The 42,272-nt window shown below is 71.1% G+C and carries 35 protein-coding genes and 5 pseudogenes; 23 read left to right on the top strand and 17 right to left on the bottom strand.

The window, feature by feature from the left end; genetic code table 11:
* Positions 1-761: 761 nt before the first annotated feature.
* The 3 genes and pseudogenes from ACIBAD_RS35610 to ACIBAD_RS35620 all read right to left on the bottom strand — a co-directional run bounded on the left by ACIBAD_RS35610 (position 762) and on the right by ACIBAD_RS35620 (position 3,273).
* Complete coding sequence (locus ACIBAD_RS35610) at positions 762-1,895, bottom strand: FAD-dependent oxidoreductase (RefSeq protein WP_398911073.1); 1,134 nt, start codon at positions 1,893-1,895, stop codon at positions 762-764.
* A 351-nt stretch (positions 1,896-2,246) separates the two neighbouring features.
* Positions 2,247-2,606 carry a DoxX family protein gene (locus ACIBAD_RS35615; protein WP_398911075.1) on the bottom strand — a complete coding sequence of 120 codons (360 nt, stop codon included), beginning with the start codon at positions 2,604-2,606 and terminating at the stop codon, positions 2,247-2,249.
* 194 nt (positions 2,607-2,800) lie between these two features.
* Positions 2,801-3,273, bottom strand: a pseudogene (locus ACIBAD_RS35620) (cupin domain-containing protein).
* A gap of 81 nt (positions 3,274-3,354) precedes the next feature.
* On the opposite strand from ACIBAD_RS35620, the gene ACIBAD_RS35625 reads away from it, so the two are divergent.
* On the top strand, positions 3,355-4,272 hold the full coding sequence (locus ACIBAD_RS35625; RefSeq protein WP_398911077.1) for a LysR substrate-binding domain-containing protein: 918 nt from the start codon (positions 3,355-3,357) through the stop codon (positions 4,270-4,272).
* Here the strand turns inward: ACIBAD_RS35625 and ACIBAD_RS35630 are convergent.
* Both ACIBAD_RS35630 and ACIBAD_RS35635 read right to left on the bottom strand, forming a co-directional pair.
* Positions 4,266-4,598 carry a hypothetical protein gene (locus ACIBAD_RS35630; protein ID WP_398911079.1) on the bottom strand — a complete coding sequence of 111 codons (333 nt, stop codon included), beginning with the start codon at positions 4,596-4,598 and terminating at the stop codon, positions 4,266-4,268. The two genes, ACIBAD_RS35625 and ACIBAD_RS35630, sit on opposite strands and share 7 nt — an antisense overlap.
* A gap of 555 nt (positions 4,599-5,153) precedes the next feature.
* Positions 5,154-5,252: pseudogene (locus ACIBAD_RS35635) on the bottom strand (MerR family transcriptional regulator); the annotation flags it as partial.
* A gap of 304 nt (positions 5,253-5,556) precedes the next feature.
* Here ACIBAD_RS35635 and ACIBAD_RS35640 point away from each other — a divergent pair.
* The 8 genes from ACIBAD_RS35640 (at position 5,557) to ACIBAD_RS35675 (ending at position 14,522) form a co-directional block, all read left to right on the top strand.
* Complete coding sequence (locus tag ACIBAD_RS35640; protein WP_134068672.1) at positions 5,557-6,108, top strand: hypothetical protein; 552 nt, start codon at positions 5,557-5,559, stop codon at positions 6,106-6,108.
* 36 nt (positions 6,109-6,144) lie between these two features.
* Positions 6,145-6,600, top strand: a complete 456-nt coding sequence (locus ACIBAD_RS35645; protein WP_398911081.1) for a VOC family protein — start codon at positions 6,145-6,147, stop codon at positions 6,598-6,600.
* A gap of 434 nt (positions 6,601-7,034) precedes the next feature.
* A complete protein-coding gene (locus ACIBAD_RS35650; protein WP_398911084.1) occupies positions 7,035-7,493 on the top strand; it encodes a DUF3995 domain-containing protein in 459 nt (152 codons plus the stop codon).
* A complete protein-coding gene (locus tag ACIBAD_RS35655; protein WP_398911086.1) occupies positions 7,490-8,002 on the top strand; it encodes an RNA polymerase sigma factor in 513 nt (170 codons plus the stop codon). The genes ACIBAD_RS35650 and ACIBAD_RS35655 overlap by 4 nt, the downstream gene beginning before the upstream one ends.
* Positions 7,999-8,457 (top strand): hypothetical protein, encoded by a 459-nt coding sequence (locus tag ACIBAD_RS35660; protein ID WP_134068676.1) that lies wholly within the window; start codon positions 7,999-8,001, stop codon positions 8,455-8,457. The genes ACIBAD_RS35655 and ACIBAD_RS35660 overlap by 4 nt, the downstream gene beginning before the upstream one ends.
* A 772-nt stretch (positions 8,458-9,229) precedes the next feature.
* A complete protein-coding gene (locus ACIBAD_RS35665; RefSeq protein ID WP_398911088.1) occupies positions 9,230-10,654 on the top strand; it encodes a cellulase family glycosylhydrolase in 1,425 nt (474 codons plus the stop codon).
* 144 nt (positions 10,655-10,798) lie between these two features.
* The gene (locus ACIBAD_RS35670) at positions 10,799-12,379 is read left to right on the top strand and encodes an FG-GAP-like repeat-containing protein (protein ID WP_398911090.1); all 1,581 of its coding nucleotides are present in this window, start codon (positions 10,799-10,801) and stop codon (positions 12,377-12,379) included.
* A 721-nt stretch (positions 12,380-13,100) separates the two neighbouring features.
* Positions 13,101-14,522: an MFS transporter gene (locus tag ACIBAD_RS35675; RefSeq protein WP_398911092.1), complete on the top strand. Its 1,422-nt coding sequence runs from the start codon at positions 13,101-13,103 to the stop codon at positions 14,520-14,522.
* 348 nt (positions 14,523-14,870) lie between these two features.
* Here the strand turns inward: ACIBAD_RS35675 and ACIBAD_RS35680 are convergent, their stop codons facing one another.
* Positions 14,871-16,538 (bottom strand): M4 family metallopeptidase, encoded by a 1,668-nt coding sequence (locus ACIBAD_RS35680; protein ID WP_398911094.1) that lies wholly within the window; start codon positions 16,536-16,538, stop codon positions 14,871-14,873.
* Positions 16,539-16,851: 313 nt separating this feature from the next.
* Here ACIBAD_RS35680 and ACIBAD_RS35685 point away from each other — a divergent pair.
* Positions 16,852-17,058 (top strand): annotated as a pseudogene (locus tag ACIBAD_RS35685) (O-acetyl-L-homoserine sulfhydrolase); the annotation flags it as partial.
* A gap of 368 nt (positions 17,059-17,426) precedes the next feature.
* Here the strand turns inward: ACIBAD_RS35685 and ACIBAD_RS35690 are convergent.
* The 3 genes from ACIBAD_RS35690 to ACIBAD_RS35700 form a co-directional block, all read right to left on the bottom strand.
* Complete coding sequence (locus tag ACIBAD_RS35690) at positions 17,427-18,677, bottom strand: YhgE/Pip domain-containing protein (protein ID WP_398911096.1); 1,251 nt, start codon at positions 18,675-18,677, stop codon at positions 17,427-17,429.
* Positions 18,678-19,255: 578 nt separating this feature from the next.
* A complete protein-coding gene (locus tag ACIBAD_RS35695; protein WP_134068681.1) occupies positions 19,256-19,651 on the bottom strand; it encodes an Imm7 family immunity protein in 396 nt (131 codons plus the stop codon).
* A 250-nt stretch (positions 19,652-19,901) separates the two neighbouring features.
* Positions 19,902-20,561: an MSMEG_1061 family FMN-dependent PPOX-type flavoprotein gene (locus ACIBAD_RS35700; RefSeq protein ID WP_134068682.1), complete on the bottom strand. Its 660-nt coding sequence runs from the start codon at positions 20,559-20,561 to the stop codon at positions 19,902-19,904.
* A 125-nt stretch (positions 20,562-20,686) separates the two neighbouring features.
* Between ACIBAD_RS35700 and ACIBAD_RS35705 the strand changes: the two genes are divergently transcribed.
* From ACIBAD_RS35705 to ACIBAD_RS35715, 3 genes are all read left to right on the top strand, one after another.
* The gene (locus ACIBAD_RS35705; RefSeq protein WP_134068683.1) at positions 20,687-21,205 is read left to right on the top strand and encodes a MarR family transcriptional regulator; all 519 of its coding nucleotides are present in this window, start codon (positions 20,687-20,689) and stop codon (positions 21,203-21,205) included.
* Between the two features lie 151 nt (positions 21,206-21,356).
* A complete protein-coding gene (locus tag ACIBAD_RS35710) occupies positions 21,357-21,869 on the top strand; it encodes a hypothetical protein (protein ID WP_398911099.1) in 513 nt (170 codons plus the stop codon).
* A gap of 62 nt (positions 21,870-21,931) precedes the next feature.
* Positions 21,932-22,798 carry an NmrA family NAD(P)-binding protein gene (locus ACIBAD_RS35715; protein ID WP_398911101.1) on the top strand — a complete coding sequence of 289 codons (867 nt, stop codon included), beginning with the start codon at positions 21,932-21,934 and terminating at the stop codon, positions 22,796-22,798.
* A gap of 236 nt (positions 22,799-23,034) precedes the next feature.
* Here the strand turns inward: ACIBAD_RS35715 and ACIBAD_RS35720 are convergent, their stop codons facing one another.
* The gene (locus ACIBAD_RS35720; RefSeq protein ID WP_398911103.1) at positions 23,035-23,175 is read right to left on the bottom strand and encodes a hypothetical protein; all 141 of its coding nucleotides are present in this window, start codon (positions 23,173-23,175) and stop codon (positions 23,035-23,037) included.
* Between the two features lie 660 nt (positions 23,176-23,835).
* On the bottom strand, positions 23,836-24,846 hold the full coding sequence (locus ACIBAD_RS35725; protein ID WP_398911105.1) for an endonuclease/exonuclease/phosphatase family protein: 1,011 nt from the start codon (positions 24,844-24,846) through the stop codon (positions 23,836-23,838).
* 171 nt (positions 24,847-25,017) lie between these two features.
* Between ACIBAD_RS35725 and ACIBAD_RS35730 the strand changes: the two genes are divergently transcribed.
* The gene (locus ACIBAD_RS35730; protein WP_398911107.1) at positions 25,018-25,545 is read left to right on the top strand and encodes a 2'-5' RNA ligase family protein; all 528 of its coding nucleotides are present in this window, start codon (positions 25,018-25,020) and stop codon (positions 25,543-25,545) included.
* Between the two features lie 57 nt (positions 25,546-25,602).
* Here the strand turns inward: ACIBAD_RS35730 and ACIBAD_RS35735 are convergent, their stop codons facing one another.
* A complete protein-coding gene (locus ACIBAD_RS35735; RefSeq protein ID WP_398911109.1) occupies positions 25,603-26,259 on the bottom strand; it encodes a DUF1326 domain-containing protein in 657 nt (218 codons plus the stop codon).
* A gap of 148 nt (positions 26,260-26,407) precedes the next feature.
* Here ACIBAD_RS35735 and ACIBAD_RS35740 point away from each other — a divergent pair, with 148 nt between their 5' ends.
* The 4 genes and pseudogenes from ACIBAD_RS35740 to ACIBAD_RS35755 form a co-directional block, all read left to right on the top strand.
* The gene (locus ACIBAD_RS35740) at positions 26,408-27,256 is read left to right on the top strand and encodes a DUF2182 domain-containing protein (protein WP_398911111.1); all 849 of its coding nucleotides are present in this window, start codon (positions 26,408-26,410) and stop codon (positions 27,254-27,256) included.
* 13 nt (positions 27,257-27,269) lie between these two features.
* Complete coding sequence (locus ACIBAD_RS35745) at positions 27,270-27,470, top strand: DUF5988 family protein (RefSeq protein WP_134068690.1); 201 nt, start codon at positions 27,270-27,272, stop codon at positions 27,468-27,470.
* A gap of 382 nt (positions 27,471-27,852) precedes the next feature.
* On the top strand, positions 27,853-28,056 hold the full coding sequence (locus ACIBAD_RS35750) for a hypothetical protein (RefSeq protein ID WP_398911113.1): 204 nt from the start codon (positions 27,853-27,855) through the stop codon (positions 28,054-28,056).
* A gap of 149 nt (positions 28,057-28,205) precedes the next feature.
* Positions 28,206-28,550: pseudogene (locus ACIBAD_RS35755) on the top strand (restriction endonuclease); the annotation flags it as partial.
* A gap of 224 nt (positions 28,551-28,774) precedes the next feature.
* Here ACIBAD_RS35755 and ACIBAD_RS35760 read toward each other — a convergent pair.
* Positions 28,775-29,218, bottom strand: coding sequence for a VOC family protein (locus ACIBAD_RS35760; RefSeq protein ID WP_398911115.1), 444 nt, complete (start codon positions 29,216-29,218; stop codon positions 28,775-28,777).
* 178 nt (positions 29,219-29,396) lie between these two features.
* On the opposite strand from ACIBAD_RS35760, the gene ACIBAD_RS35765 reads away from it, so the two are divergent.
* The 3 genes from ACIBAD_RS35765 (at position 29,397) to ACIBAD_RS35775 (ending at position 35,304) form a co-directional block, all read left to right on the top strand.
* On the top strand, positions 29,397-31,601 hold the full coding sequence (locus ACIBAD_RS35765; protein ID WP_398911116.1) for a SpoIIE family protein phosphatase: 2,205 nt from the start codon (positions 29,397-29,399) through the stop codon (positions 31,599-31,601).
* A 293-nt stretch (positions 31,602-31,894) separates the two neighbouring features.
* Positions 31,895-33,283 (top strand): erythromycin esterase family protein, encoded by a 1,389-nt coding sequence (locus tag ACIBAD_RS35770; RefSeq protein WP_398911118.1) that lies wholly within the window; start codon positions 31,895-31,897, stop codon positions 33,281-33,283.
* Between the two features lie 419 nt (positions 33,284-33,702).
* Complete coding sequence (locus ACIBAD_RS35775; protein ID WP_398911120.1) at positions 33,703-35,304, top strand: protein kinase; 1,602 nt, start codon at positions 33,703-33,705, stop codon at positions 35,302-35,304.
* Positions 35,305-35,577: 273 nt separating this feature from the next.
* Here ACIBAD_RS35775 and ACIBAD_RS35780 read toward each other — a convergent pair whose 3' ends face one another.
* The 3 genes and pseudogenes from ACIBAD_RS35780 to ACIBAD_RS35790 form a co-directional block, all read right to left on the bottom strand.
* Positions 35,578-36,066 carry an isochorismatase family protein gene (locus ACIBAD_RS35780; protein WP_398911122.1) on the bottom strand — a complete coding sequence of 163 codons (489 nt, stop codon included), beginning with the start codon at positions 36,064-36,066 and terminating at the stop codon, positions 35,578-35,580.
* A 73-nt stretch (positions 36,067-36,139) separates the two neighbouring features.
* Positions 36,140-36,790: pseudogene (locus tag ACIBAD_RS35785) on the bottom strand (NADPH-dependent F420 reductase); the annotation flags it as partial.
* A gap of 42 nt (positions 36,791-36,832) precedes the next feature.
* On the bottom strand, positions 36,833-37,645 hold the full coding sequence (locus ACIBAD_RS35790) for an inositol monophosphatase family protein (RefSeq protein WP_134068696.1): 813 nt from the start codon (positions 37,643-37,645) through the stop codon (positions 36,833-36,835).
* 116 nt (positions 37,646-37,761) lie between these two features.
* Between ACIBAD_RS35790 and ACIBAD_RS35795 the strand changes: the two genes are divergently transcribed.
* Positions 37,762-38,706, top strand: a complete 945-nt coding sequence (locus ACIBAD_RS35795) for a LysR family transcriptional regulator (protein WP_398911124.1) — start codon at positions 37,762-37,764, stop codon at positions 38,704-38,706.
* A 144-nt stretch (positions 38,707-38,850) separates the two neighbouring features.
* Here ACIBAD_RS35795 and ACIBAD_RS35800 read toward each other — a convergent pair whose 3' ends face one another.
* Positions 38,851-40,575 (bottom strand): BCCT family transporter, encoded by a 1,725-nt coding sequence (locus ACIBAD_RS35800; protein WP_398911128.1) that lies wholly within the window; start codon positions 40,573-40,575, stop codon positions 38,851-38,853.
* A gap of 639 nt (positions 40,576-41,214) precedes the next feature.
* On the opposite strand from ACIBAD_RS35800, the gene ACIBAD_RS35805 reads away from it, so the two are divergent.
* On the top strand, positions 41,215-42,272 hold a 1,058-nt coding region (locus ACIBAD_RS35805; RefSeq protein ID WP_398911126.1), incomplete at its 3' end, for an ATP-binding protein.

The raw sequence follows: 42,272 nt of genomic DNA on the forward strand, positions 1-42,272 counted from the left end.
GGCCTCCGCCAGATCCAATACCGCAGCGACGTCATCGACGGATGCCTCACCGAGACCAGACTCAAACTGACGACACCACAGCTGCAAGCTCAGTAACCGGACCAAGGGCCATGGGCGGAGTTCGTCCCGGCCAACCGGAAGACCATGTGCGGGTCAGCCTCTGGGCCTGTACTCGTTTCCGTGCGTCGTGGAGTTATGCATGGCGTTCGAACTGTAGCTAGACCGGTCATTCACGGCCTGATCCCTGCGAGCCTGCTCGATCAGCAGACCCTCTGCGGTCTCCGTACGCCGGTTCCCTCGGCGCAGCAAAGTCCACACCATCCACAGCGCAGCCGCGCCCATCGCACCGAAGAACACACCCAGCTCGACCATGCCGCCCCCGTCAGAAGAACCAGAAACACCACCTTACCCAAGCTGGTCGAAGAGCGGATCTGACGATGAACTCGCCCTGAGGGCCAGGGTCCTACGCTGCACCCCGGGCCCGGCCTTCGGGCCCGTCGAGCGGGCCGGCGCTCCCCACCCAAAGCCCAAGGAGAGTCCACCCGAGCTCCGTCCGCCACCGCCCCGAGACCGCAAGCGTCGTCCAGACTGCCGAGACGGGGGGCGGGCTCCTGGCTTGCGTCGCTCCCGGGGACATGAGGCGACTTGGGATGGCTGAGCCCCGTGAGCGGCAGCCGGCGGTGACGAAGGCCTGGGATGGCCACTCCGCCCAGGCTTGACCGGAGCCGGGACGGAGGGCGTCGTACCGGCGCCTCAGCGGCTCATTGGCGGCCCTTCTCGGTGATCATGTCGATCAGACCCTGGGCGGTGTTGTGTTCGGAGTCGATCCCCGGAACCTCTCCACCTTCGAAGGTGCCGGGTTCGGCGCTGCGGGGGAACATGGCCTGCTCGTACTCCGTGAGCGCGGCCTCGACATCGTCGGGGTGCGCGGCGAGGGCCTTGCCGAGTTCGGCGCCGTCGTACATGGCCAGGTTGGCGCCTTCGCCGTTCGGGGCCGCGAGGTGGGCGGCGTCGCCGAGCAGGGTGACCCCGGGTACCCGGTCCCACCGGTGCCCGGTCGGCAGAGCGTAGTTGGGGCGCAGGACCGGCGCGGTGTCGCCGTCGGTGATCAAGGCGGTGAGTTCCGGTGCCCAGCCGTCGAACTCGCGCGCGATCCGCGCGGTGGCCGCGGCGGCATCGGTGAAGTCGATGGCGGCGAACCAGTCCTGCGGCCTGGTCAGCGCCACGTAGGTGTGCAGCGTGTCGCCGCTTTCCCGGTGAGCGAAGATCTCCCTGCCCGGCGCGGGCGCGATCAGCATCCCACCACCGACTGCTTTCGCGGCGGCCGGGTGGCGGGTGTCGGCGTGGAACAGGTAAGTCTCGACGAACGACGTGCCGGTGTACTGGGGCGTGGCGGTGGTGAGCAGTGGCCGTACCCGCGACCAGGCGCCGTCCGCGCCGACCAGCAGGCTGGTGACGACGGTGCCGCCGTCGGCAAAGGTCACCTCGTGGCGGTCCATGCCGAGCGTGCGGGTGCTGCTGACCCTGTGTCCCCACCGGACGGTGCCAACCGGGAGCGAGTCGAGCAGGATCTGTCGTAACTCGCCGCGGTACACCTCAGGGCGTCCGCCCGTGCCGTCGTCGGCCTTGTCGAGCAGGACGGTGCCGTCCCGGTCGAGGACCCGCATCTCCTGGTGGCCCTCCAGGACAATGGCGTGGAACTCGTCCATCAGGCCGGCCGCCTTGAGCGCCAGCTGTCCGTTGTAGTCGTGGATGTCGAGCAGGCCTCCCTGCGTGCGCACCGTCGGGGAGGACTCCGCCTCGTAGACCGTGACCGGGATTCCGTGGACGTGAAGGATGCGGGCCAGCATGAGTCCGCCGAGTCCGGCGCCGATGATCGTGACAGGTGTGTGCATGGTGACTCCTGGGGATCGGGGCCGGCCAGTGAGCTCCGGCCGGCCGTCTCTGGAAGGTTGCCGGACCTCGCCGACAAGGCACCGACATCGAACCGGCAGCCGCCGATGGATGACCGACAGCGGATGTCGGTCCCGACAGCCGCCGGGGGTGGGATGCGGCCCGGTTTCCGGGTCCGTCGTGCTCGTGCTCTCGTTCTCGCGTCGCCCCGCCGGCGACGAAGCCCGGCCCCCGCACTGGGGACGAGAACGGTCCGACGGGAGGAGCGGCCGGATGGCGGTTTGGTGCCAGACGAGGTTCGGCAGTCCGCAGGCACCGCACCCGCCGCTCCCCTGTCGAAGACCGTGCTCGGTTCACAGCCGGACGGCCAGCCAGATGGTCACGGCCGCGGTTGCGGCGAGACCGGTGTTGAGTGCGATGCGGCGGTCTCGGCCGCTGAGGTGGACGGCGATCGCGCCGATCTGCAGGAGTACGAGGCCGATGGCCGCGGCGGCCGCCAGCGAGGGAGCGATGCCGGTCAGCGGCGGCAGTACCAGGCCGGTGGCACCGAGTATTTCGACCGCCCCCAGCGCCCTGGGGGCGGGCAGGGGTATGCGGTCGACCCAGGCCATCATCGGCCGGAGTTGATCGCGGCTGCGGATCACCTTCAGCGTGCCTGCGTAGAAGTAGAAGAGCGCGAGCAGTCCCGCGACGATCCCATAGGCGATGTTCATGGTTCCCGTTCATGGGGCCCCGGTTCCCGGGGCCTGTCGATTGCGTCGAGTGTCAGGAATGCCCCTGGAGAAGGCCGGTCCGACGTCCGAAGGGTTCAGACCCGAAGGCAGGAGGCCCCCACAGGTCGAAGGAGGCAGGCCGAGCCATTCCGTCCGGTCGGCCTCAGGCGAGGTCGGCCTCAGGCGAGTCGGCCTCAGGCGAGGTCGGTGGCGGGCTGTGTCGCGTAGCGGCTCATCGCGTCGACGTTGGCCTGCGGCGTCAGCGGCCGGCCGGCGGCGAGCACCTCCTGAAGGTCTCGGAAGTACTGCACGTACAAGTCGGGTGTGAATGTGCTGAGCATGACGGCGGGTTGGTCGGTCAGGTTGGCGAAGGTGTGCGGGGTGCCCGGCGGAACCATGACGAGCGTTCCGGCGGTGGCCTCGTAGTCCTCGTCCCCGACGGTGAACCGCACGTTGCCGGAGAGGACGTAGAAGCCCTCGTCGTGTCGGCCATGGCGGTGCTGCGGCGGGCCCTGCGTGTGCGGGGCGAGGACGGACTCGGTGATCGCGAGCCGGTGCCCGGTGTGGCTGCCGTCCTCCCCAGAACGATGGTCTCGCCGTCTCGGGGGCCCACCACCGATACGGCGGGGTCAGCCTGCGGCTCGCTGGCCTTGGTCTCTTCGGTCATGTTCACCAGTGCACCGCCGGGACCTCGCCGCTGTCCAAGACCCGTTCGGCAGGGCCGATACCTCATGGGTATCGTTGCGGCGTGGAGCTACGGACCTTGCGCTACTTCGTGGCGGTCGCCGAGGAACTCCACTTCGGCCGGGCCGCCACCCGACTGCATATGAGTCAGCCGCCGCTGAGCCGGGCGATCAAGCAGTTGGAAGCCGAAGTGGGGGCTCTGCTCTTCGCCCGCTCGGCCACCGGCGTCACGCTCACTCCGGTGGGCACGGTGCTGCTCGGCGAGGCGCGCGCCCTGCTCGACCACGCCGACCGCGTCCGGGTACGCGTGAGCGCAGCAGCCGGCGTCGCGACCGTCACCGTCGGCATCCTGGGCGACGGCACCGACCCGGGAGTGGCCAGGCTGGCCGCCGCCTACCGCCGACACCATCCCGGCATCGACATCCACATCCGCGACACCGACCTGACCGACCCGACGTGCGGACTGCACGCCGGACTGGTCGACGTCGCCCTCACCCGGGCGCCGTTCGACGAGACCGCCCTGACGGTGCGTGTACTGCGGACCGATCCGGTCGGCGTGGTCCTGCGCGCCGACGACCCGCTGGCGCGCAGCGCCCGGCTACGGCTGGCCGAGCTCCGCGACCGCCGCTGGTTCCAGTTCCCGCAGGGCACCGACCCCGTCTGGCAGTCGTACTGGAACGGTGGCAGGCCGCGCGAGGGACCAGTGGTACGCGCCGTCCAGGAATGCCTGCAGGCCGTGCTGTGGAACGGCACGGTCGGACTCGCCCCGCTCGGACACGACCTGCCTGCGGAGTTCACCGTCGTACCGCTGATCGACATGGCCCCGAGCCCGGTGGTGGCGGTGTGCAACGAAGGAGGCACCAACCCGTTGATCCGATCGTTCATCGAGATCGCGGCAGCCGCGTACCACCCCAGCACCGGCAACGGCGCCGCCGCAACTCGGGGGCCGGAATCCGGGGCGGCCGCGGGGCCGTCTCAGTAGGCCGACCACGGGACCCGGCAGGTGTGGAGGGCCGCTCCCTCCGGGCAGAGTGCGGCGATGACCGCCTTGCGCAGGGCTCTCCGCGTCCGCAGGGAGCACGCCACGCGCAACCGCAGCGTGACCGACTGGCGGGCACCACTGGCGCGGCCGGGATGCTCCACGGCCCACTGCCGTGCCAGGAAGTCGTCCGCGTCGGTGACCGGTGTCCTGGTCGTGTCGACGATCCGGGCGCTGTGCGAGCCCACGACGTTCTCGCAGAGGGCTCTGACCCAGGCCAGCCCCTCCTCGTCCGCGTACAAGCCGAATGCCAGGTCGCGCGTACTCATGCCGTCGCCGCCCTGGAGAACCAAGGGTGAACGGGTGCGAGCGTGGACGACGCAGGCGTTCCGTTGACGGTCGCCAGAAGCCGCCAGTAGTGCCCAACGAGCGGATCCGCGACCGTTCGCAGGCGCGCGAGGAGCCAGCGGCGCAGACCGCTCTCCTCGGCCGTCCGACGGATCGCCGCACCGAAGTCCGCGATCTGCCCCAGTCCGACGAGCTCCATCCAGGCGTCGACCTGTTGGCAGAGCGGATCGCATCATGCTCACTAACTCCGTGTTCGTGTGGAGGCCCACGGAAGCATGGTCGATGGAGTGGGCCGCGAGGCGGTGGCGTTCGGTCCGGGAAAGCGTGGCAAGTCGGTGCATCCGGTCCGTCTCCAAAGGGGTGGGGCGGCCGCGTCCGGCGACCACCCGAAGGAACACGCGGCGCGTGCGCAACGTGCCGATCTGCACGCCCAACGCATCGGCGTGCGCTTGCGTCACCTCCGGCAAAGACGCCTCCCGGTCCAACACCGTGCGTACCGTGAACAGTTCGAGCCCCGGTTCACGCAATGTGCGGGCCAGTTCGAGGCGGGCGAGCGCGTCGGGGCCGTGGAGCCGGCAGCCCGCCGGGCTCCGGTCGGTCGGCGGAACGAGGCCCCGGTCGGAGTAGAACCGGATCGTCTACACCGTCAGTCCGGTCCGAGGGGATGGTTCCCCGCTGGAAGAGAGCGTGTCGCTGTCCATGCCTCCATCCTCGTCTCCCCTCCAGGAGACCCAACGGGGGCAGGCGCGGCGGGGCCTGGGATCGCGCGTCCACGGACCCGGCTGACGGCCGAGGCGGGGCTGCTGCGATGCTTTGCGGAGATGCGGTGGGAGGGCAGCGCGGGGCCGGTGCCAACACGATCTTGGGCGCGGCCCCGGCCCCTCGGGAGGCGGGGCCGCGCCGTGCTCCTACCGCTCAGCGCGAAACCATTGGAGCATCGTGTACCTGCCTGCCCGGCCCGGCCGTTCGACCGCCTTGGTCCTGTCGGCCTCACTCGTCACCGCACTCGCCGGCGGCCTGGCCGGCTGCTCCCTGGTCAACCCGTACGCCTCGTGCGAAAGGTCGGAGCCGCGGCTCAGGGAGTTGGCTTCCCTGACGATCCTCGACGCGAAGCCGCCCCGCGCCACTCCCCCGGCGGGCCACACCGAGGTGGAGACCGCATGCGACGACGACAGCAGCGGCGACGCCTGGCTCTCGGCCGAGCGACTGTACTCGGCCCCGGAACCGAAGACCGAGATTCTCGACTACTACACCAGGGCGGCAACGGCCGATGGCTGGAAGCGCGAGGAGAACACCTCGCCGCAGCGCGCTCCCGCGGACGTCGGAGGCCTCTGCTTCAGCAAAGGCGGCGACGGCAGCGCGATGACGCTGACGGTGACCTTCCCGACCGGGGACAAATACCTCCCCGCGGCCGACTTCGGGGCCGGAACCGGAGTCGAGATACTGGTCGGAGCAGAGAAGGACGGCTCGCCCATACCGTGTTGGGACTAAGGGGTGTCTGTCAGACCTGCCTGGGATGCTCCGAGCATGGAGATGACAGTGCAGCTGACGATCGACTGCTCCGATCCGCAGAGGATGGTGACCTTCTGGGCGGAGGCTCTGGGCTACGTGCCTGAGCCTCCGCCGGGCGGACACCCCACGTGGCGTTCCTACTGGGCGGCGGTGGGGGTACCCGAGGCAGAACTGCCGGCCGGTGCCGGGGATGTGCCGGAGTCGATCATCGATCCCGCGGGACGTGGACCGAGGGTGTGGTTCCAGCAGGTTCCGGAGCCGAAGGTCGCCAAGAACCGGTGGCACTTCGATCTGAAGGTCGGTGGGGGCCGTGACGTCCCACTGGGCGTACGCGCAGAGCGTGTCAAGGCTACGGTGGAACGGCTGGTCGAAGCCGGTGCCACCGTGCTGCGGATCAAGGACGAGCCGGACTCGGGGTTCTACGCCGCCGCCCTGCAGGACCCTGAGGGCAACGAATTCGACGTCGTCTGAGGGCCGTTGCGACGGTGCTGGCGGCGAGTGACGAGAACGCGGCGGGCGCGCGTGTGGCGGACGCCGCGAGCCCGGCCTGATCGGCAGGCAAAGTCATGGGAGCAAAGCCGTGGGCAGGCGATGGTGACCGGAGCTGGGCAGGGAAGCGCGCGTTTGTGGTAGCGGATGGCGAGGGCTTTCTTCTTTTTGAGACGTTGATCTGGTCGATCCGCACGGGGATCGTGGCCGCGATGCCACGTCTGTGCAGGGAGGAGCGGATCTTCAGCGCCGAGTAGCCCTTGTCCGCAACCACCGCGCGGGCCGGGTCCGGGGCCGTTGACCACCTGCTGGCGGTCCCGCCCCCTGTGTGACGCGTCCCACAGGAACGTTCCCGGCTCACGTCGCCTCCTCGGGGTGCCGGTTCCTTCCGCCACCCACACCCCGGGGAGCATCCCATGGCCGTCCTCACCACGCGCCGCGCCGGGCAGGCACTCGCCGCCCTCCTCGCCGCCGACGCCCTCGCCCACCTGTACTGGGCCACGGGCGCGACCTGGCCCGCCGCCGACGCCCGCACCCTGTCCCTTGCCGTCCTCGGCGCCGAAGTGCCTTTCACCCCGCCCGTCGTCCTGCCCCTGGCCGCCGCCCTCACCGTCGCCTCGGCGGCGGTGGCGGCCCGCGCGCACGGCCGGGGCGGACGCCCGGCCGCCCTGATCACCGGAGCCGTCACCGCCGGTCTGGGCGTACGGGCCCTCGCCGGTGCCGGCTGGGCCCTCGGCCTGGACGCGGGCATCAGGGAAGCGGGGCCGGGATTCCACCAGCTGAACCTGCTCCTGTACACGCCGCTGTGCGTGGGCTTCGGCGGGGCGGCCCTGCGCGTCCTGCGCGGCCCGCGGCCTGAGAGGGTCGCTGCGTGAGCACCCAACGCCGTGAGCGGGGCGTGGCCCTGGCGCGGGCCGCCCGCGCCGGGAACACCCTCGCGCTGCACGATCTGCTCGACCATCTCACCCCGTACGTGGCCCGGATCTGCGAGCCGATCGCCCTGGCGGACGGCCCCGACGCCACGCAGGAGGCCCTCGTCGCCGTGTTCACCTCCCTGCGCACCCTCAAGGATCCCCAGGCCCTGTACGGATGGGTGCGCGCGATCGCCGTCCGCGAGGCCGTCCGCGTCGCCCGGCGGGCGGCCCGGGCGCGGCCCGCCGCCGAACTGGCCGACGTATCCCAGCGCGGGGACCCGCAGCTGGCGGCCGACATCGCCGACGTCCTGGCCCGCCTCTCCCCCGACCACCGGGCCGTCCTGGTGCTGCGGGACGTGGAGGGCTTGGACGAGGAAGCCGCGGCGGCCCTCCTCGCCATCCCGCCCGGCACCGCCAAATCCCGGCTCAGCCGGGCCCGTTCGAGTTTCCGGAAGGCGTGGTCGGCATGACGTACGCAGTGGACGCGGTCACTCGGCTGCGCATCATGGCCGCCGCCGTCCCGGGCGCCCGGGTCGTCGAGCGGGTCCTGCCGGCCCCCGTGGAGGCAGTGTGGGCGGTGATGGGCGACCTGGAGGGGGGCTTCGGCGACTTCCAGCCGGACATGCGCCGCGTGCGCGTGGTCCGGGTCGGCGGCGACCGCGTCGAGGCCCTGGCCCGCAGCCGCCACGGCTTCCGCGCCCGGCTGCGCGGACACCTGCGGCCGGGCTGGTGCTGGCTCCAGAGCCGGTTCCTGATCATCGGCATGGCGGCCGCTCCGGAACCGGGCGGCGGCACCCGCGTGGCCCTGACGGGCGGCGTACGGATCCCGGCCCGCGCGGCGATCGTCCCGCTGGGCGCCCGCCGCGAACTGGAGCGCGCGGCGGCCCGCCTGGAGGCCCTGGTCACGGGCCCGCCGGAGGGTTAGGCCGTTCCTCCAGATCAGCGGACCGCAGGTTGACGCGTGTCGCCGGCTGACGCCCAGTGGGCGCGCATCGAGCCGCTGCTGCCGGACCGCTCGTGCTGCTTGGCGTCGGCCGGCAGGCGGCTGGTGGTGAGCGGCTCAGGCACGGGACACCGGGGCCGTTCCCGCTGGTCCGGCGAGCTCCTCCGACCCGTAAGGAGGAGGCAGGCCCGGGGCAGGGAGGGTGTACACCGGGCCCGGGGCGCGCGGTGAAGCGGTCGTGGATCAGGACGTGTGGCCGCATCAGGCACTCCTTCGGTCGGCGAGCGGTCGCACGCGGTGCCGGTCTTCGAGGTGCGGGGCGAAGCGTGCGCGGGGCGGAGCGTGCGCGCATGAACACTTGGCGCAGCATCTCCGAGCTGTCGTAGACGGTGCTCCGGTCCGGCGCCTCGATGGGGTGGTCGACCGCGGGATGGGGCTTCGTGGCCGCCGTACCGGATCAACACCCCGACGGTCGAGCGCGCGGGGCGGGCGGGGCGCGCGGGGCGCGCGGGGCGCGCGGGGCGCGCGGGGCGCGCGGGGCGCGCGGGGCTGGCGGCCATGAACCGTCCCGGAAGGGACCGCAGCCGTACCGCGGACCCCGCTCCGCCGGGTGCTCACCCGGAACTGCCCGCTCCGCCCGCAGGAGGCGTCATCAACTACCCGCTTCTTCTGGGAAGTTGACCCACTCGCCAGTAACATCCCGACCGGCCAGTAGCCCGCTGCCCGACCAGCCGCCCTCGAAGGGGTCTCCTGCATGCGCTTGACCTCCCGCGTCGCCCCCGTCGCCCTCGCCTTGGCCGTGGCCGCCCTCCTGCTCGGCGTCCTCCCCGCACAGGCTCAGGCCCGGCCGGGCCGCGCCCCCGACCGCGTCACGGTCGGTGACCGCACGTTCATCGCCGACGGTCAAGGCCGCGCGCTCCAGTGGCGCGGCTTCAACCTCGCCGACAAGAACAGCCGAGGCACCGACGCGTTCGCCGACATCCACGAGAGCGACCTCGATGGCATGGCCGCCCGGGGCTTCAACCTTGCGCGCCTCGCCTTCTTCTGGGACGACCTCGAACCCAGACCCGGGCACTACGACCGCGGCTACCTCACCAAGATGCGACGCATCCTCGACTGGGCCGACCGCTACCACATCAAGGTCATCCTGGATGCCCACCAGGACGTGTACGGGCCCCGCTTCGGCTCTCGCGGCGTCCCCGACTGGGCCACCCGCGACGAGGGGTTGCCTTTCACACCGATACCCGACGACTGGTTCTCCGAGTACTTCGAGCCCTCCGTGCAGACGGCGTTCGACCACCTGTACAAGGACGCCGACCTCCGCGCCGCGCACGCCCGCATGTGGATGACGGTCGCCGCCGCCCTGGGCAGGCACCCGGCGCTGCTCGGCTACGACCTGATGAACGAGCCGTTCGCGAAGTTCCTCGAAGGCGAAGACCTCCCCGCCGCCGCGGCCCGCTTCGAGGCCACCGAGCTCACCGAACTGTGGAACCGCCTTGCCCAGGCGATCCGCCTGGTCGACGGCAAGTCGTGGGTATTCGTCGAACCCACCGTCATCGTCGGCCTCGGCGTCCCCACCCGGATGGGCCACATCGACGACCCGCACGCCGGCTACGCGCCGCACTTCTACGAGACGGCGATGGAAACCGGCGCCGACTACGACCCCGACGGCACGTTCATCCCCGCCTACGAGGCCGCGATCAGCGACTACCCGGCCCGCAACCGCATGCCGGTGATCGTCGGGGAGTGGGGCGGCAACCCCTACGTTCCGCACGCGAGCCAGTTCGTCACCGACATGACCGCCTCCCTGGACCGCTTCTCCAGCGGCTGGACGTGGTGGCAGTGGTGCCGGGGCGGCGGCTACTGCTTCCTCGACCAGACGGGCGCCGCGAAACCCAACGCCCAGCTGCTCGTCCAACCGTACGCGCGGGCCGTGGCGGGCGACCCGTTGACGTTCGCGTACGACCCGGCCACCCGTACCTACACGCTCACCTTCCGCACGCGCGACAACGCCGAAGGGCCCACCCAGATCACCGTCCCCACAGACACGTATCCAGGCGGCTACCGCGTCGATGTCCAAGGCAACCGGGCGAGTTGGGACCGCCATGCCCAGACCGTCTCCGTGAGCACACACGGCAGGGCCGGAACCACCTACAAGGTCACGATCAGCCCCAGGTAGTCGGTCCTGTTGTCGAGCAGAGCCTTGCAGTCAGTGGCGCACAATGGCTTTCGAACAAATGCACAGGCCCGCTGCCGCCATCGGTTCCTCCGGGTTCCTGTGGCCGCAGCGGGCCGGCGCCATCCCTGAGACAAGGCAACCCTGATGAACAAACGTTCCGCCTACCTCCTGTGTGCGGCCACAGCCGCCGCCACGCTTCTGTGCGGACCGGCCCCCGCCAGCGCCGCGCCCGGCGCAGAGCCGGCAGCCGGTCCGCAAGCGGTGAGGATCATGCCGCTCGGCGACTCCATCACTTTCGGCGCGGGCAGCTCCGACGGCTCCGGGTACCGAGGCCCCCTCTGGAACCTGCTGACCCAGCAGACCCGGTACGTCCCGGACTTCGTGGGCTCGGGAACCTCCGGCGGGGCCGGGGACGCGGACCACGAGGGGCACAGCGGATATACCGTCGCGGGGATCCGGTCCGGTATCGACCGGTGGCAGGCGGGTGCCAGCCCGGACGTGGTGCTGATCCATCTGGGCATCAACGACATCCGCCACCACCAGGCCGACCCGGTGGACACCGCGCATCAGCTGCTCGGCCTCGTCGACCGGATGCGTGCCAACAACCCCTATGTCACGGTCATCGTCCAGGGACTCCTGACCGACACACCGGGGTGGGAGCAGCAGACGTCGGCTTTCAACGCCGTCGTCCAGGCCGAGGAGGCGCCTCGGCAGGCGGCCGGGCAGCGGTTCCGCTATGTGCCTCCTCCCCGGATGGACATCCCGGCCGAACTGCCCGACCAGTTGCACCCTTCCGACTCCGGGTACCGCAAGATGGCCGCCGCGTACCGGCCGGCGATCGACGAGGCCGTGGCGGGCGGATGGACGACCCGGCCGTACGTCGCGCGCGCCGGGAACGAGTCGGGAGCGGACGGGCGCGTGCGGTGGGCGGACTTCGACGGCGACGGCCGGCCTGACCACGTGACCATCGCGGACGACGGCAGGGTGTCCGTCCGTCTCAACCGGGGCGGCAGCACTCCCGGTGGCGCCGGCTGGCAGGACCTGGGCCAGGTCGCCTGGGGCACCACCACCGAACGCCGGCGCGTACGGCTGGCCGACTTCGATGGCGACGGCCGCTTCGACTACCTCGTCGTCAACGCCGACGGTTCGGTCAACGCCTGGATCAACAAGGGCGGCGACAAGGTCGGCCAGGCCGGCTGGCAGGAGATCGGCCGGGTCGCCACCGGCTTGACCCAGGACCTCACCAAGGTCCGCTTCGCCGACTGGGACGGCGACGGCCGTACCGACTACCTGCTGTTCAACGACTCCAACAACCTCGACGTGTACCTCAACAAGGGCGGCGACACCTCGGGCACCCGGGGATGGCAGCACATAGGACGCGTCACCACCGCGGTCAACGACCGCAACCGGGTGCGCTTCGCGGACAACGACGGCGACAACAGGGCCGACTACCACTTCATCAAGCCCGGCGGTGGAGTCGACCTCTACCGCAACCGGGGCGGCGACGTGGCCGGCCCCGCTGGCTGGGAGTGGGCCGGCGAGATCGCCACCGGTGTCACCACCGACCACAGCAGGGTCCATTTCGCCGACTTCAACGGCGACACCCACGCCGACTACCTCCTGGCCGGACCCGACGACGGCGCCTCCGTCTGGCTGTGGAACGGCGGCGACCCGTCCGGCCCGAACGGCTGGACCGGTATCGGCCAGGTCGTCGGCGGCAGCTGACCGACCTCGCTCGACCCTGCTCCGAGCTCGGGGCCGGGCGTGGCGATCGATCCCTGCGGACGCCGCCGGCCCACCAGCCGACGGCGTCCGCGGGGCGTTCCGGTCAAGCCGGGCGATGTCCTGGCCCCTCGTGAGCCCCAGGACGTAAGGGTGACGGAGCGCTCCGTCGATCACGGCGCCGTGCTGCGAGAGCGGCTCAGGTCCGGCCTGGCCTCCCCGGCGCAAGGCCGGCAGGCCTTGATGGCCGGGGTGCCCCCCAGCGACGTAGCCCCGATGGGTGCTCGTGGATCGCCCACCGTCCCCCAAAGCGATTCCGGCCTGCAGAAGACGACGGTGCGGCGGTTGTCGGCCGCATGACGGCTGCGAGCCCGTCCGACCCGCGGACCGGGCACGACTTGACCAATGTCGAGCTCACCGGCCCCAACGGCGATGTTTGGGACGTACGTTCAACTGGTTCACCCTCCACTACCGCCATCAGACGCCTCCGCCTACCGGGGCGGTGCGTCAACGTCGTCGTCCCCGGAACCCACGAACCCTGCTCGTACGTGTTCGGCTCCCGTCCTACCGGCCCGGTCCTGCCCTTCGCCTGTGGAAACCCCGGCCGGCCAAAGGCTGGTGCCCTCCACGACCCGATCCCGCATACCGCCGGTCCGGCTCCCTCCCGCCCGTCAGCCGGGACGGCGGGGGCAAACCCGTACGCTCACACAACTGGGGCTCCCCGATGAACAAGACCTCACAGCACGTAAGGACCAGACGGCAGCACCGCACGACGCTGCGCTGGATCGTCGCCATCACGACCATCACGCTGGTCTTCGACGGCTACGACCTGGTCGTCTACGGGACCGTGGTGCCCCAATTCCTGCGCGACCCGAGCCAGATCGGCCACCTCTCCGTCGCCCAGGCCGGCGCGCTCGGCTCGTATGCGCTCATGGGAGTCATGGTCGGCGCCCTGATCACCGGGGCGATCGGCGACCACGTCGGACGGCGTCGCATCATGATCGCGGGGATCGTCTGGTTCTCCGTCGCCATGGGGCTGAGCGCATTCGCCACGAGCATCACCGTGTTCGGTCTCCTGCGCTTCTTCACCGGCATCGGGGTCGGCGCCCTGGTAGCCACCGCCGCCGCGATGGTCGCAGAGTTCGCACCGCCGCAACGCCGGAACGTCTACAACGCGATCGTCTACAGCGGGGTCCCCGTCGGCGGTGTCCTCGCCGCGGTCATGGCCCTCCTCACGTCCGGCGGGGACAGCTGGCGCACCCTGTTCCTCTTCGGTGCGGCCCCCCTCGTGGTCCTCCTGCCGGCCACACTGCTGCGCCTGCCCGAGTCGCCGAAGTGGCTGCTGGCGCGCGGGCACACCGAGCGGGCCCAGTTGCTCGCCGAGCGCACCGGAGTCAGCCTGAGCGAGCCGACGAGGGCGGCCGAAGGCAAGAAGGTCGGCTACGCAGCCTTGGCGAGCCGCCGATACGCCCTGCCCACGGTGCTGCTCGGCCTGATGAGCTGCTCCGGTCTTCTGCTCACCTACGCCCTGAACACGTGGCTGCCCGAAATCATGGGGCAGAGCGGCTTCGGCAAGTCCTACGCACTGGTCTTCCTGCTCGCCCTCAACGGCGGGGCGATCCTCGGTGGCGTACTGGCTTCCCGGGCCGCCGACCGGACGGGCCCGCAGCGCGTGATCACGTCGACGTTCGTGCTGGCCGCCGTCTCCCTGATGCTTCTCACCCTGGGGCTGCCTCTCGGTGCCCTGCTGGCTCTGGTCGCGGTGGCCGGAATCGGCACGATCGGCACCCAGGTCCTGGTGTACGGCTTCGTGGCGAACTACTACGACACCCGGGCCCGCGCTGCCGGAGTCGCCTGGTGTGCCGGGTTCGGCCGGCTCGGCGGCATCGGCGGGCCCCTCGTCGGCGGAGTCCTCATCAGCGCCGGGATCTCGCCGCACCACGCGTTCTACGCCTTCGCCGGCGTCGCCGTCCTCGGCGCACTGGTGACCCTCTTCGTTCCGCGCCGGAGCACTGAGGAGGACCCCCTGTCCGACTCCGTACCGGACCGGTCCTCTGCCCGGCCTGCCGGCGTGCTCGCCCATGAACCACGGCGTTGCGCCGCGACGGCGTCGCGAGAGCACGCTGCCGTGTCGAAGCCGGGATGATGTCCGAGGCGAGAGCGCCGTAGTCTTCGAAGCACTCCAGAGGCGGCGACGCTGCCGCCTTGAGGAACGCGACACCCACGGGCTTCGCGGTGTCGCCGGTGCGGCCGGCCTTCGCCCAGGTCATCCAGATGTCCGAGCGCGATGGCTTCGAGCCGCACGAGAGCGAAAAAACGTCGCCCATGGGCCCGTCGACTCGGACGTGTTCCTCTCGGAGCCGACCGTACTGGTCGATGAGCGTGGCCCGGTTCGATAGCGGCGACAGGCGATCTGGGCTCGTGGCGGAAGCACGCGGCGCCGCACCGGTGTGCAACCCGGGCGGCGCCGCGTGGTTCAGGGTCGGGGTCAGGGTCAGGGCTTGACGTTCACACCTGCCCAGGCGGCGCTCACTGCCTTGACCTCGGCACTGTTCGCGCCGTAGAGGTCGGCGGCCGCCTTCAAAGTGCCTTCGCGGGCGCCGTGGTAGTCGGTGGTGGACGTGAAGTACGCGGTCAGCGCCTTGTACCAGATCTGGACCGCCTTTTCGCGGCCGATGCCGGTGACAGTGGAACCGTCCACCGTCGGGCTGTCGTAGTGCACGCCGTTGACGTCCTTCGCGCCGCTGCCCTCGGACAGCAGGTAGAAGAAGTGGTTGGCCACGCCGGAGGAGTAGTGCACGTCGAGGTTGCCGACGCCGGCGCTCCAATAGTCGGCCGAACCGCGGCCGTCCTTGCTCGGCTGGTCCTGGTAGCGCAGGGGCTTGCCGTTGCCGAAGATGTCGATCTTCTCGCCGAGCAGGTAGTCGCCCCGGTCCTGGGCGTTGTTCGCGTTCCACTCCACCGCGGTGCCGAAGATGTCCGAGGTGGCTTCGTTCAGGCCGCCGGACTCGCCGGAGTACTGCAGGTTCGCGGTGGCGGAGGTGACTCCGTGGCTGAACTCGTGGCCGGCCACGTCGAGCTGGGTCAGGGGGTGCTGGTTGCTCGCGCCGTCGCCATAGGTGATGGTGAAGGACTGGTCGTCCCAGAAGGCGTTCTGGTAGGCGTTGCCGTAGTGGACACGGGAAACCGGAGCCCGCCCGTCGTTCTTGATGCCGTTGCGGTGCAGGACGTTCTTGTAGAAGTCCCAGGTCTGGGCGGCACCGTAGGCTGCGTCCACGGCGGCGGTCTGGTTGTTGGCGGGGCTGCCGTTGCCCCACGCGTTGTCCGCGTCGGAGAAGACGGTGCCCGTGCCGCCCGTACGGTGCTTGAGGTCGACGGTGCTGGATCCGCCGCGCACGCTGTCGACGAGGTTGTATCCCTTCGACGACGTGGTGGTGTTGAGGCTGACGGTGCCGCTGTACTGGCTGACGCCGGTACCGGCCGCTGCGGCCGAGGCGCCGCTCGGCTGGGCGGCCCCGGAACCGCTCTTGGCGGTGATGCCGTCGGCTATGTCGGTGATCAGCTGGGCCTCGTACAGCTTCTGGCCGGTGTTGGCGTCGGTGACGACGCGCAGTCGGCTCGGGGTGACTCCGTCGCGCTGGATGCCGGTGACGAAGGTCTCGTAGGCGAGTACGGGCTTGCCGTCGGCGGCCCAGATGACCTTGCGAGGGGCATCGCCGGTGGCGGCGCCGGTGGTGTTCGCGGCCTCGGCAGCCTGGACCGCAGCGGAAGTGGCGGCGGTCGGGTTCAACTTCGGGTTGAGCGAGGCGACCTTGATGTCGGCCTCAGTGGCCTTGGTGACGGCTTTGACGGCGCCGTCGGCGGCACGGTGGACGACGAGGTCGCCGCCGAGCACCGGAAGACCGGCGTAGGTGCGCTCGTAGCGGGTGTGGACAGTGCCGTCGGCGTCCTTGATGACGTCCTTGACGACCAACTGCTCCTCGGCACCGAGGCTGAGCGAAACAGCGGTGGCCGCAGGGGAGTTGTTGTCGCCGTGCTCCTGAACGGCACCCGCTGACGCGGCGGAGGCGCCGGCGGCGAGCAGGGTGCCGGTGAGGACGGCGGCGCCGGCCACGAGGGCGAGACGACGCGCCGTACCGCCGGTGGGGGAAAGCGAAAGCATGCGTTTTCTCCAGAGAGTCGTGGGGAGTTGGGCGGGATCGCCGCCCACCTCTGCAAGGAGGAAAGCCTTGATGAGCAGGGAGACTCTCAGGACGCCGTGAGCATGTCACGGGGCGCAAATGGTGGTTCGGCCGCTCATGTCGGATTCGCCGCCCGCCTCTTCACGGGAAGGACAAGACGCCGATACATGCCGACACGGATGACACAGGAATCCGCAACACGCATGAAACGAAATGCCGCAGCGCCAAACGGACTTGACAGTGCCTCACCCCGTCAGCGGCCAATCGGCGCGACGACGTACTCGGCGCCCCGGCGTCGCCGACGTCGCGCACGCGGCGGGACTACCGCTCATCCTGGATGCCACTGTTCCCCCGCCGTACCTGTGGCGCCCCATCGAGCACGGACGTCGTGGGCGCGGGCACTTTCGACGTCGGCGCGCACCCCGAGCCCTTCCCCGACTTCACCGAGCCCGACCCGGCCAAAACGGCCTACGCTGCCGGGCCGCCCTCGGCGCGGGCGCGTCGATCCGCGCCGGCCCCCACCGGCTGGGCGGCAACTGCCGCGGCGATGGGTCCGGCGGGGGCCGCACACGGGTCTGGGCTGCGCCCGGCGCATCGCACACATCGCCTACCGCTCGCCCGGGGAAATGCAGACCCGGTTCGGCCACGAGGACCAGGCGGCGGAGCAGCCCTGGCTGGGCGGCCGGTACCGCGTCGGGTCGCACCTCGGCCACCAGGCCGCCAAGCCCGTCCGGCGTTCGACGCGGCCGGCTACGCGGTCCTGGTCGAGGCGATGAACACCCACGACATCGGACGGGGCCGCGGCGGCCGAGCCGCCCTCCGCAGGCCTTCCGGCTCCCCGGCTCTTGGACGAGTCGCCGGCCGTCCCCTTACACGGGCTGTGGTGTGAGGCGTTTGAGGCCCTTGCGGTCGTAGTACGTCGTCATGGCGAAGCCGAACAACAGTGCCAGGGCGGCGCCGATCCCGATCATGATCCAGGAGCGCATGAGGCCGGCGTCGCCGCGGGCGTCGAAGTACAGGATCGCGCGTACGCCGTCGCTCAGCTGGCGCATCGGTTCGAAGTAGGACAGGAACCGGTAGAACGCGGGGACCGCTTGGAGGGGGACGGTCGCGCCCGACGACGGCAGGCCGAGCACGATGAACACGAACATGGACACCAGCTGGCCGATCCCGCCGAAGGCGGCGTTGATGGCCTGGACGCCCAGGCCGACCGCGAGGGCCGCGCAGTAGGAGTAGATCCACAGCAGCGGCAGGTGGGAGGCGTCCATCCCCAGGATCGCGATGCAGGCCAGCATCACCAGTGCGGAGCTGACCAGTGTGATGCCCGCGGTCATCACCATCTTGAGCAGCAGCGTCTGCGTGCGGTTGATCGGTACGGTCCGTCGCCGGGTGTGCCACGGGCCGATCTCGTTGTCGGCGTAGCCGAGGGCGGTGTCGACGCCGTTGCTGATGACGTTGCCACCCATGAACCCGGCCAGGACCAGCAGCAGGGTGTAGTAGAAGGCCGACAGGCCGAGACCGCTGTGGGCGCCGATGGGGTGCCCGACCTGGGTGACCACGTCCACCGGGTCGGCGAGCAACACCTTCGTCGTAGGGCTCGCCTGCGCGCCGGCGGCCTGCGTGAGCTGGCGGCCGACCGACTGAGACGCGCTGTGGGCCGCCTTGGTGCTGATCTGGCTCGCCAGGGAGGATCCGAGGCTGCCCTTGCCGGGATTGGTGAGCACGATCATGGTCGGACGATGGGTGGCCCCGGACGTGGTCAGCGCGGTGACGGCTTGCGAGAAGCCGGCCGGGACCACCAGTGCGCCGTAGACCTTCCCCGAGTCGAGTTGGTCCTCGGCCTGGGCGCGGGTCATCACGCGCCAGTCGGCCTTGCCGCCCGCGGTGTCGGAGGCGATGGCCGCGGTGATCCGCCCGCCGAGGTCCTGCCCTCCGGTGTCGTCGTCGACGAGAGCGATCGGCAGATCGCGCAGGTGCGCGTTGGGGTTGACGATGCCGCCCATGTAGAGCAGGGACAGCAGCAGGGCGAGGAGCCCGGTGAGGATGGTGGGGACCACCCAGATCTGGGGGCGGCGCAGCAGGGTCGCGGCGGTGGCTTCGGGGGCGGCGGGCGTGGACATGGGTCTCCCTTGCTTCCCGGTGGGCGGGGTCGACCGACGGTCGGCGGTCGGCGGCGGGCAGCCGACCGCCTGCGGCAGCGCTCGAACGGCCGACCGGACGAACGCCCTTGCCGACGACACCTCAGCATGCCCTCCCCCACCCCCGATGCCCGCGCCCCGCCCCGCCCGCCTCCCTCCGATGCACTAGGCGCGGTTTCTTGGACCCCGTTCCGAGGGCCGCGCCCGGGCGGAGGCTGCGGCGCGTCGCGCGGGGGCCGCATCCGGGTGCGGCCGAAGCACTGGAACACCTGCCCGATCGGAATCCGATCGGCCGTGGCAACCGCCGGTGCGTCGCTCGCTGTCCGACACTCCGCCGGTGCCGCCCCCGGCGCGGTGGGCTACCGCGCTGCGCGTCCAGCAGACCGGACGGGGCGAGCGGCGGCTGTCCTCACGGCCGGCGCACCGCGACCTTGCCCCGAGTCGGTCGAACGGCCACCGTGCCGACCGCGAGCAGGCTCTCCGACGCCCCACTGCACGACCCCGTCTCTCACCGCTGGCGCCTCGACCAGCCTGTGACGCCGCGAGGGCCTGTCGCCGGTCTAAAGGGTGAAGGGGTCTTCCAACGTCGGGATGCACGGGGACAGCAGTGTCTCCGTGTGCTGCGTGAGCGCGCCCCGAGCAAGCCTGAGCACGCGTATCTCGTTCTCGTGTGCGGGGTCCTCGTCATCGCGAACATGCAGAAGGCCGTAGGAGCCAGGAGCAACCTTCGCGACATGCTCGAACAGAGCGAAGACATCGGGCGACGAGCGGTGATTGGAATGGCCTCCCAGGTGGATGAACGGCTCGCCGTTCATCCACCTGAGGTCAAGGAGGTAGGGACTGGCCATTTGAGCGATGCGAAGCCGGAGTTGGTCCACGACCTGCCGCAGCCGGACGTCATCCTCGTCCTCACCCGCGGTGTCCCGGAGCGTGATCCAACCGTGGTACTCGAACACACCGGCGATCCTACCGAGGTCGTCGGCCGCGGCCTAGACAGGCCGGACCGCAGCAGGATCCACCGCGGGGCCGCCCGCCCTCGCGCAGAGCCTTCTTTTCGAAGCCCCCAAGAAGCGGACCGGAGCCGGCACTCGGCTACGGACCCGGAGGCATTCGCGAACGCGCCGCGGGCCGCCCCGCGATTGGTCTCGGGGCGTGCCCGTCTGCAGGTTCGGCGGGCTGGTGGTCCAGCGGTCGCCGGTCTGGCCGCTACTCGTACCGGTACTTCAGCGAATCCGCCTCCGCCTGCTCGATGTCGGCGATCGTCAGATCCGGCATCCGCAGCTGGGCCAGCGTCACCTCGGCCGAGGTCGGCTGGGCGTCCGCCGGCAGCCACTGCTCCGGCTTCCAGGCCCCGCTGCGCAGGAGCGACTTGGGGCAGTGCGGGTACACCTCCTCGATCCCCAGCACGAGCGCACTGGCCGGCGGCTTGCCCACGGCGGTCAGTTGCGACAGCAGCTCCGGGCGGGTGGAGACGCAGGCCCGGCCGTTCACCCTGAGGGTCGTGGTGCGCCCCGGGATGAGGAACAGCAGCCCGGCCCGTCCGGTGGCGACGACGTTCTGCAGGGTGTCCAGACGCTTGTTGCCGGTCGCGTCCGGTATAGCCAGCGTCCGTGCGTCCAAGACGGCGACGAACCCGGCGGGGCCGCCGCGCGGGGAAACGTCGCAGTTGCCCTCGGCGTCCGCGCTGGCGACCAGCACCAGCGGCGAACAGCCGATCAACCGCTGGGTCTGCTCGGTGAGTTCGGTCATCTGCTTGCGTACGGCCGCTTCGCCGGGGAGTTCGTAGGCCCGGCGCAACGCCTCCTGGTCGGGCACGGCGTCGAGGCGGAGCGAGTCGAAGGCACTGCCGGCAAGGGGTGTCGTCATGCCCCGACCCTAACGGGCCCGACCTGCGATCGATCTTGGTCGGTGGGTGCGGGGACATGGAGAGGCCCGCACGACGAGATCGGAGCGCCTTGACAGCACAGGTGATTAGCCGCCATATTATTTGCATGACGAGGGACGGTATCGACGGCGAGGCGCCCACCCTGGACCAGGCCAGGCGGCAGGTCGAGCGCTACGGCGTGGAGGTCGATCCGCAGGCGGTACTGGTCGCGGTGCGGCTGATCTCTGCGGGCGCGAGGGTCGGCCGCGCGGCCGAGGCGCACTTCGCCAGGTACGGCCTGTCGACCGGACGCTACCGCCTGCTCGCCGACCTCGAAGACCACGGCGGGGAGAAATCCCCTTCGCACCTCGCAGCCGACCTCGATGTCTCCAGGGCCACGGTGACCGGCCTACTGGACGGCCTGGAGCGCGAGGGCTTGATCGCCCGCCGACCGTCCACGGAGGACGGCCGGGGCACCGTGGCCATCCTGACCGCGCGCGGGGCGCAGCTCCTGCGCGACATGGCCTCCGAGCATTTCGGGCGGCTTGAGGCAATGGTGGGCGGGCTTTCCGTCGACGAGCGCGCGGTTTTCCTGGATCTACTCGCCCGCGTCGTGCGCGGCAGTGCGGCCCTGGTCGCCGACTGATCCGCATCCATGTTGGCTCCGGCCCCGCCCTCCGGGTAGGGCCCCTTTTTTACGAGGCAGTAGTTAGGTAACTAATTACATCGCGGAGCAGTGCCTGCCGCCTCTGTCACAACCCTTCGCTTCCCTCACACGAACGAGAAAGAAGGCCGACATGCCCGCAACGAAGGACAGAAGCATCAGAAACCGGGCAGCCTCCCGGCCATCCCGGCCGTTCACCCTCTGGCGCGAGGTGCTGACCGCCTACGCCGCCCCCGCGCTGATGGCCGGTACCGCTGGAGTCGTCACCGGGCAGCAGGACCTGGCCGTGGCCGCCTGCACCTCCATCGCCGGCACCTCCGCCGTGGTGGCGTTCCTGGTCGGCACCTGGCTGCGGCGCGGCGGACAGCCCCGACGGTGGACCACCACCACCCCGCGCCTCGCCCTGACCGCCGCACTCGTGATCACCGCCGCCGGCGCGGCGACCCTGCTGGGATGGTTCACCGCCCACTGGCTACCCGCCCACACCTCGATCCCCGCCACCCCGCGGCTGGAGCGCCTGCGCATCGACCTGCCCGTCTCCGCGGCCCTCGCCACCACCATCGTCACCCTGCGCTGGCGCAGCACCATCACAGCACCCCCGGCACAGCCCAGCCCGACACCGGGCACACCCGCCCCACGCGCCTGAGCCCAACCGAGCCCACCCCGGCAGCACCCGTCGCCGGGACGTCACCAAGAAATGAGCACACCATGATCGTTGCCATGGGAGCGACCGGAGCAACGGGGAACGCCCTGCTCCACGGCCTCCTCGCACGCGGCGTACCCGTCCGCGCACTGACCCGCACCCCGCACATGCCGCTCCCCGGCACAACGGGCGCACACCAACCGCCCGTCGAGGTCCAGCACGCCGACGCCACCGACCCCCGCTCCCTGCGCACCGCCTTCAAGGGCGCCAGCCAACTCTTCCTCGCCATGGCCAACAGCCCCGCACAGGTCGAACTCGAAACCCGCATCATCGACATCGCCGCCGACACCGGCATCGGACACATCGTCAAGATCTCAGCACCCGCCGCCGAACCCGACTCCCCGGTCGCCATATCCCGCGGACACCACGCCATCGAGGAACACCTGCGCGCCAGCGGCCTCACCCACACCATCCTGCGCCCCTACGCGTTCATGCAAAACCTCCTGCGCCTGGCCCCCACCGTCGCCCAGGGCATCATCCTCGGCACGACGGGCGACGCGCCCTGCAACCACATCGACTGCCGCGACATCGGCGACGTCGCCGCCGCCGCCCTCACCAGCGCCGACATCGCCGGCGGCACCTACACCCTGACCGGTCCCGAAGCCGTCTCCTACCCCGAACTCGCCTCACGGATGACCGCCCTTACCGGCCATCAGATCCGCTACGTCAACCTCACCCCGGACGAACTGCGAGCCGACCTCATCCACAACGCCCACATGCCCACCTGGCTCGCCGACCACGTGACGGAGATCCAGCAGCTCGCCATCGCCCGACCCGAAACCCCCACCACCACGGTCAGCGACATCCTCGGCCGCCCGCCCCGCACCCTCGACGCCTTCCTGCACGAACACCACGCCCTCTTCCGCCGATAAGGTGCCGCCTCAAGGTCGCGAAACCGCGAACCGTCCCGCCGCACCACGTAGATGACCGGTCATCGGCTCAGGCGGTGGGCTGAGCGGAGATGGTCATGGCCCGCTCGCCGACGCAGGCGTCGGGGCTCGGCGTGACTGCTGTGGCAGAGGCGTACTGGCCGGCGACGGCGCCCGCGCGGAGGCCGCGGGGCCGTTCCCGGTGACGCGTACCGGGGACAGGCCCCCGGCCCGTTGGTTCAGAAAGCCCGGATCGCCCGGTCGATCTCCGCGCCCGTACGGGCCACGACGACGGGCGAATCGTCTCTCAGGGAGGCGGGGAGGAACTCGCGGTCCTCGTCCCGCTGTACCACGGTCGGCCCGCCCGGGACGACCAGCACGGCGTTCAGCCGTCGCAGCAGGGCAGGTTGAAGGCCCCCCCTTTTTGCGGCGCATGCGTCCGGGCACCGCCAGGTAGAGCACGATCTCCGAGGTGTATGTAACCGCGCAGAGGATGGTTGAGGCCGTGACCTGATCCAGTGGCGCGGCGCCCGGAAACGCCGGCATCAAGGCGCGCCCAGGGCGAAGACCAGCACGGTCGCGGGGATCGGCGTCCTCGTGTGCCGGTTCCCCCGCCGCATCAGCCGGTGCGCAGGAAAGCGACCGTCGCGCAACATGGCGTAGACGAGGCGCGAGCACGCGACGGATCCCTGACCTCCTCAACAGGTACGCCGCCGAGTCGAAGCCAACGAGCGTGGCGAGTCCCGTGATCATCACAAGCGTCAAGCCGCCGACCGCGAAGCAGTCGGGGCGTGTTCCACGACACCGCGCGAGGTCAGGTCGCCGACCGCGCCGTCGCCCGTGACCAGGACGGCGATGACAAGTGCGCCGCGGGGAGGCCGGCCAGCACTCCCCCTGGCCTGGCCGGCGTCGGCGCTCTGACCCGATGGGTACACCGGCTTCCGCGCCGCCCCGCGATCAAGTGCGCGTGGATACGGGGGAATCTGCTCATGGCCGCCGCATGCCCGTCGCCTGTCGGCGGCCGGGGGTGAGCGGCCGGCTCAGTACCGGTAGGACGCCGCCACCGCGCGGTGGTCGCTGCCATCGGCGGGCAGCACCCAGGAGTCGGTCGCGGTCAGCCGCCCCTTGCTGAGGATGTGGTCGATCCGCACTGCCGGGAAGTCGGCCGGCCAGGTGAAGCCGAATCCGGAACCGGCGGCCTCGTGGGCGGACGTCATCTGCTCGGCGATCGGGGCGAAGGCGCGGTCCGCCAGGCTGCCGTTCAGGTCACCCATCAGCAACACCCGTTCCAGCGGCTCGGCCCTGAGCGCCGAGCTCGTCGCGGTGATGCTGTGGTCCCGGAGCTCCGCGCCGAACCCCTTCCCGAAGCTGACCCGGACCGAGTCCAGATGCCCGACGTAGACCGCGATCTCTCCCTTCGGAGCGGCCACCACCGACCGGAAAACCGTTCCGTTGCCCTCCCCGGCCGGGCCCTTCGCTATCGCGCTGCCGGTGAGCGGGTACTTCGACCAGAGCCCGTCGGCGCTGATACCGGCCACATGGTGCGGGTACGCGGCGGCCAGGCCCCGCTCGTACTCGGACTGCAGCCCCGGATCCAGCTCCTGCAGTGCAATGAGGTCGGCGCCGGAGTCGATCAGCATCTTCACCGTGCCTGCCACATCGGTGTTGGCAGCGGCCACGTTGTGCGTGACCACCGTGAGATCGCCCTTACCGGTGCTCCGGTCGCCGAGCGTTCCGCCGAACATGGCCAGCCAGACGGCGGCGGGTACCAGCAGCGCGACCAGCGCGGTGGCCGAACGCCGCAACAGCGCGGGCACCAGCAGCACCGGGACGACCAGGCCGCACCAGGGCAAGAAGGTCTCCAGCAGCCCGGCCAGATTGCCGGGGTTGGGCAGCAGGCCGTGCAGCGCGAGGAGGACTGCTGCGAGCACCGCCAGCCCCGCGATGATCCGGCCGCGCCGCCAGGCCCCCTCCTGCCACGACTTCCGCCGTATCGGCGCCGACACCGACTCCCGGACCGCCACCTGCTCTGATTCTTCGGTTTGCACCATCAGTCCACCCCTAAGCCGGTTGGCACGCTTACGGGGGGATAGATGCGGTCCCATCGGCAAAGGTTCCTCATGTTTTCACACTGATCATTCACTCATATGAGCTGATGGCCCCGCTCGCCCAGAAGATCAACCAGGGCTCGGGTCTCGCGGCCGGCCTGCGATGATGGGGGCGTGCCAGAGCCAGGAACCACTGCCGTCGTCATCGCTTTGCCCGATGCAGCCCCGCTCCTCGACGCGGCGTCGCGCATCGACCCGGCTCTGGTGCGTCGTGGGGTGCCGGCACATGTCTCGCTCCTCTACCCGTTCGTGCCGGAATCGGCACTGACAGGTCAGGACGAGGAGGGCGTGCGTTCCCTGGCGGCGGGTTTTCCGGCAGCTGATCTCCTCTTGGAGGAGGTCGTGACGGCGTCCGGCTTCATCGGCGTAACCGTTCCGGAACTCCAACCGGTCGTCGATGCGTTCCGCGTCCAGTGGCCGGGGTTGCGCCCGTACGACGGTCGCTTCGGGGCGCGGCCCACCGCCCATGTCACGGTCGCCATGGGCGCGGACGACCCGACGGCCGCCGCCCGTGTCCGCGCTGCGATCGACGGGCTGCTACCGATGCGCACCCGTGCGACCGCGGTCCAGCTGGTGGTGCTGACGCAGGACGGCTGGCAGCCGCGGCTCACCGCGCCGCTCGGCGGCGCTGCGGGGTGGTGAACACCGCCGTGTGCGGTGTGACGGGACGTGCCGGGATGTTCAACCGCTTGACATCCCTCAGGAATCGGGGCCGCTCCAGTCGAAGGGGATGTGCTTGCTGGACTGGCCTTCGCGGCTCCACTGGAAGCCGAACGCGTCGGCCCGGTCCACCGTGGCCCGGCCCCAGGTCACGACCTGGCCGGGGCCGGTCTCGGAGCCCGGCATGTTGACCGACTGGACGCGCGCGCCCTCCGGGGTCGTCGGCCCGGCGAGCGCCACGGCCCCGGCCTCCACCCGGCCCGGAATCTCGGCCCTCCAGCTGCCGAGGTCCTCGTCGACCTCGATCTCGATCGGTGCGAAGTCCAAGCCCCGCAGCTCGGGCCCGAGCATGCCCACCAACTGCGCGGGCCAGCCACCGGCCTGGCCGCCGAAGATCATCTGAAGGGCGGCGCGCTGCGCTTCGTCCGCGCGCTCGTCGAGGAAGACAGCCGCGTACGCGTCGGAGTGCTCGCCCCATACATTGCCGACGAAGGCGCTGAGCATCAGCACGTTGAGCCCTTCCAGCGGCACGTCGCCGTAGCTTCCCGCATTGACGTGCCAGGCGAGGACGCCGTCGCAGGCCCCGAAAGTGGGCGGCTGCGCGAAGGTACAGGGGCAGGGAACATTGCACCTGCACGTATCGAACCAGTCCCCTGCAACGTGCCATCTCGGAACGGTCGCCGTGGTCTCGGACATGGTCCCGCCTCCTCAGGAGGCCCCTGGGCTCATTGTCCACCCTGTACGGCGGGCAGACCAGGCCGAGCGGGCACCGGCCGCGGTTCTGTGCTGTGCTGGAGGTGTCCTCGCGCGCTGGAGGTGTCCTCGCGCGTTCGGGAGGAGTGCCATGCCGCACATCCGACTGGCGCCACCGGCCCCCACCGGGCCGGGCGTCCTCCTGCCGAGGCGCGAGCTGGCCTTTGCCTGGATCCTGCTGACCCTGCTCGCCGCTCTGGCCTGGGCGCTTACCGTCGCACAGTACCGCGAGATGGGCACCGGCTCCGGCACGATGGGCATGGCGCTGTCCCCGTTCCTGCTGCTGTGGGTGGTCATGATGGCGGCGATGATGCTGCCGTCGGTGGCGCCGGTCGCCGTGACCTGGGTGCGGGCCATCGGCCGTACCTCCGCCGGCCCGGTCCGAGTGGTCCGGACCGGCGAGTTCCTCCTCGGCTACCTGCTCGCGTGGACGGCGTTCGGGCTGGTCGCGTACGGGCTGCTCGCCGCGACGGACCGGCTGCTCGACGCCTACCCGGCGGCGGGCCGCTGGATCGGCGCGGGCGTCTTCCTGCTGGCGGCCGTCCAGCAGTTCGGGCCCCTGAAGTCGGTGTGCCTGCGGCACTGCCGCAGCCCGATGTTCCAGTTGCTGCGGTACTCCCGCTTCCGCCCCCGGGCCAGGGACCTGCGCGTGGGGGCGCACCACGGGACGTACTGCGTCGGCTGCTGCTGGGGGCTGATGATCATCCTGATTCCGCTCGGAGTGATGAACGTGGCCGCCATGGCAGGGCTGTCCGCCGTGATCTTCCTGGAGAAGCTGTGGCGGCAAGGCCCGTGGCTCGCCTGGGCGGTCGGCGCCGCCTTCCTGGCCCTGGCGTTGCTCGCGCCGTTCCACGACTGGCTGCTCCCGGGCCTTGAGACCTCGTACGTGCCGATGGACCCAGACCACATGGATCAGATGCTGGGCCCCACACCCTCGTGAAAGGACCGGAAACATGGCGAACAAGGCAGTGCTGGAGGGTGGACCGGACGACCTGCCCGAGCGGACCGCCGCCGTCCCCGCCCCCGGCGAAGACCTCAAGATCCCGCACCGCGGCGGCTACGAGCACTTCCGCAGCACGACTCGGACCCAGGACGGCCCTGACGGCCGACTGCCCGTCTACGAGTGGTGGGAGCGTACGGAAAGCGCCGAATGACTTCGTGCATGCCCTGCTCCGAGCCCGGCGAGCGCGTTCGGGACTCACCGCTCATGTCACCGGTGAGCGGTGAGCGGTGAGCGGTGAGAAACCGGAACGCAGGGCTGTGACGTGTTGCGGGGCGGTTCCGCGAACCCACCGGTAAGCCACCGGTCCCGGGTTTGTCCGCCCGTCCCGGCCGCGACCTCCTCGCCCGGACGAGTGCCGCCGGCTCGCCCGCGCCTCCGACCGGCCTGAGTCAGCGTCCGCGCGGCAACGCCCGCCACATTCAGCCAGCGCGTTGCATTGCCGCCAATTCCCGGCAATCCGACCACTGCACCGCCGGCCTCGCGCTACACAAGAAGCCGGGGGCTGTCGTCCGCTACCCCCCGGGGCTGGGCGCTTGCTGACGATCAACGTGGCGGTACTGCTGGTGGTCATCGTGGTGCTGCGGCTGCGTACGGAGGCCCGGAGCCGGTTCGACGAGAAGATGACCGTGGTCATCGTCCTGGCGCTGGGCATCATGCTTGCCCCCACCGAGGTCGGCCAGGGCATCGCCGGCTTCCTCGGCCAGCTCGTCAGCGGTGTCTCCCAGGCGGGCCAGTGACCCCCGGCAACGCCCTTCGCGTACCGGTCGGGCGGCACCCGGCGGACTCCTCGCCTGTGCGGAGGAGTGGCCGGTGAGTGCGCGTCGTCGTCCGGTCCGACGCTCTGCGCGGCGGCCCAGGCGGCCCCGGCGGCGAACGAACCGGCATGGTCGGTGGCCGCGGTGACAACGGCGCGGATGTGAAGGCGACCGATCCGTACGGGCGGCGCTGGGTGATCCAGTGCAAGCACCGCAAGGCCGGTTGGTCCGGGAAGCCGGTCGGCACCCCCGATCTCCACGTCCTCAACGGCACCGGGCGCCAGGTCCACAACGGCGACGTCCTGGTCATGCTCACCAACGGCCGGATCACGAGCAACGCCGTCGACTTCGCCAAGGACCAGCGGCTGCACCTGGTGGACCGCAGGGTGTTCGCCGAGTGGGCCGCCGGCTCGCGCCCCCTGTGGGAGCTGCTGCGGGCTGTACCTCCGCACCGGCGCCAGTCCCCCCTCCCCTGAGGCCAAGGGGGCCTGCTGCCCGTCGGCGGGTCGGCGCTCCGGCGGCAGCACCCCGCAGCCGTCGAACCCGTCGGCCCGGCTACCGCCTTGGCCACGCGAGGCGTGTTGCCCCGATCGATCCGCTGAAGCGAAGGCCCGGCCGGTCGGCCGGGCCTTCGCCAGTGCAGAACGGCCGGGGCCGGGGCTGGTGGGTCTGGGCCTCGGCGCGGAGTACTCGGTGTGGGTTACAGGCTGTGGGCGATGGGGTGCAGCGGTTCGTACAGTGGAAGTTCGGCGCCGCTGGGAAGCCGGACCGCGGTCATTTTGCCCCAGCGCTGTTCGCTGACCGGGCGGGTGATCTCGACGCCCTTGGCGCGGAACTCGTCGAGCTGGGAGTCAAGGTCGTCGCACATCAGGTAGAACTCGTGCCGGGGTGGGCCATCGGCCGGGTGCACGGCGACCTCGGACGGGGGCAACTTGAAGATGAGCCAGCCGCCGCCCGCGTCGATGCCGGGGAATCCGAGGACGTCACGGATGAAAGCACGGTCCGCCTCGGCGTCCTGGCTGTAGAGGATGACATGCGCACCGCTGATCATGGCCGGCCCCTGTGCATCGACGTGCTGACGGTCGTGTCCCCGGCATCCTGACACGCCGAGGTCGAGAACATCCTCGGCTGGGTTCGACGACACGGCCGCCTGAGTCGAACGCCGGCCCGAGGGGAGACGCACCCGCAGCCGGTCCCGTTTCCCTTCGAACACAGTGCGTGACACTCGGGGCCGTCCGGTCCGCGGCGGGCGCGCGCGCCGCAGGCTCGCCGGGGCGGGCCGGTGCCGACGCGTGGGCCGCGGCCGGGGGGACCATGGACGGGTGCGAAACCTTTCAGGGCGTGAGCAGGGGGCGGAGCCCGCCGATCCCTCCGAGCCGCCCGCCGAGGGCGTCGAGGGGGCCGATCAGCGGGCGCTCGGGGAGGCCCTGGTCGGGGCTTGCGCGGCCGCGGGGGCGTCCGTCGGCATGCTCTACCTGCCCGCCCCCGCCCGGCGCGTCCTGCACCTGGCAATGACCGTCGGCCTGTCCCGCGAGTTCGCGCTGCCCTGGTCCCGGGTCGTCCTGGACGATCCCATCCCGGTGGCCGACGCGGTCCGCGACGGGCGGTTCGTCTGGCTGGGCGGCCAGGAGGAGACGGCCCGGCGCTACCCGCGCCTCGGCCTCGTCCTGCCGTACGACTTCGCCCTCGCCGCCGCCCCGCTGGTCCCCGACTCGGCGCCCGGGGCGCAGGCCACCGGGGCTGGTCTCGTACTCCTGTGGCCCGGCTCCCACGCCCCCCACCTGACCGACGAGGAACGCGACGCCGTGGACTCGGCCTGCGGCCGTCTCGCGAACCACCTGTGCCGGGCCCGCGCCGCCGGACACCCCGTCCGTCCGCCGGCGCACCCGGTCATGCTGCGGCCTCTTCCCCCTCCCACGCCCGGACCGGTCGAGGCGGCCGCCGCCATGGCCTTCATCCGCCGGCTGCCCGGCGGCAACTGCGCACTCGACCTGAACGGCACGATCACCTTCATCACCACCGAGGCGGCCGAGCTGCTGGGCGCACCCGTCTCCCGCCTCCGCGGCGCCCTGCCCTGGGAAGCGCTGCCCTGGATGGACACCCCCGCCATCGAGGACCACTACCGGGCCGCGGCGATCAGCCGGCTGCCGCGCAGCTTCACCGCCGCGCCCCCGATCGGCCGCTACCTGCGCTTCGACCTCTACCCGGACGACACCGGGATCAGCGTCCGCATCACCCCGGTCGCCGCCGACGAGCCCGTCCAGCCGCCCGCCGCGCCGACAGCCGTCCCCACGGAGCCCTCACCCAGCCGCGCCACCGCCCTCTACCAGCTCATGCACCTGGCGGCCGCCCTCACGGAGGCCGTACACGCCCGCGACGTCGTCGAGCAGGCCGCCGACCTGCTCGTCCCGGCGCTCGGCGCCCAGGCCATGGCCCTTCTGGTGGCCGAGGAGCAGCGCCTGCGCATCGTCGGCTTCCGCGGCTACACGGCCGAGCTCATGGCCCGCTACGACGGCATCCCGCTCGGCATCCACACGGCCAGCACCCATGGCCTGCGCACCGGCGAGCCGCTGTTCTTCGCGGACGCGGGCGAGCTCGCGGCCGCCTTCCCGGCCGTCGTGATCGGGGACGGCATGGCGGCGTGGACCTTCCTGCCCCTCATCGCGTCCGGCCGGCCCATCGGCACCCTCATCCTGGCCTACGCCCGCCCCCACTCGTTCGTCCCCGGTGAGCGGGCGATCCTGACCTCCCTCGCCGGACTCATCGCCCAGGCCCTGGACCGCGCCCGCCTCTACGACTCCACCCACCAGCTCGCCCACAGCCTGCAGACCGGCCTGCTGCCGCACGTCCTGCCCGGCGTACCGCACCTCGAAGTGGCCGCCCGCTACCTGCCGGCAGCGCACGGGCTCGACATCGGCGGCGACTTCTACGACCTCATCCGCATCGACGACACCACCGTCGCGGCAGCCGTCGGCGACGTCCAGGGCCACAACGTGAACGCCGCCGCCCTCATGGGCCAGGTCCGCACGGCCGTCCACGCCACCGCCGGCGAGCCCCCGGCGGAGGTCCTCGCCCGTACCAACCGCCTCCTGACCGACCTCGAACCCGGACTGTTCACCAGCTGCGTGTACGCCCACATCGACCTCGCGGCCCGCACCGCCCACCTGGCCACGGCCGGCCACCCGCCCCCGCTGCTGCGCCACGCCGGCGGCCCGGCGAAGATGCTCCGGCTGCCGCCCGGGCTGCTCCTCGGCATCGACCCGGACGCCTCGTACACGGCCGTCGAGGTTCCGTTCGAGCCGGGCACCCTGCTCGCCTTGTACACCGACGGGCTGGTCGAGGTTGCCGGTGAGGACCTGGAGGACGGCATCGGGGCCGTCGCCGCCCGCATCACCGCAACCCGCGATCTCCACCCGGTCGGCACGCTGGCGGACGACCTCATCGGCCAGGCCCGCGGCGGAGCCCCCCGTACCGACGACGTCGCCCTGCTCCTGCTGCGCTTCGCCCAGGAGGACCGGCACGGGTGACGGTGCCCGGGAGCGCATCCGGCTCCGGGACTTGCGCAGCCCCGGCCGTCGGCTGAGGCACCGCCACTGACCGGCCCGGGCCCGCCGCCCGGGAGACGGCCAACCGTCCGCCTCCGGGCCCGGGATCTCAGCCAGGACAGCGCACCCTAGTGGGGCTTCAGCTCCCCGAGGGCATCGCAAAGGGGGGATATCCCCCGGTCAAACCCGGAGGAAGCCACCCGCGCGCGCGGTCCCGCCCCAGGTCATGATCGTTTCACCGCCAGGGGGAACAAGAACGAGCCGAGGAGTTCAGCATGACCGCGCACCACCCTGCGATCGGCCGACGGAGGCTGCTCGCCGCGACGGCCGGGCTCGCGGCCACGGCCCTGCCGGCCCCCACGGCCTCCGCCACCACCACACCCACCGCCCCCGCCCCGCCCGGGCCGGCCGCCGCAGCGCCGAAAGGCGGGCAGGCCGAGGCGCTCCGCGCGATGGAGCGCGCCGCCCGCCCGCTGCGCTCGACGGAACCCGGCGGCAACACCGCGGACCTACGCGCGCTGGACGCCATGATCGGCGACGCCAAGGTGGTCGGTCTGGGCGAAGCCACCCACGGTTCGCACGAGTTCTTCGCCATGAAGCAACGCGTCTTCAGTCACCTCGTCGAGGAGAAGGGCTTCACCACCTTCTGTTTGGAGATGAGCTGGACGGCCGGCCTGCGGATCGACGAGTACCTCCAGGGAGGCCCCGGCGACGCCCGGCAGATCGTCAAGGAGACCCTGACCGGGTCGCCTTGGGAACGTGAGGAGTTCGTCAACCTCATCGCCTGGATGCGGCGCCACAACGACCGCCACCCCGGCCGCAGGGTCCACTTCACGGGCAATGACGTCGGAGCGCCCAAGCTCGGCGACGCCGTCTTCGACCGGGTGCTCTCGTACGTCCGCACGAACCACCCCCAGGACGTCGCACGCCTTGAGGAGCTGTACGCGGGCCTGCGCCCCCTCGACGACGTCTTCGCCTACCTGAACAAGCCCGTCGCCGAACGCCGCCTCAACGCCGCCACCGCCCAGCAGGCGTTCGCCCTGGTCACCATGCACAAGGGGGCCGGCGGCGACGCCTACGAGTGGGCCGAGCAGCACGCCCGCAACATCGCCCAGACCTTCGAGTTCACCTCGCTCGACCTGTCCGACCCCGCGTCGGTGTCCGCCGCAGAGCACCTCCGCGACCGCGTCATGGCCGACAACACCGTCTCGTGGCAACGCCGAACCGGCGACAAGATGCTGCTCTCGGCGCACAACGGCCACGTGGGCTACCTGGCCACCGACCCGGTGATGTACCCGACGACCCAAGGCGCCTTCCTGCGCGAGGCCCTCGGCAGGGACTACGCCGCCATCGGATTCACCTTCGGCCGCGGCTCGTTCCTCACCGCGACCACCCTCGGCAGCCCCTGGAACAAGGTCACCGTCCCCGCGGCCACCCCCGACATGCAGGAGTACACCCTGGACCGGGTGCACCACCGCGACTACTACCTCGACCTGCGCGCCCTGCCCGCCGCGGGCCGGACCTGGCTGAACACCTCCCGCCCCACCTACGAGGCCGGCTCGTCCTTCAAGAAGGACCCGCTCCCCACCCTCGCGATCACCCGGGCCTACGACGTCCTCATCCACCTCAACCAGATCCACGCAGCCGTGAACCTCGCCCCATGACCGGGTGATGCCATCCGGACGGCGGCAGCCCCGAAGCCCATCGCATAGACGGGCGTCTGCCCGACTCACCGCACTCGCCCGGCAGTCAGTCGGGCAGATCAGCCGGCGGTCTCATGATCGGCCGGGCAGCTCTGGGCGGGGTCCTCCCAAGCCTTGCGAGTACGCCTTCCTAGAATTCCGGCGGTGACGAAGCAGTGGCTCAGATCGATGCCGCGAGTGAGCGCGGGCGCGTCTGCGGTGCGCGGCGGGGTGGGCGCCGGCGGCGTGGTCGGCCTGCGGATCATGCATCTACGCTTGTGCCCGTCTGGGAGTCGAGACGGCCGGCCGGTCGTGGAACGGAGCATGTGGTGCCAGCGGGTCAAGCGGGGGAAGCGAACGACGGGGACCTGATCGGAAAGGTGCTCGGGGGACGCTACCGCGTGACCTCCGTGGTCGGCCGCGGCGGCATGGGCGTGGTCGCGCGGGCCGTCGACGAGCTGCTCGCCCGCGAGGTCGCCGTGAAGGTCCTGCGGGCCTACACCGACTCCAGTGACGCCGAACTGGCCGGCCTGCGGACCCGGATGGGGCGTGAGGCGCAGGCCGCTGCCCGTATCCGGCACAGCGGCGTCGTCACCGTCCACGACGTGACGCACGAACAGGGGCTGCCCGTCATCGTCATGGAACTGGTCGACGGGCCCTCGCTCGACGAGGTCCTGACGCAGCGTGGCGCGCTCGACCCGTACGAGGCCGCCGCGATCGGTGCCAAGCTGATGGACGCGCTCGACGCCGCGCACCGCGCGGGCGTCCTGCACCGCGACGTGAAGCCGGGCAACGTGCTGCTGGAGCGCGACGGCCGGGTCGTGCTCACGGACTTCGGCATCGCCGCCATCGAGACCTCCGACGACGAGGCCATGGCGAAGCTGACGCGCAGCGGTCAGCTGGTCGGCTCGCTCGACTACCTGCCGCCGGAGCGCGCGCAGGGCAGGGAGCCCGGACCGGCCTCCGACATATGGTCGCTCGGGATGACCCTGTACGCGGCGGTCGAGGGCGTCTCGCCCTTCCGCCGTACCTCGGTGTGGTCCACACTGGCCGCGATCGTCGGCGACCCGCTTCCCGAACCTCGGCGCGCGGGGCCGCTCACCCCGGTGCTGCGGGCGCTGATGGCGAAGGAGCCGGCGCACCGGCCCACCGCCGACCAGGCCCGCGCGATGCTGGAGCAGGTGGCGGCCGGCGGGGGGACCGCGTCGGCGCCCGCCACGGTCCCCCCGCCCTCCACCGTGCAGCCCGTGTCCGCGCCTGCTCCTGGCTTCGGGCCACCGCCGGCGGCCGCCTTCGACGCCGGCGCCGTATCGATTCCGCAGCCCTACGCCCCCACCCCGCAGCCCGGATTCCCGTCGCACGGCCTCGCGCCGGGCCCGCCGCCCGGTCAGCCTTTCACTGTCGACCAGTCCGGCCCGGCGGCCGTGGACCGGGCGCGGCGTCGCAGCCGTGCCGCGGTGGCCGTCGCGGTCGTCGCCGTACTCTCCGCCGGCGGCATCACCTACGCCGTGACCTCGGGCGGCGACGGCAACCAAGCGCGGGCAGCGGCCCCGACTCCGGCGCCCGGCGGCTCCCCGGCCGCCGGCGGGCAGCCGGGCGCGCAGACCCCGGCACCGTCTCCCTCCGGCTCCGGCCCCGCGGCGAAGCCATCCGCGAGCGCCTCGAAGAAGCCCGACAGGCCATCGCCCTCCCCCAAGGCCTCCTCGCCCGCCCCGGCCGAGCCGAGCCCCGCTCCTACGGGCTGCGCCGGCTGGACCCACAGCGACCCGGCGCCGGGCACCTACGGCTTCATCTCCGGCGACCACCACTTGCTGGCCGCGCCGTACCAACATTGCTCGCAGGGCAGCCTCGTCAAGGACGGCACCAAGCTCTGGTACCAGTGCTACATCGTCAACTCGTACGGCAACCAGTGGACGTTCGTGCGCGTGGACGGCACGAACGCCACCGGGTGGCTGTACAACCGTGACCTCAAGGGCCAGAAGGGCTCCTCCCCCGCCTGCTAGGTCACTTGCGACGCTGACAACCTCCCTTCCAGGAAGGTGATCGAGGCCTGCGGAGGGGACTCGAAGACGAACGTGGCGGGAAGCTGCGCTTGCCGGCTTCCTCGGCGCCGACGATGCAACGCGTCGACGGCACGGTCGCCCATGCCCACCCGCGCGCCGCCGTGGCCCGAACCCGGTCCGTCTGAGCGGACGAGCCGGCTTCCGCCGCGGTCCTCCGGTTCGTCGCAGTTCGCGAGAAGGCCGAGGTGCAGGGTGGGGTGGACTGAACTGGTGTCAGCTGTAGTCGGCGGTGTTCCGAACGTCGCCGAAGCGCGGGAAACTCCTCTGCACGGCGAACTCGTGCTCATCCGCGGCCAGTCCGGACATCGCGTCGACCACGAACTCCACCTCGTAGCCGTGGTCCGCCGCGGCCCGTGCGGTGGACTCCACACCCATCGTGGTGACCAGCCCGGCGAGCACCACGGTGTTCACACCGAGGTTGCGCAGCTGCTCGTCCAGGTCGGTCCCGTAGAACGCCCCGATGGTGCGCTTGACCACCACGATGTCGCCGGGCTGTACCAGGTCTTCGGCGAAGTCGCTGCCCGGCGGCTGCTCGGCGACGTTCGGGCGCTCCACCCGGACCATCACCACCGGCTGTCCGCTCGCCCGGAACGACTTGGCCAACGCGCGGCAACGGGCGAGCACTGCGTCACCGGAGTGCGGGGCGAGCGGGAGGGCGATGATGCGCGGCATCAGGTCGATGAGGATCAAGGCAGAGGTCATGGCGACGATCGTAAGGCCGTTCGGTGCACCGGGATCCAGGCGGCCGCCATTGCTCTGACCCCGCTGCTGGGGGTCAGTGGGCGAGTGAGACGGCGAAGGGCTTGAAGCCGTGCCGGCGCAGGATGTGGGGCACGACCAGGATCATGGCTTCGGTGGCGCGGGCCGTGGTGATGTCGCCGAGGTCCTCGATCCGTTCGGGCCTCCAGCCCAGGTCGCCGAGCAGGCCGGTAACGGTCTTCTTCGCGTTCTCGTCGTCGCCCGAGAGATAGGCGGTCGGTGGCGTGGCCAGGATTTCGGGGGCGGTCATGACCATGAACAGCATGGTGTTGAGGGTCTTCACCACATGGGTGTCGGGGAGGGCGGCCTGGAGCTTCTCGGCGAGGCTGCTGCCGGGGTAGCACAGGTCGCCGGGCAGGCCGTCAGCCGTGTCCCGGGTTGCGTTGGAGACATCGATGAGGATCTTGCCGGAGAGCTCGGCCTGCAGGTCGGTGAGGCGGTCCAGGGAGCTGTCGCCGGGCGCCGCGTTGATCACGATGTCCGTGGTGCGGGCGGTGGTGCGCTGGTCGGCGAACGCGATCCGCGGAGGGAGTCCGGCGTGGTGGGCGGCGGTGCCTTCGGGGTTCCGGGTGCCCAGGGTGACGCGGTGTCCGGCTGCGGAGAGTTTGCGGGCGAGATTGGTGCCGACGCGGCCGGCGCCCAGGATGCCGATGTTGGTCATGCGGTGATGCTCCTTGAGGTATCGGGTGGGAGCGGCGGAGACGTCCGGTCAGGTGATCGGCGAGAGGACCTTGAGGGCGGCGGCGTGGATGCCGGGGGCGGCGGCCAGGAAGTCGCGGCTGCCGGTGTTCCAGGGTTCGCCCGCCAGGTCGGTGACGGTGCCTCCGGCCTCGGAGACCAGCAGGGCGCCGGCCACCAGGCCGGAGCGGACGTCGGAGAACTGCCAGAACGCGTCCATGCGTCCGGCGGCGACGTGGATCAGCTGCATCGTGGCGGGAACGGACACCCGCACGACCAGGCCGTTGACGAGCATGGCGGTGACTGAGTCACCGATCCGCCGGAAGGTGCGCTCGTCCTCGCCGGGCTTGGCCTGACCGGTGCCGATGAGGGCGGCGCCCAGGTCGGTCTTGGCGGACACCTTCAGGGGCCGGCCGTTGAGGCGGGCACCGCCACCGGCCACCGCCGTGTAGGTGTCGCCGGTCAGCGGCAGGTGGACGACCGTGAGTACCGGCAGGTTGTCGCTGACCAGGGTGGCGGTGACCGCCCAGTCGTCCATGCCGTGGACGTGGTTGATGTTGCCCTCGGCGGGGTCGACGACCCACCACTCCCCGGGCGGGAGCGCACCGCCGGCCAGCTCGTCCTCGGCCCACTGCGACCCGCGACGGGCCCGCAGCAGGGGTTCCCGCAGCACGTCCAGCACCGCGTCGTCGTTGGCGTGGATCTCGCCGACGATCTCGGCCAGACTCACGCCCCGGGCGTGCGAGGTGTACCGGTCGCGCAGCGTGATGCCGGCGGCCTTCACTGCGGCGGTCACGTCGGACAGGAGTGCCCCGTCGGCGTCGAAAGGCATGGCTGTGCTCATGGCGGGCTCCCTGGGGAATCGGTAGGAGCGGGGCGGTTGTTCGCTCCCGCACTTCGAAGGTAGGACGCCCGATCATTAACAACAAGTGCATGCTTGTCACTTGTAGAGTTACTGCCATGCAATTGGATTTGAACCTGCTCACGGCCCTGGACGCCCTGCTGGAAGAGGGCAGTGTCGCCGGCGCGGCGGCACGCCTGCACGTCACCGCACCGGCGATGAGCCGCTCCCTGGGCCGCATCCGCAAGGCCACCGGTGACCAGATCCTGGTCCGCACCGGACGCACCATGGTCCCCACCACCCGGGCGCTGGCCATGCGCGCCCAGGTCCACGCCCTCGTGCAACAGGCCCATCAACTTCTCTCCGCACAGCAGGAACTCGACCTGACGGCTCTCGACCGGGTGTTCACCGTGCGCTGGCACGACGCCCTGACCGCCGCCTCCGGCACCGCCCTGATCACAGCCGTCCACCGCCAGGCCCCCGGCGTCCGGCTGCGCCTGTCCGCCGAACCCGGCACGGACGACGCCGAGCTGCGCCGGGGTGAGGTCGACCTCGAATCGAGCTCCAGCGCTCCCACGCTCCCCGACATCCGCCACCGCCTCGTCGGCAGGGACCGGCTCGTCGTCGCCGTCCGACCGGGCCACCCGCTCACCGAAGGCCCGCTGAGCCTCCAGCGCTACGCGGCCGCCGAACACCTCACCGTTTCGCGACGCGGCAGCCTGCGCGACCCGATCGACGACGCCCTGACCACACGCGGCTTCGAACGACGTGTCGTCGCCGCCGGACCCACCACCGCCCTCGCGCTGCAACTCGCCCTCGGCACCGACCTGGTCGTCACCCTCCCCGAGACCGTCACGCGCGCCGCCCGGGAACAACTCGGCCTGGCCACACTGCCGCCGCCCCTGCCGCTGCCAGACGTCCCCCTGTACCTGCTGTGGCACCGGCGCTACGACAGCGACCGCGCCCACACCTGGCTGCGAGACCTGGCCACCGAAACCGTCCAGGCATTCTTCGCACCACCGACCGCCGCTCAACAGCCCCTCACCGGCCAGACCGGGCAGTGACGGCTGGGCTGAGCGGTGATCTTCCCGTCGGGCTCGCCTCCGACTGCCCGCTCGGCGACGAGCGGCCTCCCGCACGGCGCCTGAACGCTGCAGAGGTACCCCGAACAGCTGGCCGCCGGTCGTCAGACGTGGCGGGTGTCCCCGTCAGGATGCCGGGGGCGGGGCTCCCGGGTCTTTGCGGTCGCGGTCGTCCGCCCTTTCCCCGGGTGCCGCGTCCTGCGCCGGACCGATGCGGATCTCGAACCCGCCCGCGTACTTCTCGTGCCCCGCGATCACGGCTTCCTCCACCGCCTCCTCCGCGAGTTCGCTCCGGACGATCAGCGGGTCCTGGCGGAGGTCCCGCAAGAGGGCCCAGCACATGCCGATCATCACCAGGACGAACGGGGCGGCGACGAGGATCGTCAGGTGTTGCAGCCCCGCGAGGGCTTCGCCCTTGCCCTCGCCGACGAGCAGCATCACGGCCGCCACACCACCGGTCACCACGCCCCAGAAGACGACGACGAACCGGGCGGGTTCGAAGGTGCCCTTCTGGGACAGGGTGCCCATCACGATTGACGCCGCGTCGGCGCCGGAGACGAAGAAGATGCCGACCAGGACCATCACGAGCAGGCTCATCCCGCCGGCGATCGGGAACTCCTGAAGTACGCCGAAGAGCTGCGCCTCGGGCGTGGTCGCACCGCCGAGCTTTCCCTGCTCCTTCAGGCTCATGGCCGTACCGCCGAAGATGGCGAACCAGACCAGGCTCACGCTGCTGGGCACCAGGATGACGCCGCCGACGAACTGGCGGATCGTGCGCCCCCGGCTGATGCGGGCGATGAACATGCCGACGAACGGCGTCCAGGAGATCCACCAGGCCCAGTAGAAGACCGTCCAGCTGCTCAGCCAGTCGGCGACGTCACCGCCGCCGGTGGACGCCTCGGTGCGGCCGATCAGCTGGGGCAGCTCCTCGAAGTACGCGGCGAGCGAGGTGGGGATCAGGTCGAGGACCAGGATGGTGGGGCCGACGACGAACACGAAGACCGCGAGGACGACGGCCAACACCATGTTGATGTTGGAGAGCCACTGGATGCCCTTCTCCACTCCGGAGACGGCGGAGAAGACGAAGCAGACGGTCAGCACGCCGATGATGGCGACGAGCAGCCCCGTACCGGCCTTGCCGAGCCAGCCGACCTCGTGCATGCCGCTGCCGATCTGAAGCGCCCCGAGTCCCAGCGACGTGGCCGAGCCGAACAGCGTGGCGAAGATCGCCAAGATGTCGATCACCCGGCCGACTGCGCCTTCGGCGCGCTTCCTCCCCAGGAGCGGGACGAAGACGGCGCTGATCGTCTGCCGCCTGCGGCGTCGGAAGGTGCTGTACGCGATGGCCAGGCCGACCACCGCGTAGATGGCCCACGGGTGCAGCGTCCAGTGGAAGAGCGTGGTGGCGAGCGCCGTCTGCATGGCGTCCGCCGAGTCGGCGGGGGCGGTGCCCGGCGGCGGAGTCGTGTAGTGCGCGAGGGGTTCGCTGACGCCGTAGAACATCAGGCCGATGCCCATGCCGGCGCTGAACATCATGGCGACCCAGGAGACGGTGCTGAACTCCGGCTCCTCGTGCTCCTGGCCCAGCTCGATCCGTCCGTACCGGCTGATGGCGAGCCAGAGCGCGAAGACGACGAACCCCGAGGCCGCCAGGACGAACGCCCAGCCGGCGTTGTGCATCAAGCCGTTCAGCAGGGCGTCGGAGACGCTCTCCAGCGAGGCGGTGGCCGTGACGCCCCAGATCACGAAGCCCAGGGTCAGCACGGCCGTCACGCCGAAGACCAGCCGGTCGGTGACGGCCGTCTCGTCCTCGTGCGGGTGGCGGCCGGGCAGGGCCGCCTTCACGGGCAGTCGCCGCCTTTGCTCCGGGTTGCGTTGGTCCTGAGACACGGGCGGCGCCTTTCGCGATCACGGGCCGATGCGGCTTCTGATATCCCCTACCACGGCGAGCACACGTACCCCGGCATCAACAGGCGCCGATGGGCGCCCCACTGCTGGGCGCTAGGCCGCACAGGTGTCAGGAGGAGCGATACGGGCGCTGGTTGCGACCGCTGCCCGGCGGATGACGGACCTCCACACGCGGGTGCGCTCGCCGGAGGGGGGCCGGCCGCCGGCCCGCCAAGCCGAGCAGACCCGCCCGCAGAACCCCGGCCCTGAAGCAGCAGCGAGACTTTTTCAATTGACCCCGCGACCCTCTTCACCAAAACCCCCCTCAGAGCCTCGTGCGGCCCACCAAGACCCAAACACGCCTGCCACCTAGGGGGGATAGGCCGCCACGCTCACTTCGCCTTACGCGGTCACCCAGGCAGCCTGGAGGGGCAAAGGCCCATGGCGTGGACGCTGACGGGAAATAGAATGAAGTGGATGTCGGCCCCGGAGCCGGGCATCCGTCCATGACCGCGTCCGGCCAGTCCGCGATGGCCGCCGCACCCCTCTCCACACGCCGCTCCCTGCGGGAGCGCGGCTTGTGCTGCCCTGAAGGAGTCTTCCGTGACCGATCCCGGCAACCCGACCGAGCCCGCCCCGGCCGCCGTTCCCGCTTCGCTCGCCGGCAGGAGCGCGGCACCGACGCCGTCTTACGACGCCACCACCATCAGCGTCCTCGACGGGCTCGACGCGGTCCGCAAACGACCGGGCATGTACATCGGCTCGACCGGCGAGCGCGGCCTGCACCACCTGGTGCAGGAAGTGGTCGACAACTCCGTGGACGAGGCGCTGGCCGGCGTGGCCGACACCATCGCCGTCACGATCCTCGCCGACGGCGGCCTCCAGGTCTGCGACAACGGACGCGGTATTCCCATCGACATCGTGGCCTCCCAGGGGAGGCCCGCCCTGGAGGTCGTGATGACCGTGCTGCACGCGGGTGGCAAGTTCGGCGGTGGCGGCTACGCCGTCTCCGGCGGTCTGCACGGTGTCGGTCTCTCCGTCGTCAACGCCCTGTCCACGAGGGTGTCGGCGGAGGTGCGCAAGGACGGTCACCGGTGGAGTCAGGAGTTCAAAGCCGGCGTGCCCGTCGCCCCGCTCGCCCGGCACGAAGCCACCACCGCCACGGGTACCACCATCACCTTCTGGGCCGATGACAGCATCTTCGAGACCACCGACTACTCCTTCGAGACCCTCTCCCGCCGCTTCCAGGAGGTCGCCTTCCTCAACAAGGGCCTGACGGTCTCTCTTGCCGACGAACGCGCCTCGGCAAGAGCCACCGCCGACGCCGAACCGGCCGACGGCGACACCGAGCGGCCCGCCCGCACGGTGACCTACCACTACGAGGAAGGCATTGCCGACTTCGTCACCCACCTCAACTCCCGCAAGGGTGCACCCGTCCACCCCACCGTCATCTCCGTCGGAGCGTCCGACCCCGGGAGGACACTCTCCGTCGACATCGCGATGCAGTGGAACACCGGCTACAACGAAGGCGTCCACTCCTTCGCCAACGCCATCCGCACCCACGACGGCGGTACGCACGAGGAGGGCTTCCGGGCCGCGCTGACGGGTCTGGTGAACCGTTACGCGCGCGAGAAGAAGCTGCTGCGCGAGAAGGACGACAA

It is taken from the genome of Streptomyces sp. NPDC051109, from assembly GCF_044455885.1.
Taxonomy (GTDB): domain Bacteria; phylum Actinomycetota; class Actinomycetes; order Streptomycetales; family Streptomycetaceae; genus Streptomyces.

Excerpts from the sequence above, each read along its gene's own strand:
- ACIBAD_RS35610 (WP_398911073.1), bottom strand. The coding sequence starts at position 1,895 with ATGCACACACCTGTCACGATCATCGGCGCCGGACTCGGCGGACTCATG.
- ACIBAD_RS35615 (WP_398911075.1), bottom strand. The coding sequence starts at position 2,606 with ATGAACATCGCCTATGGGATCGTCGCGGGACTGCTCGCGCTCTTCTAC.
- ACIBAD_RS35630 (WP_398911079.1), bottom strand. The coding sequence starts at position 4,598 with ATGAGTACGCGCGACCTGGCATTCGGCTTGTACGCGGACGAGGAGGGG.
- ACIBAD_RS35645 (WP_398911081.1), top strand. The coding sequence starts at position 6,145 with ATGGAGATGACAGTGCAGCTGACGATCGACTGCTCCGATCCGCAGAGG.
- ACIBAD_RS35650 (WP_398911084.1), top strand. The coding sequence starts at position 7,035 with ATGGCCGTCCTCACCACGCGCCGCGCCGGGCAGGCACTCGCCGCCCTC.
- ACIBAD_RS35660 (WP_134068676.1), top strand. The coding sequence starts at position 7,999 with ATGACGTACGCAGTGGACGCGGTCACTCGGCTGCGCATCATGGCCGCC.
- ACIBAD_RS35665 (WP_398911088.1), top strand. The coding sequence starts at position 9,230 with ATGCGCTTGACCTCCCGCGTCGCCCCCGTCGCCCTCGCCTTGGCCGTG.
- ACIBAD_RS35670 (WP_398911090.1), top strand. The coding sequence starts at position 10,799 with ATGAACAAACGTTCCGCCTACCTCCTGTGTGCGGCCACAGCCGCCGCC.
- ACIBAD_RS35675 (WP_398911092.1), top strand. The coding sequence starts at position 13,101 with ATGAACAAGACCTCACAGCACGTAAGGACCAGACGGCAGCACCGCACG.
- ACIBAD_RS35680 (WP_398911094.1), bottom strand. The coding sequence starts at position 16,538 with ATGCTTTCGCTTTCCCCCACCGGCGGTACGGCGCGTCGTCTCGCCCTC.
- ACIBAD_RS35690 (WP_398911096.1), bottom strand. The coding sequence starts at position 18,677 with ATGTCCACGCCCGCCGCCCCCGAAGCCACCGCCGCGACCCTGCTGCGC.
- ACIBAD_RS35700 (WP_134068682.1), bottom strand. The coding sequence starts at position 20,561 with ATGACGACACCCCTTGCCGGCAGTGCCTTCGACTCGCTCCGCCTCGAC.
- ACIBAD_RS35705 (WP_134068683.1), top strand. The coding sequence starts at position 20,687 with ATGACGAGGGACGGTATCGACGGCGAGGCGCCCACCCTGGACCAGGCC.
- ACIBAD_RS35710 (WP_398911099.1), top strand. The coding sequence starts at position 21,357 with ATGCCCGCAACGAAGGACAGAAGCATCAGAAACCGGGCAGCCTCCCGG.
- ACIBAD_RS35715 (WP_398911101.1), top strand. The coding sequence starts at position 21,932 with ATGATCGTTGCCATGGGAGCGACCGGAGCAACGGGGAACGCCCTGCTC.
- ACIBAD_RS35725 (WP_398911105.1), bottom strand. The coding sequence starts at position 24,846 with ATGGTGCAAACCGAAGAATCAGAGCAGGTGGCGGTCCGGGAGTCGGTG.
- ACIBAD_RS35735 (WP_398911109.1), bottom strand. The coding sequence starts at position 26,259 with ATGTCCGAGACCACGGCGACCGTTCCGAGATGGCACGTTGCAGGGGAC.
- ACIBAD_RS35740 (WP_398911111.1), top strand. The coding sequence starts at position 26,408 with ATGCCGCACATCCGACTGGCGCCACCGGCCCCCACCGGGCCGGGCGTC.
- ACIBAD_RS35745 (WP_134068690.1), top strand. The coding sequence starts at position 27,270 with ATGGCGAACAAGGCAGTGCTGGAGGGTGGACCGGACGACCTGCCCGAG.
- ACIBAD_RS35770 (WP_398911118.1), top strand. The coding sequence starts at position 31,895 with ATGACCGCGCACCACCCTGCGATCGGCCGACGGAGGCTGCTCGCCGCG.
- ACIBAD_RS35780 (WP_398911122.1), bottom strand. The coding sequence starts at position 36,066 with ATGACCTCTGCCTTGATCCTCATCGACCTGATGCCGCGCATCATCGCC.
- ACIBAD_RS35790 (WP_134068696.1), bottom strand. The coding sequence starts at position 37,645 with ATGAGCACAGCCATGCCTTTCGACGCCGACGGGGCACTCCTGTCCGAC.
- ACIBAD_RS35795 (WP_398911124.1), top strand. The coding sequence starts at position 37,762 with ATGCAATTGGATTTGAACCTGCTCACGGCCCTGGACGCCCTGCTGGAA.